Raw genomic sequence first — 54039 nt, forward strand, 5'->3', positions numbered from 1 at the left:
GATCGATCAACCGGTAAAAATCCACACAAGTTGTTCTTCTATTCTCTTAATGATCTTCTCGATGATTCGTCACCATCAAGCTAGGTCGGCTATATTACTCTCAATTTCTTAAAAGTCAACAGGTAATTTAGATATTTATTCAAACTTATCAATCATTCAAGAATCTAACCATTTTAGCCAAATCCTTGTTTCTCAACAAGTTTTTATCTGCATCACCGCCGATGAATGTGCATTCTACAGCATTTCAGATCAGTTGCAACCCTGTTTTTTATTATTTTCTTTTGCATGTTTCTTTTTTCAACAAAACTGATGTTTTCGTTGTTTTTATCATCTATTTATGGATAAAAAGCAGGCTCATGGCCTGCTTTTTATGATTTTTCTTTTGATTTAGTCAGTGAATGTCACTCGTGCAATGGCTTTTTTGCCTGACTGAATGATTAAAGTGACGTTTTCTTTAACAGAGAAGCTCATATCTACCACCTTCCAGTCTACTTTTACTGCACCACGGTTCACCGCATCTTTTGCAGCAGCTGCATTCGGGTTTAACCCCGCCACACGCAGAATGGTGGCAATAAATAACTCGCCCCCGAATTCACCCCGTGAAATCGTGACTTCCGGGGTATCTTCCGGTACTTCACCTTCAGTTACACGGTTACCTGCACTTTTATGGGCATTTTCTGCCGCTTCGGCATCATGGAAACGCTCAACCAGCTCAAGTGCCAAGATTCGCTTGATCTCTTGTGGATTGCGACCCGCAGCCATCTCATCCAGCAATACCTTGATTTCATCCAGTGATTTAAAGCTGAGTAAATCAAAGTAGCGCTCAATCAGGCTGTCCGGCATCGACAGGATTTTTTGGTACATCGCGCCTGGCGTGTCGAACACACCAATATAGTTACCTAAAGATTTAGACATCTTATTGACACCATCTAAACCTTCAAGAATAGGTACGGTGATACACACTTGTGATTCCTGACCATAACGACCTTGCAAGGTACGGCCCATCAACAGGTTAAACGTCTGGTCTGTTCCGCCCAACTCAACGTCTGCTTCCAGCGCAATCGAGTCATAACCTTGTACCAGTGGGTACAAAAACTCATGAATCGCAATCGGCTGATGGTTGTTATAACGCTTGGTGAAATCATCACGTTCCAGCATGCGCGATACCGTTTGCTGGCTTGCCAACTGGATTAAATCAGCAGCTGTTTTCTGGCTAAACCATTCTGAGTTAAAACGCACTTTGGTTTTATTTGGGTCCAGGATTTTGAATACCTGTTCCTGGTAGGTTTTTGCATTGGCAATTACCTGTTCTTGTGACAACGGCGGACGTGTCGCACTTTTCCCTGTCGGGTCACCGATCATGGCTGTATAGTCACCAATCAGGAATGTCACTTCATGACCCAGATCCTGAAAGGTTTTTAATTTATTGATTAGAACCGTATGACCCAAATGTAAATCAGGAGCCGTAGGGTCAAAGCCTGCTTTTACACGGAGTGGACGATTCTCTTTCAGCTTTTTCAGTAAATCTTCTTCAGAGATAATCTCGTGCGTGCCTCGTTGAATGAGAGCAAGCTGTTCTTCGGCTGGCAAGAAATTTGACATCACAAAACCTAAACACATCAGTTATTCAATTTGTGCGATATACTAACATTTTTTCAGCATCTTGCAGGATAAGTTGTATATGAGCGCAATCTATATTGGTGTAATGACAGGCACGAGCATGGATGGTGTTGATATTGTTGCAACTTCATTCGAGCCATTAACGTTACATGCGACGCTTACAGTCCCTTTTGAACCTGAATTACGTGATGAATTGATGGCATTGACACTGCCTGACGATAATGAAATTGACCGTATGGGCAAAGCTGATGTCGCTTTGGCACAAATGATCGGGCATGGTATCAACGCGCTGATTGAGCGGCATAATTTAGACCGTTCCCAAATTAAAGCCATCGGTTCACACGGGCAGACCATTCGCCACCGTCCTGAACATGGTTTTACCCTGCAGATTGGTGATCCCAATATCATCACGGAGATTACGCAGCTACCGGTAGTCTCGGATTTTCGCCGACGCGATATGGCCGCCGGTGGTCAGGGGGCACCTCTGGTTCCTGCTTTTCATCGGGCGTTGTTCCAGCATGACAGTATTCACCGGGTCATTCTGAATCTGGGAGGCATTGCCAATGTCAGCATGTTGCCAGCCAACAATCCGGATGGTGTCTATGGCTTTGATACCGGCCCTGCCAATATCCTGATGGACGGATGGTGCCATCGCCATACCGGGCACCCTTATGATGAAAACGGCGATTGGGCAGCCTATGGCAACCCGATTCGCTCACTATTAGACCGTTTGCAAAGCCATGAGTTTTTTGCCAAAGAGCCACCCAAAAGTACCGGTCGTGAAGACTTTAATCTGGAATGGCTTGATGAGCAGCTGACAGACTGGCGTAATGACTTAGGCTACGATGAGCTGGAAGATACACCTGAAAATGTTCAGGCGACTTTAATGAAACTGACCACACGCGCCATCAAGAAAGCAATTTATCGTAGTAAAGAAAGCATGCCAACCGGTGAAATCTATGTCTGCGGCGGTGGTGCCTATAACTCCCATCTGCTTGAGCAGTTACGCTGGCGCTTGCGTAAACATAACTGGTCGGTACAAACCACAGATGCACTGGGTCTGGCACCGACCTGGGTAGAAGCAACAGCTTTTGCCTGGCTGGCAATGCGTTTTGTTGAACAGCTGAGCGGTAACCTGCCTGCTGTTACAGGTGCAGCTGGTGACCGGATTTTAGGCACGGTCACCATGGTTTAAGCCAATAAAAAAGCTTCTCGACCGAGAAGCTTTTTTTAACAGTATTTATTAAATCGAGAAAGATGAACCACAGCCACAGGTGGTGGTCGCATTCGGGTTTTGTACCACGAAACGTGAACCTTCCAGTCCTTCAAGATAGTCAACCACTGAACCCACCAGATATTGATAGCTGAGTGAATCGACCAGCATTTTTACATCACCGTTGGTAAATTCGGCATCATCTTCATTGATACTTTCAGCAAAGTTAAAGCCATACGAAAAGCCGGAACATCCACCACCCGTCACATAAACACGTAACATAAGGTCGTTATTTCCTTCACTTTCGCGTAGTTGGCGAACTTTGTTGGCAGCATTATCTGACAATTCTAGAGCTTGGGCGTTCATGATGGATATTCCTCAGACTTCAATACGTCTTTCCTAAATAAAAGACCCGTTATTCAGTATAGCATACTCAATATCGGGTCTGTATTTGAAGTTTTAAAGTCAGTTTAAAGACTTTTTACAAGTTTACTTGTAGTTTTCATCCTGCAAGCCGCATTCAAAATTCTTGGCGTCTTCACGGCAACGGAATTGCCATAATAATTTCATCATGCGCTTGTCATAAATGCCCTTTGCAGTCAGGTTAATACGTGCTTCACGCATCAGTTTCTGATAGCCGGGCTTATCTGCGGCTGGCACTTCCATCCAGTATTTTTGTGGAATATCAGCTTTCATTTTGCCCAGAATACCAAACGCACGGGGCAATTGGGCCTTGACCCACTCACGAGATTTCTGCCCAAACCCTGTCGGGAATTTATCAGGATGAATAATCAGGTTACCCGTCACCTGCAAGATCGGATAATTTACAATCGCGCCTTTGGTTCCTAAGCCTTTATAGAGCTCTAGCGGTTTAAAGGCAGCGGCGGGTGCACCAATAATATCGACCTGTCCATTATTAAATTTGGCACCAAAGTTGGTAATGTCGGAGCTGACGGCCTGGGCACCGACCTGTGAAGCCATAATTTTTTGTGCTTCATCATAGTCCAGTACTGCGATTTTCTTGCCTGCTGCCTTGGCCACGGTATTGATATTGCGGTCATTTACCAATAAGTAAGCGTCACCGACCGGAATCACCCCGACCACTTCATATTTGCCATTGACCATGGCTTTGGCAAAGGTAGGACTTGCCAGCCCCTGCATCACTTTCACGGCAAGTTTAAGATCGGTAATTGCCCCGATTGCATCCAGTGAACCGGTAAACGGGTTAAACTGACGGCCTCGCATGCCGGTGATACTGACCCCATCACATTTTCCGGCCTTAAAGTCTTCAGCAATGACGGCCTCATTGGTGCCCACTTTAAGCTCGATATCTGCGCCCCAGTTTTTTGCTGCCAGCTGATAATCTTTCATGAGTGCATAGACATCACCACTTTTACCGACGATATCGAATACACAAATGGTTTGTTTGGCCTGAGCACCCGCCGATACCGCAGCGATCCCGGTTGCAAGTAATAATGTTTTAAACCATTGCATTTTATTGTTCCTTTGCTTCTATGCTGTTTGTTGTTGCACCCTACCCAGAATTAAAAATCACGATCTAGTCTGGTTCAGGTTTCCACATGAATCTATGTTTTTATTGCGTCATGTTTCATCGTCCTGATTAAACATCTGTTCAGTCGTCCAGACTTCCCTCTGGTTTTTTATATATTTCTATCATTACGATCTTTCAATCTAAACACAATGACTCAAATGACAGTGGTAAAAAAACAAAAAGCCTAGATGAATCTAGGCTTTAAGTACGCTTTATGGCAATTAGGGATTATTCACCCGGTAATGCACATTCAAAGTTCGCTTTGTCTACCGAACAACGCGCTTTCTTCAATACAGACATCATGCCCGCATCGTAAATACCGCGTTTAGTCAGATCCATACGGCCGTCACGTAACAGTTTCTGGTATTTCAGATTGTCTTCAGCACTTAAGTTCATTTTGTATTTTGCCGGAATCTCAGACTCGTAGCGTTTGATCATGGCAAAAGCTTTTGGTAATTGTTTCACGAAGTAGTCACGAGATTTTTGACCAAAGCCAGCTGGGAATTTTTCTGGACGAATCACCAGATCCGCAGTCACTTGAAGTACCGGGAAGTTAAACATGGCACCATTTGCACCCAAGCCTTTGCTTAGTTCTAATGGCTTGTAGGCATAAGCCGGTGCACCCACCATATCAACCTGACCATTGTTGAATTTTGCAGCAAAATTTGAAATATCAGAAAGAACCGCTTGCGCGCCTACGCGTTGTACCATGATTTTTTGTGCATCGTCATAACCCAGTACGGCGAATTTTTTACCCGCAGCCTTTTCAATTGAGTTAATGCTTTTGTCACGTACGAAAATGTAGGCAGCGCCAAGTGGAGAGATACCCGCCACTTCGTATTTGTTACCACCTAAATTGGTTGTCATTTTTGCAGCATTACGCGCATCGAGTACATAAGTAATTGCACGTTGTGCTACTGCATTACTTGGTGCGCCACCAAGCGAGTCAACAGAACCCGCAAATTTGTTATATGGACGGGCACGCATTGCTGTCATTGCTACAGCAGCACATTTACCCGCTTTAAAGTTATTATCCGCAACCTGTTCATCCGTGATCGCGAGTAGGTTAACATCCGCTCCCCAGCCTTTCGCTGCAAGCGCCCAGTCCTGCATCATTTTGTATGACTCACCTGACTTGCCCAGCAAGTCAAATACACATACGTCAATTGCTGCCTGAGTAGAAGCAGATACACCAAAGATCGAGGTTGCTGCAAGAGCAAGTGCAATTTTTTTCATAGTTTTCATCCTTTCACAAACTTTATGTTTGTCTCCTTGTTCGAAGCAAATATTAATCATGTTTTTTGAAAAAAAATAGAGCTTCTACTCTATTTTTATACGCATATTGTTTAGTTTTTGTCCTGTTTTATCCTTTTTGCTTATTTTCATAGACAAATTTATTATATCTGCGGCGCATGATTTGTCTATCCATGTTTGCCAGACTGTACAGTTGATTATTCACCACTTAAGCTGCACTCGAAATTGGTCCGTTCCACTGTACAACGGGCGCGCTTGAGTACATTCATCATACTGGCATCATACACACCTTGCTTGGTCAGATTCATACGCCCGTCACGCAGCATTTTCTGATACCTGACTTTATCTTCATTCGACAGGGTAATTTTTTTGGCATTCATCCCTGCCTCCAAACGTTGCACCATGGCAAAGTTACTTGGCAATTTATTGACAAACCATTTACGCGACTGAGCACCGAAGCCGGCCGGGAACTTTTCTGGCCGGACAATCAGGTCCCCCGTAATATTGACTACCGGGAAATTGAACAGTGCGCCGTTGCTCAGGCCCTTACTGATTTCCAGCGGTTTATAGGCATAGGCAGGCGCTGCAATCACATCAACCTGCCCTGTATTAAATTTTTTCACAAAATCTGAAATATCTGATGGCACTGCAACCAGATCAATACTCTCCACAATCGTCTTTTGTGCCTGATCATAGTGTAAATAGGCAAATTTCTTGCCTTTGGCCTTTTCAATGGTATCAATTCTTTTATCGCGCACAAAAATATAGGCCAGCCCCACCTGAATAATACCGGCGACCTCGAATTTTTCGCCATTCATGGTTGCAGTTAAACGATGCTGGTTACGTTTATCCAGTACATAGCTAATCGCTTTCTGGGCAATGGCATTGCTGGTGACCGCACCAACGGCGTCTACCGAACCTGCAAATTTATTGTATTTACGGGCCCGCATCGAGGTCATATACACGCCATCACACTTGCCTGCGTCAAAATCCTTTTCCGCCTTTTCTTCATCTTGATACGGAATCAGCTCAACATCTGCCTGCCAGTTTTTTGCAGCCAGCTTCCATTCTTCAACCAGTTTGTAAGACTCCCCAGCCTTCCCCAATAAATCAAATACGCAAATTTCCTGTTTTGCCTGTGCAGGAGCCGCCATGACAAATAGAGCCGTAGCACTCAATGCCCAAAGTCCTTTTTTCATCGTGTTTTCCCTTTGTTGCCGATATTGCACAATTTTCCATCAGTGCCTGAACAATATAGTCAGCTTTTTTCTAAAAACATAGTGGGTTTATATACATACGTCGGGTTTTTACCACTTTTAACCATACTGATCACAGTTTGACAGTTTCGGTCCCCTGCTTTTTCAGCCACTGGCTTTAGGCTTCTCCTTTTAACCTTAAAGCCAATATATGATTGATTCACTGCCGGAGCTGCCCCGCCTGAGTCTGGACAGATAAAATGGGCAAGCCTGCCAAATCGCAGCGTTCCCTTCTGGCATTTCCCGGTTCTGGGCGGCGTCTGTGATCAGTAGCCCCAGTTTTCTTATATTTAAACGAATAAGCTGATTTTTATCATAAAAACAGAATCTCAATGTGACCTTAAGATCATTGAAAGCCTGGATAAGCTCGCTGCGAGGGGTGAAGATAAAATTTGCATTCATGCATGATCACCTTAAAATGCAGCTATCTATTCGCTATTTTGCATACTCATGATCCAATTAGACCAAGTTTCATTACGCCGTGGTGGGCGCGTCCTGTTCCAAAAAGCCTCAATGCAGCTTCATCCTGGCTGGAAAATTGGTCTTACCGGGGTCAATGGTGCTGGTAAATCTACCCTGTTTGCAGCATTTCTGGGTGAACTGGGGGCTGATGAAGGCAATTTAAGCCGTCCGGCTGTATGGACTGTGGCCCACATGGCGCAGGAAATCAAAGCACTGGAAATGCCAGCAATTGATTTTGTCCTGTCGGGAGATGAAGAGTATTGGGAGATTCAGGAAAAGCTTGCCCATCCTGAACAACTGGATAATGATGAGCTCGCACGACTTCACGGCCGTTTTGATGAAATCCACGGCTATGCAGCACCCGCCAAAGCAGCCCAACTGATGGCAGGTCTGGGCTTTCTGGATCACCAGATCCGCTTAAATGTTGCCAGCTTCTCGGGAGGCTGGCGTATGCGTTTAAATCTGGCCCGCACCTTGATGAGCCGCTCCGACCTGCTATTGCTGGATGAACCGACCAACCACCTGGATTTAGATGCCATCTTGTGGCTGGAAGACTGGCTGAAAGCCTATGAAGGTACACTGGTACTGATTTCGCATGACCGCGATTTCCTTGATGCCATTACTGATCATATTCTGCATATCGAAAATCAGGAACTTACCTTGTATACAGGTAATTATTCGATTTTTGAAACTACCCGTAGCGAACGTCTGGCCCAGCAGCAACAGGCATTTGAGAAACAGCAGGAAACACGGGCACACCTGCAAAAATTCATTGATCGCTTTAAGGCCAAGGCCACCAAGGCCCGTCAGGCACAAAGCCGTATCAAACAGCTGGAACGGATGCAGCAGCTTGCGCCTGCTCATGTCGATACGCCCTTTACCTTCAGTTTCCGTGAACCTACCAAAATGAGTTCACCCTTGCTCAGTTTAGATGCAGCAAGTATTGGTTATAGCGATAAAGTGATTGCTGAAAAGATACGCCTGCAAATCACCCCAAGTTCGCGGATTGGTTTACTGGGCATGAACGGCGCGGGTAAATCGACCCTGATCAAAACCCTGGTCGGAGACTTACCGCTTTTGGCTGGTGAGCGAAAGGCCTCTGAATTGCTGAATATCGGATATTTTGCCCAGCACCAGATGGATGCCTTAGATGCACATGCCAGCCCGATGCTGCAACTGGCCCGTATTGCGGACAAACAGATCAGTGAAGCCGCATTACGCGCCTTTTTAGGGGGCTTTGGCTTTAGTGGTGAGCGTATGGATACCCCGTGTGAAAGCTTCTCGGGAGGCGAACGTGCACGTCTGGCATTGGCCCTGATCGTCTGGCAGCGTCCCAATGTGCTGATTCTGGATGAGCCGACCAACCATTTAGATCTGGACATGCGTCATGCCTTGACCATGGCGCTGCAGGACTTTGAAGGGGCCGTGGTACTGGTTTCACATGAACGTCAGTTGATTGCCAGCGTCTGTGATGACCTGCTCCTTGTACATGCAGGCAAATGCAGCGAATTTGAAGGTGATTTGCAGGACTATGCCAAATGGTTACGTGAAGCCCGTCAGCAACAGATTAATGCACAAACTGCTGCACAACAGCCAGCAGCCACCAATCCATCGCCGAATACCAAGCTTGATAAAGAAGCTCAGCGCAAAGAAGCTGCACGTCGCCGTGAAATGACACGTCCCCTTCGCAAGAATATTGAAAAGGTTGAAGCCCAGATAGAAAAGATACAGCCACGACTGGCAGAAATCGAGCAGGCTTTGGCCGAAAGTGCACTATATGAAGCCCATCGTAAAGATGACCTGATGAAGCTGATGAATGAGCAGACCCAACTCAAGGCTCAACTGGAACAATTTGAGGAACAGTTGCTGGAATTGATGATGGAGCTGGAAGAACTGGAAAGTTCTTTTGCCGATTAGAACAACTACCTGCCCTACATGTCGGCAAGATCGGCATGTAGGGTATTCATGGTTTAGGACAGAAGTATTATCGTTCCTAAACATACCGCTCAGATACTTAAAAACACTATGAATATCATGAAATGTGTCATGAATTTGTCGAGAATTTAAGTTAAGGTAAAAACTGGAATTTTCGTAGAAAATTGAGCTTTAGGTTCAGGCTCGATATACTCAACGCCGATTGTTGTAAAGTTATAACTGACGAATGAATCCTGAGGGTTAAATTCATTTCACATTTTTTGTACTTTGATTTGGTGAGTACTCTATTTTGGATCATACAAACTGAATGAATTCTTTAGATTTTATTTTTAATTTTGAACATATTCTCCCGGTTCTGGTACAAGAATATGGTTTATGGATCTATTTTATCCTCTTCTTGATTATTTTCTCTGAAACCGCCTTTGTGTTCATGTTCTTCTTGCCCGGTGATAGCCTGTTATTGACTGTCGGGGCATTGTGTTCTGTGGTTGAAATCATGCATCTGGGCTATATGATCAGCCTGCTGTTTTTTGCAGCAGCGTTAGGTTATATGGTCAACTATCATATTGGCCGTCATTTTGGCGACCGTATTTTTAATGTGAAATCTCGCTTTATCAAACAGGAATACCTGCAAAAAACCAATGTATTTTTCCTCAAACATGGTGGAAAAACCATTTTACTGGCCCGTTTTATTCCTTTTGCACGTTCATTTGCACCGCTGGCCGCAGGTTCAAGCAACATGAACTACACGCATTTTGTCTTATACAATATTTTGGGCGCCTTACTGTGGATCAGTGTACTTGTCACTGCCGGATATCTGTTTGGTCATGCCTTAATTCAGGTCAGTGATTTTGTAGAAAATTAAGCCGTATCCTAAAGCTGAGAAGATGATTAAGCAGGAAAGTTTAACTTTCCTGTTTTTTTATCTGTCCATTTTCCGGTTTCACGTGGAACATGCCACTCTTGCATTCATATAAAGAAAACATATTGAAAAACAAAGGTTAAATATCTTTTATCATTTTATAGATGATAACCCTCTAGTCCACTATGCAACACTAAGCTAGCAGTAAGCGTGCTATATCAGCCGTTAACGAGCCCTTCCAGCGCGGTATCACTGATAACAGGCATCGAACCGGTTCAATCCAAACTCCTGTAGCAGTGATTATGCTGCAACCAACAATAAGGCGCCTATCCTGTATGACAAGATAGGCGCCCTTTATGTTACTGCTGCCTGATTTAATTAAGCATCAATATCCGCATTTAATGCATTTTCTTCAATAAAGGCACGACGAGGTTCTACATCATCTCCCATGAGACAAGAGAACATACGGTCTGCCTCGATTGCATCATCAATGGTGACCTGCAACATATTACGGTTTTCAGGGTCCATGGTGGTTTCCCACAGCTGTTCAGCGTTCATCTCACCCAGACCTTTATAACGCTGGATCATCATGCCACGACGCGAGTCTTGTAAAATGTGCTGCCACACCTGATGGAAATTACTGACCTGAATACGGCGATCGCCTTTTTGCAGATAAGCACCCTCTTCAACCAGTTTGAACCAGCTCTTGGCATTTTTGAGCAGACGTGCATATTCGGCAGAATTTAACAGGCCGGCATCAAGCAGATAGGCATGCGGCAAGTTATGCACATACACGGTTATACGAGGCCAGTAATGCGCTGATTTCTCACCCTGGGCATTTTCACGTTCAAATGCTTCCAAAGTAATTTCAGGACGCAAGCTTGGCTGTAATTTTTCAATTGCCGCACGTAATTGTTCTGCCCATGTTTCCACATAGTCACGTTCATGGTTATGCTCGGCTTTGAATGCTTCAACTTCAAGCAAACCATCCAGCAAACTGGCAGGATAACGCAAGGTCAAACGCTGCAAGCTCTTTTGCGAAACCTGATAATCCGCAATCACGCTGGCCAGGGCCGAACCGGTAATGGCCGGTGCTTCGGCGCTGACATGTAATGCCAGCTCATCAATGGCATTGGAAATCAGGAAGGTTTCCAGTGCATCATTATCTTTGATGTACTGTTCATGCTTGCCTTTTTTCAATTTGTACAGTGGCGGCTGGGCGATATAGATATATCCACGCTCAACCAGCTCAGGCATTTGACGGAAGAAGAAGGTCAGCAACAAGGTACGAATATGTGAACCATCGACGTCCGCATCGGTCATGATGATGATTTTGTGGTAACGCAACTTGTCCGGATTGTATTCTTCACGCCCGATACCACAGCCCAAAGCGGTAATCAGGGTACCGACTTCCTGACTGGAAATCATCTTGTCAAAGCGCGCGCGCTCAACATTCAGGATCTTACCTTTCAACGGTAAAATGGCCTGCATCTTACGGTTACGCCCTTGCTTGGCACTACCGCCTGCAGAGTCACCCTCGACCAGATACAGTTCAGAAAGTGCCGGGTCCTTTTCCTGGCAGTCTGCCAGTTTGCCCGGTAAGCCGGCAATATCCAGTGCACTCTTGCGACGTGTCATTTCCCGGGCTTTACGTGCTGCATCACGTGCACGTGCGGCATCAATAATTTTACCGGCAATCGCTTTTGCTGCTTGCGGATTTTCCAGCAAATACGCCGAGAACTCTTTGTTCATGGCTTGTTCGACTGCTGGCTTCACTTCGCTCGACACCAGTTTTTCTTTGGTTTGGGAAGAGAATTTCGGATCAGGCACTTTTACAGAAATGATCGCGGTCAAGCCTTCACGTGCATCGTCGCCTGTTACGGCAACTTTTTCCTTTTTCAACAAGCTTTCATTTTCCATGTAGCTGTTTAGGCCACGGGTCAATGCTGCACGGAAACCGGCAAGGTGGGTACCGCCATCTTTCTGCGGAATATTATTGGTAAAGCAGCGCACATTTTCCTGATAGCTGTCGTTCCATTGCAATGCCACTTCTACGCCAATGCCGTTGTCAGCATCTGTAGTGAAATGGAAGATATCATTCAGGTGGGTTTTGCCTTCGTTAATATATTTAACGAACTCGGACAAGCCGCCTTCATAATCGTAGATATGCTCGAGATTTACACGTTCATCGCGCAATACAATACGTACCCCTGCGTTCAGGAACGAAAGCTCACGTAAACGACGCGCCAGAATATCGACGCTAAAGATGGTTTGGCTAAAGGTCAGCTCACTTGGCCAGAAACGGACGGTCGTCCCCGATTTATCGGTCTCGCCAACCACTTTCAATGGATATTGCGGATCGCCATGATGGTATTCCTGCTCATGGATTTTACCGGCACGATGAATGGTTAACTGCAATTTTTTAGAGAGTGCATTTACAACAGAAACGCCGACCCCGTGCAAACCGCCTGACACTTTATAGCTGTTGTCATCGAACTTGCCCCCGGCGTGCAGAATGGTCAGAATCACCTCTGCTGCCGACACGCCTTCTTCAGGGTGAATATCGGTCGGGATACCACGACCGTTATCCGATACACTCACCGACTCATCTTCATGAATGGTGACCAAGATCTCGTCACAGTGGCCAGCCAAAGCTTCATCGATGGCATTATCCACCACCTCGAACACCATATGGTGCAAACCTGTACCATCATCGGTATCACCGATATACATGCCAGGACGTTTACGAACCGCGTCTAATCCACGTAATACTTTAATACTAGAGGAATCATAAGCCTTTTCATTTGTTTGTTCTGTTTGAGAGACTGATTGAGACTCTGAACTCATGGTTACTCCCTAGTAAATATCGAATCTATCCAAAGATGAGGAAATAAAATTATGGTGCAGCAAGACTGACCTGGCCTTGGACAACGTGAAACAATTGAAAGGAAATCGACAAATCATGTAAGTGTTTTAATACCGACGTATGGTCTAGGGTCGTCATAAAAACCTGACTTCCTAACTGACTCAATCGCTCAATCAAACGTTGTTGTGCAGCCAAATCCAACTCTGCTGTCAGATCATCTAATAATACCACAGTTTCCTTGTTACTCGCATGCAGCATTGCAATTTGTGACAGTTTTAATGCCATGATTAGCAACTTTTTTTGGCCACGCGATAACACGTCATCCGCATTGCCATACGGGGTTTTCAGACGTAAATCTGCACGGTGCGGACCATACTCGGTATACCGCCGCTCCTGGTCTCTCTGATGCTGCTGGAGCAGGTCATTTAACAGCCCCTGCTCGGTATGAAATCCGGCATGGTACTCCAGCTCAAGGTCAAGGCCGGGCAATAACTGTTGCACATCTTCCTGAAAAAACTGGTTCCATTGTTCCACGATACTGACACGCTGCGAGTGCAAAATTTCGCCATAATCGCTCAGCATCTTGTTCCACGGTTCCAGATCGGCCAATGTCAGGTTGCGCCGGGTTTTTAACAGGCTATTGCGCTGCTTTAATGCCCGGGAATAGTACTGCCAGGCAAAATAAAACTCGGGTTCCACGTGGAACATCAACCAGTCCAGCAATTGCCGCCGAGGTTTGGCACCATGATCAATAATATCGGTGCTTTGTGGATCGATATGTTGCAATGGCAACAGCTTCGCCAGCTGGCCCTGGGTGGCAATGGTATCGCCATTGACCTTGATCAGCTGCTCACCGGACGCCATTTTTTGCATGCCGATCCGCTCACTGGCAGACTGGGCAAACACAATGGCATCCCCTGCTTCATACTGGATATAATGCTTGGGAATATGGGTACGGAAGGAACGGCCGGTTGCCAACAGGTGAATGGCCTCCAGAATCGAGGTTTTTCCCGACCCATTGGCCCCATAAAAAATATTAAACGGCTGCAACTCCTGGAGTGCAACCGCCTTTAAATTACGTACACGCTCGATATTTAAACGCGTGATCTGCATGAAATTCAGCTCAGAATATCAAGACAGGTTAAACACGCATTGGCATGACCACATAGGTCTGGTCAGGATGTGCCGGGTCTTGCACCAGTACAGACTGGTTCGCTTCGGTCATGCTCATTCTGACGTCATCACCATCCAGAACACTCAATACATCCAGGATATATTGCGCATTAAATGACATTTCCAGCGGTGCATCCTGATACTGGATTGCCAAATCTTCAACCGCCTCGTCCTGTTCCGGGTTATTGGCACGTAGCTGCAATGAATCCTGATTAAAATTCAGGAACACGCCACGAAGTTTTTCATTACTTAAAATCGCAACACGCTGTAAGGACTGCTTGAATACGTCATGGGCAATCAGCACGTGCTTGTCGCCACCTTTGGGGATCACACGGCGATAATCAGGGAATTTACCATCAATCAGTTTAGTGGTGAAACGGACAGTAATGTCGCCCTGCTCTTTATCACGGCTCGGCGTATTGATGGTGACATTCAACAGTTCACGCCCAATGAGCAAGGTTAACTGTTCATCTTCAATGCTGAGCAGGCGCTGTAATTCACCCACAGCTTTACGCGGTACAATGGCCTGAATCGGAGCCGATGCGGTAGAGGAAGCCAGCACTTCACACAAGGCCAGACGGTGACCATCAGTTGTTACTGTACGTAATTGATTTTGATCGATTTCCAGCAATGTACCAGTCAGGTAGAAACGCACATCCTGAACTGCCATGGCAAAGGCGGTTTTCTCAAATAAACGCTTTAATTCACGTTGTGTCACCTGGACTTGCGTGCCCTGACTGTTTTCAGTGGTCAATAACGGATAATCTTCTGCTGGCAAGGTGCCCAGTACAAAACGGCTGTTACCTGACTTTAAGATACAACGCTGATCTTCTGTAATTTGCAAGTCAATCAAGGCTGCTGTTGGAAGCGATTTGCAAATTTCGACCAGTTTACGTGCAGGAACTGTCGTTTCACCCGCTTCCAGACAGGCACCTTCAGCTAACGTGGTGCTTGCTACCAGCTCAACTTCAAGGTCAGAACCGGTAATGGTCAACGCCTGTTGCGTGGTTTGAATTTTGACATTGGAAAGGATATTCAAAGTATGACGACGCTCTACAGCACCGACCACATGCGATAAAACATTGAGTAAACTTTCTTTAGCGATTTTCAAACGCACGATTTTATTCCTCTTACAACAGAAGCCGATATGAATGTTAGCAGTGTACTATGCTGCACTTAAAAGCAGTTTGCAACCATGAAAATGGGGTCTGTTGAGATTCTGCCCAAGCCTAGCTTTGTAACAAACGAAGTAGGTTTTTATAATCTTCATTAAAAATAGGGTCTTCTTCACGCAAGCTGACCACTTTTTCACAGGCATGCATCACGGTACTGTGATCACGACCGCCAAAGGCCATGCCGATTTCCGGAAAACTGTCACCGGTTAACTCTCGTGCCAGTCCCATTGCCAGCTGACGTGGCCGCGCATAAATACGAGTTCGTTTTGGCCCGATCAGCTCTTTTAACGGGATACGGAAATACTCACTGACCACACGCTGGATATTTTCTACACTAATGGTACGCGCCCGGATGGCCAGCACGTCTTTTAAGGACTCTCTCACCACATCCAGATCGATGGCTGTCCCCTTAAAGCGTGAAATTGCCACAACCTTGTTCAATGCACCTTCAAGTTCACGCACATTTGCGACCACTTGTTGCGCAATAAACAAGGCACAGTTACGTGGTAAATCGACGCCACTATTTTCGGCTTTTTTCAGCAAGATTTCGATACGGGTTTCAATATCAGGTGGCTCGACCCCAACTGACAGTCCCCATGAGAAGCGGGAAACCAGACGCGGATCCAGTTCGGTCAATTCTTTCGGATAACGGTCCGAAGTCAAGATAATCTGTTTAGATTCATCCAGTAAAGCATTGAAAGTATAGAAAAACTCAACCAGACTCGCCTCTTTGCCTGCCAACAGGTGAATATCGTCGACCAGCAACAAGTCTAAAGAACGGCAATTTTTCTTGAATTCTTCAACCTTTCCTTTTTGCAAGGAACTGACAAAGTCCTGAACAAAACTTTCCGAAGTCATGTACATGACACGGGCATTCGGCTTTGCCTGTAACAGGGCATTTCCGACCGCTTGCATTAAATGTGTCTTACCCAGCCCCGTCGGGCCATATAAAAATAAAGGATTGTGCTGTGATGCTCCCAGCTGGGTCAAAACCTTGCGGCATGTTTCCGCAGCCATCTGGTTAGAACGGCCTTCTACAAACAGTGAAAAGGTAAATAACGGATTAAGCTGTCTTTTTTTCGGGATTTTGCTGACATTCTGGCTAGGCTGTACCAGATCAGTGTCTTTTTTAACCTTGGCAGGTGCAGGTGTTGGCGTACTCAGGGCTGCAGTTGTCGTCGCCGGCTGTTCATTTGACGACAAAATGGTACCAGGACGGGAATCAACCAGGATCTCGACCTGACGTACCCGGCCTTCAGAAAGCTGTTCGGCAAGAATTGAAATCAATTCCAGATGGTTATCCTGAATATAACGTGTCCAATAAGGGTTTGGTGCGTATAAACGCATCACACCATCAACCTCTTCGGCAACTAAAGGACGAATCCACATCGCAAAGACGTTATCAGATAGCTCTTGTCGCAAGCGAGTTAAGCAGTCTGTCCAGAGCATGTGCATCCCCTATATATCCATTTTTAAATTTAAAAAATAAAAATCACCACCCCATCTTGCGAAGGGGTCGCCATTCTAACCAAGTTATCCACATCTGTCAGGCCAATTTATGGGACTTTTGCTGAAAAAGAAAGCGGTTGTTTATAAATTTAAATTCAAAACCACCTGTGTATAACTTTTTGCACAAGCTGTGGATAATTTTAACCATCAAGTTATCCACAATCTGTAAAACTGATAAAAACATGCTTATCCACAAAATAACTCATTGTTTATTTATGAAAAAAGGATGCTTTCCACAGAATAAATCCACACTAATAAGAATAAATTTAAATTTTAAAATTTGAATTTACTTATAGGGTTTGAGCGAATTGTGGATAACAGAGCATATCGAAATTTAAATTCAAAAACCATGAGTTAAATTTAAATCAGAAATAGGATTGTTGATAACTTTGTTGTTAAGCTGTGAATATATCCGAATGTTGATGTAATATAAAGAGATAGCTTGTGTATATTTTTATGTCCACGATTATGCTGATGTCTTTGCTTAAGTCTGAATGAGTCAAAACAGAACAAACAAAATGTAAAGTTTTGGTTTTTTGATTGACAGCGTAAACATTGCACAATAAAATCGCGGACCTTTATAGAAAGATCATTTTGGGAGTTTCGATATGAAACGTACTTTCCAACCATCTGAATTAAAGCGTAAACGCGTTCATGGTTTCCGTGCTCGTATGGCAACTAAAGCTGGTCGTCAGGTTTTAGCTCGTCGTCGTGCGAAAGGTCGTCATAGCTTAACTGTTTAATACTGTTAAGCTGACCAGACTTGGGTGATGACACTTTACAGTTTCGGCACTGAATCCCGTATTCGTTGTGCCGCAGATTATAAAAGTGTATTTGATGGTGCGCTTTTTAAAGTGCATCAGCCCCATTTCCTTTTTTTAGCAAAATTAACCGAACAGCCGAATAGCCGTTTGGGTATTGTCGTTGCTAAAAAGAAGGTACGTCGTGCTCATGAACGAAATCGAATAAAGCGTCTTGCTCGGGAGAGCTTTCGTTTACATCAAGCACAATTTAATGCTGATATCGATATTGTGGTGATGCCTAAAGTAGGTATAGAAGCAATCGCAAATGAAGAATTACATCAACAATTAGATTTTGCTTGGCAAAAATTACAACGCTTAGCAAAGAAGCATTCCAAAGTCGTTGTGACATCCCTCCAGAATTAGAGATCTCCAATGGTACGTTTACTTCATTGGTTGATAAGATGTTACCAAATTGCAATTAGTCCATTATTGGGTCCTCGTTGTCGCTATATTCCCACTTGCTCGCAATATGCAATTGAAGCCTTGCAGACGCATGGTGCAGTAACAGGTGTATGGCTATCGACTAAGCGGATTTGCCGTTGTCATCCCTGGGGTGGTTCAGGCTATGATCCGGTACCGCGCAAAGCACTTCGTTTTATTTCGTTTCATCAAATAGATTCTCAAATGCATCACGTTGCTGTACCCTTTCGTGATCGTTTATTCAAGCAAAATCTCTCTAACCATTTGGGATAATAGATATGCAACAATGGGCCAGATTTGCAATTCTTGGAGCCATGTTTGTTACCGCATATTTGCTTATTTTGGCTTGGCAAAAAGATTATGGTCATGCTGCACCAGCACCGCAACAACAAGCGGCAGCTGTGACGGCACATGATGTATCTGCAGATTTGCCAAATGCTCAAAATGCAACAGCGGCTTCAGACTTGCCACAAGCAAATGTGACTGCATCACAAACCACAGATACTCCTTCTGTGAGTCAGCAACTGATTTCAGTACAGACTGATCTTTATCATCTTTGGATCAACCCTAAAGGTGGTGATATTGTTCGTATAGAATTGTTAAGCCATGATGAAAGCAAAGACAGCGACAAGCCATTTGTTATGCTGGAAAGTGATGCGAAACGTACTTACGTTGCTCAATCTGGTTTAATTGGTTTAAATGGACCGGATAGCAGCCGTGGCGGCCGTCCAATGTATGATGTCGAGAAAACCGCATATACCTTGGCCGATGCGAAAAGTGTTGCATCTAAAGATGGCAAGACTCATCAGGTATTGACTGTACCATTGGTATTTAAAACACCTGAAGGTGTGGAAGTGATCAAATCGTTCACCTTCACCCAAGGTGATTATCCAATTACGGTGAAACATCAGGTTATTAACCGCAGCCAGCAAAACTGGCAGGGCCAGATGTTTGGCCAGTTAAAGCGTGATAATTCTGATGATCCGGGCAAGTCATCTCAAGGGATCTTCACCCTGGGAACTTACCTGGGCGGTGCGTGGGGTACACCAGATGCGCATTATAACAAGTTAAAGTTCAGCAATTTCAACGATGAAAAATTAAACGTTGAAGCCAAGGGTGGCTGGGTTGCCATGGTTCAGCACTATTTTGTGAGTGCATGGATTCCAGGTAACCTGAAACTGACCCAGGCTGATGGCCAGCCTTATGTGGCGAAACTGGAATCGCGCCAGTCTGCCGATCACATGAATATCATGGGCTTCACCTCTCCGGTGATCAATGTTCCAGCCGGCACTTCAATGGAAGTGGACGCACAGCTGTATTCCGGTCCAAAAATCCAGTCCGAACTTAAGGACCTGGCAGCCGGTTTAAACCAGACAGTTGATTATGGCTGGTTATGGCCGATCGCTAAGCTGCTGTTCATGGGCTTGCAATTCTTCCATAATCTGGTTGGAAACTGGGGCTGGTCAATTATTCTATTGACGATCCTGGTCAAGGCGATTTTATGGCCGCTGTCTTCGAAAAGTTATCGCTCTATGGCGAAAATGCGTGTGATTGCACCAGAAATGCAGCGCATGAAAGAAGAGTTTGGTGAAGACCGGATGCGTTTTTCACAGGAAATGATGGCGTTGTATAAGCGTGAGCAGGTCAATCCGTTGTCTGGTTGCTTGCCGCTATTGTTACAAATGCCGATTTTCCTGGCCCTGTACTGGGTATTGATGGAATCGGTTGAACTGCGCCATGCGCCATGGTTAGGCTGGATTCAGGATTTATCTGCAATGGATCCATGGTTTATCCTGCCATTGCTGATGGGTGTGACCATGTTTGTTCAGCAAATGCTCAACCCGCAACCGACTGATCCAATGCAGGCAAAAGTGTTCCGTATCATGCCAATCATGTTCACGGTCTTCATGTTGTTCTTCCCTGCCGGTCTGGTGCTTTACTGGATCGTCAACAACAGTATTACCATTTTGCAACAATGGTTTATTAACAAAGGTGTCGAAAAGGACCGTCTCAACAAGGTTGAATCGAGTTCTTAAGTTCGAACTTTTACTGAAAAAATCCGCTTAAGATGGTAATCTTGAGCGGATTTTTTTTGACTGTATTTCGGGTTAGCTCTCTTTAACCCTTTTTTGTTTTTAGGTGATTTACGATGCAACATCAAACCACAATTGCTGCGATTGCTACCCCCTTAGGTCGTGGTGGTGTGGGCGTGATTCGTCTTTCCGGGCCGAAAGCTTATGCCATTGCAGAGCAGCTGACCCTGAAAAAATTGCCTGCTGCACGCATGGCAGGTTTCCGCCAGTTCTGTGATGCAGACGGTTCAGTCATGGACGAAGGCATTGTACTGTGCTTTCCCAATCCGCACTCCTTTACCGGTGAGGATGTGGTCGAGCTACAGGGGCATGGCGGCCCGGTGATCCAGAATGCATTATTGGCCCGTTTACTCGATCTGGGAGCGACTGCTGCCAAGGCGGGGGAGTTTTCCATGCGGGCTTTTGAAAATGGCAAGATGGATCTGGTGCAAGCCGAAGCCATTGCCGATCTGATTGATGCCACCTCGCAGGCGGCCGCACGTTCAGCGGTCCGTTCATTACAAGGGGCCTTTTCAACCAAGATTAATACGGTCTTGGAAAAGCTGATTCACTTGCGTCTGCATGTGGAAGCAGCCATTGATTTTCCCGAAGAAGAAATCGACTTTCTGGCCGATGGCAAGATTTTAGCCTTGCTGGACGATGTACAGGACTCGGTCAAGGCCGTACAGCAGTCTGCACGTCAGGGACAACTGTTACGTGAAGGTTTGCAGGTGGTGATTGCGGGTAAGCCCAATGCGGGTAAATCCAGCCTGTTAAACGCACTGGCGGGCCATGAACGGGCCATTGTGACCGATATTGCAGGCACCACCCGCGATGTATTGCATGAAAAGATCAGTTTGAATGGCCTGCCGATGACCTTGACTGATACTGCCGGTTTGCGTGAAACGGGCGATATCGTCGAGCAGGAAGGGATTCGTCGTGCGATTAAAGAAATTGAACAGGCCGATTTATTGCTGCTGGTCTATGATTTAAGCCAGGCGGATGAACCGTTACAGCTGGCGCGAGAATATTTTGCCGATCATCTGGAGCCGAAACGTTTGCTGCTGATCGGCAATAAATGCGATTTAACCGGTCAGGAGGCAAGCTTGAGTGATTATCAGGGCTTCCGTCATATCAGTGTCTCTGCCAAACAGGATATGGGGGTTCAGGCGCTCATAGAAGCGATTACAGCGCATGCAGGCTTCCAGCCTGAGGAAGATACCTTTATTGCCAGAACGCGCCATCTGGATGCAATGAAGCGCACTCAGCGCTATCTTGCAGAGGCACGTGAGCAACTTGTGGTGTTTAATGCAGGTGAACTGGTCGCAGAATCATTGCGTCTGGCACAAAATGCATTGGGTGAAATCACAGGTGATTTTAGTGCTGATGATCTGCTCGGTAAGATTTTCGGTTCGTTCTGTATTGGGAAGTAATCATATAAATCAAATATTTATGGCTTGAATTGTGTTGCAATCCAAGCCATTTTTTTTTATTCCTTCTCTTCAGCCGTCTGTTCTTGCTCTGCTTTTTGTTCTGGTACCACATTTAATGCCGTCATCATGGCAACCGGTGCACCGTCCTGACGTGTAGCTTTAAGTTTGATCTGTAAGCGTAATTCATTGACTGAATCGGCATTGCGCAAGGCCTCATCATAGCTAATCGCACCTTCGTTATAGAGATCGAATAAAGCCTGATCGAAGGTTTGCATCCCCAGCTCACGCGATTTGCTCATAATCTCTTTGAGTGCGTGGAACTGGCCTTTTAAAATATTATCTGAAATCAATGGGGTATTCAGCAAAATTTCAATCGCTGCGCGACGGCCTTTGCCATCTTGGGTACGCACCAGGCGCTGGGAAATAATACCTTTCAGATTGGAGGAAAGATCCATCAGTAACTGGTTACGCCGTTCTTCCGGGAAGAAGTTGATAATCCGGTCGAGTGCCTGATTGGCATTGTTGGCATGTAAGGTGCCGAGGCAAAGATGGCCTGTTTCGGCAAAGGCAATGGCATGTTCCATGGTTTCGGTATCGCGGATTTCACCAATTAAAATCACGTCCGGTGCCTGACGCAAGGTGTTTTTCAGGGCATGTTGCCATGAATGACAATCTACCCCCACTTCACGATGGGTGATCATGGATTTTTTGTGTTTGTGTACATATTCGACCGGGTCTTCAACGGTAATGATATGTCCTGCCGAGTTTTCATTACGATGGTCAATCATGGCGGCCAAAGTGGTTGATTTGCCTGAGCCTGTACCGCCCACCACCAGCACCAGACCACGTTTTTCCATGATCACGTCCTTAAGTGATTCTGGAAGCTTAAGTTTTTGAAAAGTCGGGATTTCTGAGGTAATGGTACGAATCACCATACCGGTGTGCAGTTGCTGTTTGAACACGTTGACACGGAAACGTGAAACCTGTGGAACATTGATCGCAAAATTACACTCCCATTCAGTTTCAAACTCCTGTCGCTGTTTTTCATTCATCAGGCTATAGGCAAACAACCGGGTTTTTTCTGCACTCAGTTCCTGTTGCCCCAGTGGACGCATCAACCCCTGTAATTTGATGCTTGGTGGAAAATCAGCAGTGATAAATAAATCGGAACCGCCGTATTCCACCACCTTGGTGAGCATGTGGAACATAAAGGTTTTGGCTTCTTCGAGTAATTCTGCGCTATACATCAATCGACCTGACTCTGGATAACAAGATGGCATATCGCCAGCTGATTTAAAAATTTAAATTAAAATAAGCAGTTGTATGGCCCTAATCGATCAGGAAAAGAGACCGGAAAGCCTGAAAAACACCCCGAATATCTGTTGATTCAGTTTTACAGCTTCTTGATTGGGGTGGATTATTTCAAACAAGGTTGCATTGATCCAGGCTATTTTTAACATCGGCCTGATATATCTGGCCAAGGTGAAAAAAATTGTCATTTTCTAACTAAAATGGATCAGCAAATGCGCCACCTTAAGCGTGTTGTGCTGAACCGAGATGTTCCACGTGAAACATCGCGTGTATTGGTAGAGATTTGGTTGTGACTGCGTAAGTTCGCATGCCTGTGCAGGCATTCCTTATTACAATAGCCGCTGATGTTTATACCGAGTGGTTGTCATGTTAAAAAAAATTGGGATGTTTACATTGTTCAGTTGCGTCTCTGCGATGAGTTTTGCCAGTGTAGAGACCTTAAAAAGCAATTTAAGTCAGCAATATCCCAATATTCAGGTCACCAATATCCAGCCGACTGCCATGAAAGGATTATATAGTGCCAGCCTGGATAACCAGATCATTTATCTGGATGAAAGTGCCCAGCACATGTTTGTCGGCTCCATGGTGCGCTTAAAAGACCAGAAAAACCTAACCAAGGATCTGGTGATTCAGCAAAACACGGTGGACTGGAAACAGCTCCCTTTCAAAGATGCCATTAAAACGGTTAAAGGGAATGGTAAACGTGAGCTGGCAGTATTCTCCGATCCAAACTGTCCCTACTGCAAAAAGCTGGAAGCAGAGCTGGACAAGCTCAATGATGTGACCCTTTATACCTTTATCTATCCGTTAAAAGCCCAGTCAGTTGCGGTATCTAAATCTGTCTGGTGTGATGCCAATCCGGCCTATGCATGGAAAAACCTGTTACAAAAACATGTCCAGCCTCAAGAAAAATCCTGTGCGAATCCGATTGAACGGAATCTGCAGCTTGGCCGCAAATTGGGTGTAGATGGCACCCCGACCCTGATTTTTGGTAATGGCTTTAAAATGACGGGTGCCAGAACGGCTGAAGAAATCCAGGTGATCTGGAAAGAACTGGGGCTTTAAACAGACATAAAAATGGCCAGTTCATGTGCGAATGGACTGGCCAGGTGTTGTTGACCCTGCTTCTAGCTTTTCTTGGTGACCAGATTGTAGATAAACAGGATAATAATCGCACCAATGACCGAGGCAATAAAGCCCGCTGCCGAATTTTCACCATACAGGCCGAGTAAACGGCCACCATAGGTGGCCAGTAATGAACCGGCGATACCCAACAGTGTGGTAACAATAAAACCGGCCTTATCTTCACCAGGATGGATAGCACGCGCGATTAAACCAGCAAAAAAACCGACTACAATTGCTACAATTAGAGACCACATTGTCTTTCTCCTTGTTTTCACAGTGATATTTATCAATATCCTGCTTGATCAGGGCTTGCTTTGTCTGTAGTGGATTGCTGAGTTATGTCGTATTTTTGTGCGGGCTTTGCTTGGATTTGATTACAGCCGTCCGTTGCCCCTGAGCCAGAATAAAACAGCTGCCTGTTTTATCCTGAAGCTCCGGTGAGACGGTAAAGGTCTGCTAGGCTGTCGCTGCTATGGGCAGATTAAAGACCGATTTCGCCAATAAACGGCAAGTGACGATATTTTTGATCAAAATCGAGACCATAACCGACAATAAAGCGGTCTTCGACTTCAAAGCCCAGAAATTTGACGTCTAAAGGAATCTCACGGCGTGAGGGCTTGCTGACCAGGGTACATAATTCAATCGAGTTTGGATTACGGGTTTTCAGCATCTCAACCACTTTGCTCAGGGTATTTCCAGAATCAATGATGTCTTCTACCACCAGTACATCCTTGCCATGAATCTCGCCATCCAGGTCTTTTAAAATTTTGACATCGCGAGATGAAACGGTGCCACCGCCATAACTCGAAACGGTCATAAAATCGAGCTCGTGGGGCTTGTCGATGGCACGGCATAAATCAGCCATAAAAATAACCGAGCCACGCAATAGGCCAATCAGTACCAGTTCTTTATCACTTTGAGCATAGTGTGCATTGATTTTGTCGCCAAGCTCTTTGACTTTGGCTTGAATCTCTTCGCTTGAAATCATAATGCGCATTGCAATGGTCATCGGTAGATTCCTAAAACTTAAAAACGGGAAAATAAAAAAGGTGTTGACCTGCAACACCTCGAAATCTTGAGCTAATCTGGCAATTTTAAAACAAAATCACTTTTCATGCACCTTTTGATGGAGAAGAATGTGTTTCATTTTGAGCAGACGAGCTGTCGCGTTTCAGCAGAACTGCACATCCGATTGCCATAATCATCAACCCAAGTTTTTGTTTATTAAAAAATTTAGTTTTGGCTATAGGCTTTTTGTCCATAGATATACGTGGCCTCAATATTTCGGTCATCGCCCATGGTGAACAAGGCAAACAGGCTGTCTTCAACCGATTTGGAGCGTGACTGACGCAATTGCTGTAAGGCGGTTGGCTGGAGATTCAATACCACCAGGTCGGCTTCTTTACCGATATTGAAGTTACCGAGCTTATCTTGCAGATCCAGCGCTTTGGCACCGCCCAGGGTGGCATGATACAGCGATTCAAAGGCAGACAGTTTATCGCCCTGTAACTGCTGTACCTTGTAAGCTTCATTTACGGTTTGCAACAGGCTAAAAGAGGTCCCTGCCCCGACATCCGTACCTAAGCCCACTTTTACTTGCTGTTGCCAGGTCTTTTTTAACGGGAATAAACCACTGCCCAAGAACAGGTTAGAGGTTGGACAGAAGGCAATGGCAGAATCGGTTTCATGCATGCATTTCCATTCTGCATCTTGCAGATGGACGCAATGGGCAAAAACAGAACGTTGACCAGTCAAGCCATAATGGTGATACACATCCAGATAACCGTCCTGCTCTGGGAACAGGTCTTTCACCCAGGCGATTTCATCCTTGTTTTCGCTTAGGTGGGTATGTACATAGACATCCGGAAATTCTGCCTTGAGCTGGCCGGCTTTTTCCAGTTGTGCAGGGGTCGAGGTCGGGGCAAAACGTGGTGTGATCGCGTATAAAGCACGGCCCTGTCCATGCCACTTTTCAATGAGGGCCTTGGAATCCTCATAGCCGCGCTCTGCGGTATCGCACAGCGCTTCTGGGGCATGACGGTCCATCATGACCTTACCGGCGATTAAACGCATCTGGTGCTGTGCTGCGGCTTCAAATAATGCATCAACCGATTCAGGGTGTACGGTACAGAACACCAGAGCAGTAGTGGTACCATTTTTAAGCAGTTCATTGACAAAGAAACGGGCAATCTCTTGGGCATAGGCCTTGTCTTTAAACTGGGTTTCGGTCGGAAAGGTATAGGTATTGAGCCAGCTTAACAGCTGTTCGCCGTAGGCACCGACCATTTCGGTTTGTGGAAAATGGATATGGGTGTCAATCATCCCCGGAATGATCAGGTGATCCGGATAATGCTGAATTTCAATGTTTGCAGGAAGATGGGCTTGTGCATCGTGCCATGTGCCAAACCAGCGGATTTTGCCTTGTTCGGTGATCATTACGCCGTCTTCGAGATAACGGACCTGATCGGCAATTTCACTGGCTTGAGAAACGGTGTTTTGAATATCCAAGAAGCGACCACGGATAACCGTGATAGGAGTAGCCAAAGTCATAACAACCTACAATTTTACTTTTTTCGGTTGATTGTACCTGATTTAACCTGATATTCGCCTGATTTAAGCCTTTAAAACGTATGAAAATGTAAGTAATGGATTGAATCAATTCACTTTACTTTTGACTGGAAATGCGTAAATTGACAGCAATAAAGAGATTTCTTGAGAAAAACAGCGATGTATTACTGGAATACCAAAGCCTTGGCTCATGCCCTGGCAGAAGACCGTTTAAGTAAACGCCATTATAAAAACTATTATCTTGCTGCGGCCTTGCTGGTCAGTGCCGTGTACTATTATGGAATGTTTTCACCGTATTATGATGTGCGGGTAATCGGGGTTGAAGCGGCCATCACCCTCCTGATCATGCTGGTGGGGATTCAAAGAACCTATCAGGCCAACGGCGGCGATCAGGGCAGCCATTTTCTGAACCGCATCACTGCACTGTCTTTTCCGATTCTGATGCAGACCACAGTTGCCGGTATTCTATTCGGGGTGGTGTTGCTGGCGATTTATCAATATTTTGGCCTGGCCCATACCGCGTTTGAGCAATGGTATGAATGGTGTGTTTCAGCATTTACGATTTTTCTGCAAGGGCTGTTTTTTACCCGGCTGGTCAGCTACATGAAACGTGTGGCCACACATACGGTCAAATAGCAGCATGGATAAAGGCAGCTGGCACAACAGCTGCCTGCTCAAGCCCATCAGGCTGCTGTGATGCGGATGATCTGTCATGGATCACTGCTCTTGCCGGCCTATACACGCGAACGGTCTATTCGACAAAATAGTGCGCGGCAAAATGTGCATCATTGCCAATGATGTCATAGCAATCTTCTCTGATCGACATTCCGGCACATTGATGGCCGACCATCCATAGCCCGAGTGTCGGAAGCTGGCCTGCAAATAAGGGCGTGTCTACCCATTTTTGTACCACATAACCGGATTTGTCATAGTCTTCAAAATAAAAACTGCCCGAGGCCGCCCCCAGGTCCTGACCGTCCTGTAGTACCCGGATATTGGCCCCTTCCCTTGCCAGAACTGGTTTTTTTACCCATTTGCCGGCAGAGTTGTGGTGAGGTTCAAAAGGATGGGTTTCAAGCAAAAGCGGATGATGAGGATAGTGTTTCCATAGCTCGACCAGCAGGGCCTTGTTGGAAAGTAACATTTTCCAGCAGGGCTCAATCCACTGTGTGCGGGCACCCAGATATTGTGCAAAAGACTCTTCCCATATCCATTCCCAGGGGTAGAGCTTGAATAGGGTCTGGATGGGATGATGATTCAGGTCGACAAAGCCCTGCCCGTCCCAGCCGATATTTTCCATGGACAGCTCGGAAACCTGTAAATGAGCCTGAAAGGCGGTATCCATTAAATATTCCAGATTGCCCCAGTCTTCCCGCCCGGCTTCCTGACAGGCCGCAAAGTGCACATGGCTGCCACGTGGCAGAATGGTTTTCCAGCGTTTAATCAGGTCTTCATGGATGCTGTTAAACTGGTCCCGGTTGGGAATGCCGGAAACCTGTTCGATCCATAACCATTGCGCAACAGAGGCTTCAAGTAAACCGGTCGGGGTATCGGCATTGTATTCCAGCATTTTGATATTGCGACCATCATACGCAAAATCAAAGCGGCCATAGAGCATGGGAGCATTTTGTTGCCAGGACTGTTCGATCTGGGCGATAGCGGCAGGCGGTATCTGGAAATAGTCCGGATAATTTCCCCGCTGGATCAGATCTCCTGCCACCGATAAACACATTTGATGTAATTCATTGGCTGCATCTTCAAGCTGTTCAATCTGCTTCAGGCTAAATTCGTAGGCCACGCCTTCAGACCAGTAAATTGAGCCATCCAGTGAGGGCAAGTTAAAATAATCAAAACCGATCTTCTGGTGTTCAATGTGCCAGTCTGTACGTGGTGCAAAGATTTTTCTTTTCATCTTGGAGATCAGTTACCCGTTAACCGCCAAAGGAAAAACCGCTGCGCCCAAAGCCGCCACGGACAGGAGATGAGGCCGAATAGGTCTTTGCCGTGGTTGAAACGGAAGGTCGCCCGATACTGAGGTTGCTATTTGGCCGCAAGCGATTGCCATGGAACGAGACCTCACGATTGTTTTGATAATATTGCGGCCCGAGGTAACGCCCGGTACTGTAGCCGTAAGCGTGGGTTGAACTACTGGAACCGCCATAGCCTGAATTGTTTTCTTCTTCACAGGTTTCCGTATTCCAGTCTGTTGCACAGTCATATTGATTGTTGTAGACGTCTTGTACCAAAGGGCCGTCATTATGGCTACATGCCGTCAGTAACAAGGGGATGACGACAAGGTTAATTTTTTTGGAACGCATGGAACCCCACTCATTTTAATGGGCATGATCAGCATGATGCACTGAGCAGCCTTGTTTTATTATGATCTGTTAAAGAAAGTCGACATATGATATTGATCTGTGCTTTTAAAGTACAGCGTAATTCGGCCGGATAAAATCTGAATATCATCACAGATGAGACCGATAAGACCTCCATGCCGATATAGCATACCGGCCTCTTGCCTGACCCTCTCCTGCGCTTTGGGTGAGAAGCCAAGGTGGCCGGCATGGTATCGTGCTTGCTGCTTAACGCAGGCAGACTCTCGGCACAGGGCAATGCCAGGGAGGGACTAGGCAGTTTGTCACTTGAGAACAAATTATCGCCCTGCTTCAAAGCAACAGGGCCTTGGTGCAAGCCCCTGTTTGTTAGTCCGGATACAGGATTATGCCTGAGCTTTATTGTGGCGTAACGACAGATAAGCAGTGATGCTCAAGACCAGAACGATAAAGCCTAACGAGATCCAGACAGGCATGTGGAACACATCGAGCAATAACATTTTGGCACCAATGAACAATAAGATGATGCCCAGACCATACGGCAGGTAATGCATTTTCGACGCTGCGCCTGCCAGCAGGAAGAACATCGCACGTAAACCCAAAATCGCCATTAAGTTGGCAGTTAAAACAATGAACGGGTCACTGGTCACGGCGAAAATGGCAGGAATGGAATCTACCGCGAAGATCACATCAGAGGCTTCAACCAAAATCAGAACTAGAAATAAAGGGGTTGCCCATAACACACCGTTTTGGCGAACGAAGAAGTTGTTGCCTTCAAGCTGCGGCGTGATGCGCATGTGTTTGCGTAACCATTTCAGTAACCTGATATCTTCAATATGGGTGTCTTCTTCATCCTGTCCTTTCAGGAATTTAAAGCCGGTATAGACCAGGAAGGCGCCAAAGAGATACAGCACCCATGAAAACTCCTGCACAAACCACGCCCCGATAAAGATAAAAATGGTTCTGAGCACGATGGCGCCAAGTACGCCGTAAAGCAGGATTTTACGCTGATAAGCGGGTGGAATTGCAAAAGCCGCGAAAATCATCAGCCAGACAAACACGTTATCGATTGCCAGCGATTTTTCCAGCAGATAACCTGCGAAATACTCCATGGTTTTCTGGTTGGCAATGCCCACCCCTGCGGTTTGTTGCAGATAAAACCATAATCCGCCACCAAAAATCACCGCAACACTGACCCAGGCAATACTCCAGTAAGCTGCCTGCCTGATCGGCACATCCTGATTTTGTTTTTGCTTAAAGCCTAAAAAATCGACCAGCAGCATGACGGCAACCAGACCGAAAAATGCCACATAAAGCCATAAATTACCGATAGTGTCCATTACAACTCCCGATCTGGCAAATGGACATAAAAAAACCTTGACCAGTTGCCAGATGAATTAATACATCTGATTCAACATGATCAAGGTCTTGCCTACACCACGATGGATCGTGATGCTCAGAGTCCGACTTTTTGCAAAGTGTAATGACGAAGCTCTGACACCCAAGGCATTTTGCACTCAGGTCTGGAGGAGGCTACTCCCCTTGTCAACGTATTCTGTATGGATAATGACATCCAAAGATGGTCATAGAATTACATACTTTTAGGCAATGTGCAAATATGCATCAACATTCCTGAGCTAAAAAATTTTCAGGATTTCGGTGCGTAAGAATTGATGACGTGGATGATGTCTCAGGTTGTCATGCCAGTACATGCCCATATTGATTTTAGGCAGCTCGATTGGCAAGGGATGAATATGCAAGGTTCGGTCGTAGTGTAAATGTTTCAGGATACTTTGCGGAATGGTCAGGATGGCGTCGGGATAATGGTTCAGCACCTGTAAGGCTGTGGCATAATGCTGGCAGCGCAGGAAAATTTGCCGGGACAGCTGTTGCTGGTTGAGGTAAATATCCTCCAGCAGGATTCCGGTACGCCGTGAAGACACCCCGATATGCGGTGAGGACAGATACAGCGGCAAATCCATCTCTGCCTGCTGGCTACATACCACAAAATGGTCTTCAATCAGATTTTCAAACTGTAAGCTGGCCTGATAGGGTTGCACCAGATCAATGACAAAATCGATCTGTTGCGCAGAAAGATCCGCCAGCATGTTTTTACGGTCCAGCTTGGAGCTCAGGAACTGGATATCCAGATTCAGTTGTGCAAAGTGATGCACCAGTTGCGGGAAAATGATCGGTTCAATTTCGTCATGAATGGCAATCTTTAAGCTTTGCAGCATCTCTGGCTTAAATTCCTGCTGGGGGACGGCAATCGCCTGAATCGTCAATAAGGCATGCTGGATGGGCTGATAGATTTGCTCGGCATAAGGAGTGGGACGCATTTTTTGACCGCTGCGCACAAACAGTTCATCGCCAAGCTGGGTGCGTAAACGTTGTAAGGCATGGCTGACGGCAGACTGGCTGATACAGAGCAACTGGGCGGCTTTAGAAATGCTCTTCTGTTCAAAAATCGCAATAAAAAGCGGATATAAATTAATATCGATCCGATGAAAATGTCCCACTTCCAGCGGGGTATGATTATGAATCTGGTTCATAGTTTTGAATAAAATAAAATCATTTCATTCATAATAAATTTTGGCTTATGGTGATGTAAAGCAGCGAAACCACTTTCGCCACATTTAGATTGAGGGAAAAAATGATGTTTGCATTATCTGCACGTGCACAGGACTTTATTGCACGCACGCAAGCGTTTATCCAGCAGGAAATCGAGCCGGTCGAAAAAGCGTTCTGGGATGAGGTACATCGTCTTAATGTCGATGGTGACTGGAGCAAATGGCAATGGCCTGAACAATTACAACACCTCAAAGACAAGGCCAAAGCGGCGGGTTTATGGAACATGTTCTTGCCAGATGCCGAGCTCGGTGCAGGTCTGTCGGTTCAGGAATATGCGCATATTGCCGAGCTGACAGGACGTAGCCTGCTTGCACCGACGGTATTTAACTGTAATGCACCCGATAGTGGCAATATGGAAGTGCTGTGGCGTTATGGCAGCGATGCACAAAAACAGCAATGGTTACAGCCCCTGCTCAATGGCGAGATCCGTTCGGTATTCTGCATGACCGAACCGGCAGTGGCCTCCAGTGATGCCACCAACATGCAGGCAACTGCGGTGGTCGATGGCGATGAGATTGTTCTGAATGGACGTAAATGGTGGTCATCCGGTTTAGGTGATCCCAATGCCAGAATCATTATTTTTATGGCCTATACGCCTGACCCCGATAAAGACCGCCATCACCAGCATTCCATGGTGCTGGTACCGGTCAATACACCGGGGGTGAAAATTGAACGCATGCTGCCGGTGTTTGGCGATTACGATGCACCGCATGGGCATGGTCAGGTCAGCTTCGACAATGTGCGCGTGCCAGTCAGCAACTTTATTGGCGGCGCTGGCCAAGGCTTTGAAATTGCGCAGGGCCGTTTAGGACCGGGGCGGATTCATCATTGTATGCGTTGTATTGGCGCAGCAGAAAAAGCACTGGAGCTGATGATCGACCGGGGCATGTCACGCAAGGCATTTGGTCAGGAACTGCTTAAACTGGGTGGCAATTTGGAGCGCGTTGCAGATGCGCGTGTGCAGATCGATCAGGCGCGCTTATTGACCTTGTATGCCGCTTATAAGATGGATACACAGGGCAATATGGCAGCTTTGACCGAAATTTCAGCCATTAAAGTGGTCGCGCCAACGGTCTTGCAAAATGTGGTGGATATGGCGATCCAGATCCACGGCGGTGAAGGCGTTTCCCGAGATACGCCGCTGACCGCTTTCTTTACTCAGGCGCGAAGTTTACGTTTGGCCGATGGGCCAGATGAAGTCCATAAAGGCATGATTGCCAAACTGGAGCTAAAAAAACGTGGTTATGGTCGTCAAAATAAGGATAAAAGCAAATGACAGTAATTGATGTGGGCGGTCAGGTTCGTCACGGTGAAGAACTGGATATTGCAGCAGTTGAAACATGGTTAAAAAATCAGGGAGTGAGTTTGCAGGGGCAGGCAAAAGTCACCCAGTATTCGGGTGGTGCGTCGAACTGGACTTACCGTTTAGAGTATGACAATGCCGATCTGATCTTACGTCGTCCACCGAAAGGGACCAAGGCCAAATCAGCGCATGATATGGCACGTGAATACCATGTGCAGCAATACCTCGCACCCTTCTATCCGGTGCTGCCTGAAATGATCGCGCTGTGTCAGGATGACAGTGTGATCGGTTGTGATTTCTACGTGATGAAGCGGATTGAAGGTATTATTCCACGTGCCAATTTACCCAAAGAATTATCGCTGGATGAACAGCAAGTCCAGCAACTGTGCCTGAATGTGCTGGATAAATTGATTGAACTGCATCAAGTGCCTTATCAAGGTACAGCGCTGGAAAAACTGGGCAAAGGTGAAGGCTATTGCCGCCGTCAGGTCGAAGGCTGGGATGCGCGTTACAGTAAGGCTTTGACACCGAATGTTCCGGATTTCGCCTTTGTGCGGGAATGGTTGCAACAGCATATTCCGGCCGATTCCAGAACCTGTGTAATTCATAATGACTGGCGGTTTGATAATGTCATTTTAGATCCACAGCAACCGACCCGGGTGATCGGGGTACTGGACTGGGAAATGGCGACCCTGGGTGATCCATTCATGGATTTGGGCAGTGCCCTCGCCTACTGGATTCAGGACGATGACGATGCCTTGATGAAATCCAGTCGCCGTCAGCCGACCAATCTGAAAGGCATGCTGACACGTCAGCAAGTGGTCGAATATTATCTGGAACAAACCGGATTGAAGCCTGACAACTGGGCCTTTTATGAAGTGTTCGGCCTGTTTCGTCTGGCCGTAATCGCGCAGCAAATCTATTACCGTTATTACCATCAGCAAACCGATAATCCGGCCTTTAAAGATTTCTGGATCCTGATTCATGCCCTGCATATTCGCGCGCTAAAACTGATTGCACAGGACAATACACAAGCCCGGCAACTGATTCCCGAATATGGCGCAAAACTGAAGGAAATTTTAACCGCATGAGCACAATCTATCTGGTACGACATGGGCAGGCCTCGTTTGGAGCAGCCAGTTATGACCTGCTCTCTGCCAAAGGTGAGCAACAGGCACAGGCAGCGGGTCAGTTTCTCGGCAAGATGCTGAAAACTGCTCCACTGGTGCTGGCTGGCTCCATGCAGCGCCATCAACAAACCGCACAACTCGCGTTAGCGCAAGGTTTTGCAGAGGTACCGATCCAGACTGAATCTGGCTGGAATGAGTTTGATCATCAGCATGTCTTTGCACAATACGAACCCCGCTTTAATCAGCCCGAATTACTGAAACAGGATGTCGCACAAGTTGCCAACCCTCGCGCCTATCTGGCGAAAATCTTTGATGGCGCGATTGAACGCTGGATCGGGGAGCAATATGACCATGAATATCATGAGACCTGGTTAGGTTTTCAAAGCCGTGTGGAAAGCGCTATGCATGACCTGTGCCGGCAGCTGGATGCGACCCGGCAGCGTCAGGCGGTGGTATTTAGCTCTGGCGGGGTTATTTCAGTGGCGGTGGGTCAGGTACTGGGCCTAGATGCCAAACAGATCTTTGCGCTGAACTGGTCGATTGCCAATGCCAGTATCAGCACGCTGCGTTGGGTGGATGGACGTTTGCAACTACTGAGTTTTAATGAACATCATTACCTCAAGGCACATGATGCAGAACTTCTTACATGGATTTAAACAAGAATAGGTGGAAGAGATGGCAAAGACAATTTTAATTACAGGTGCAAGTTCGGGTTTGGGCGCAGGGATGGCGCGTGAATTTGCCGCCAAAGGCTACAATCTGGCGCTTTGTGCACGACGTTTAGAGCGTCTGGAAGCCCTGCAGCAGGAGTTGCAAAGCCGGTATCATGTTCAGGTCAAGATCAAGACTCTGGATGTGACCCATTACGATGATGTATTTACGGTGTTTAAGGCCTTTCAGCAAGCATTTGGCCGTATTGACCGCATTATTGTCAATGCCGGTGTGGGCGATGGCCGCCGTATTGGCAAAGGGCATTTTGATATAAACCGTGCCACGGCGGAGACCAACTTTATTTCTGCGCTGGCGCAATGCGAAGCGGCAGTAGAAATTTTTCGAGCACAAAACCAAGGTCATCTGGTGGTGATTTCCTCCATGAGTGCCATGCGGGGTTTACCGAAGCATTTATCGACCTATGCGGCCAGCAAAGCAGCGGTGGCGCATCTGGCAGAGGGCATCCGTGCGGAATTGCTGGGTACACCGATTAAAGTGTCAACGATTTTCCCGGGTTATATTCGTACTGAATTGAATGAAGGCGCCAAGAAACTGCCGTTTGAAGTGGATGAGAAGACAGGAAGCCAGGCTTTGGTGAAAGCTATTGAGAAAGAGCCTGTGAAGGCGTATGTGCCGCAGTGGCCATGGTTGCCGATGGGCATAGCAATGAAGATTTTGCCGTTAAAATGGGTGAATAAGCTGAGTTAATGGCGATTTAAAATACATGGACACATATGTTTATTTGGCAATATTTTCACAGCCTCATATAGGCTGAATAGTCGAGTTGTTTGGGAATAGGCGTTTCCTTACTTTTCAGGGATGAAAAGTAACAAAAATCCTTTGTTGAGCAGAGGGTACATCCATGTTACCCCTGCTCAACTGGCGGCATCCATGCCGCCTGTCACGATAGTGAATACTGTGACAAGATTAGATGATGAAAGTGCGCTATGGATTAGGTTACGACAACGCGGCAATCAACTTTTGGTGTAAACCACCAAAACCGCCATTGGACATGATCACCACCGCATCGCCCTCACCTGCTTCATTGACCACACGGGCAATGATGTCATCGAGCGAGCGGCTGACTTCGGCCTTGTTGGGTGACGCTGCAATCACAGGTTGCAAATCCCAGTCCAGACCTTCCGGTTGATACCAGATCACTTCATCGGCCAAACGTGCTGAATGTGCCAGACCATCTTTATGGCTGCCCATACGCATGGTATTTGAACGTGGTTCAATGATCGCCCATAGCTTGCGTTCACCCAAGCGTTTACGTGCGCCGTCCAGCGTGGTTTCAATGGCAGTCGGGTGATGGGCAAAGTCATCATACACTTCAATGCCACGCACTGTACCTAACAGCTCCATACGGCGTTTTACCCCACCGAAGTTAGAGAGTGCTTCACAGGCCTGTTCAAGGCTGACTCCGACATGCTGTGCTGCGGCAATGGTCGCCAAGGCATTGGCAACGCTATGTTGCCCGGTCATGTTCCATTTCACTTCACCGACCACGTTGCCCTGTTCAAGCACTTTAAAGTGGCTGCCATCTGCACTGATCAATTCGGCAGATAACGCGGCCTGTGCATTTGGCTCAAGACTGGTACGTACCACAGGTGTCCAGCAGCCCTGCTCTAAGACTTCATCAATATTGGTCTCGGTAATCGGCGCAATAATACGACCTTCGCTTGGAATGGTACGCACTAAATGATGGAACTGTTTTTGAATCGCAGCCAGGTCATCAAAAATATCGGCATGGTCAAATTCAAGATTGTTTAAAATCGCGGTTTTAGGGTGATAGTGAACAAACTTGGAACGCTTGTCGAAGAAGGCTGAGTCATATTCGTCTGCTTCGACACAGAAATATTGACCGCCCCCTAAACGTGCGCTTTCACTAAAGCCCAGCGGTACGCCGCCGATCAAAAAGCCTGGATTCAAGCCCGCCTGATCCAGTACCCAGGCCAGCATGGTGGTGGTGGTGGTTTTACCGTGAGTACCAGCTACCCCGAGAACATGTTTGCCTTGCAATACGTGGTCTGCCAGAAATTGCGGGCCAGAAATGTAAGGAAGGCCTTCATTCAGCATATATTCAATGGCATCAATGCCACGTTTCATGGCATTGCCGACAATCACCAGATCAGGATGCGGTTGCAGGTGGCTACGGTCATAGCCCTGCATCAGTTCAATACCCGCATTTTCGAGTTGGGTTGACATGGGCGGATAAACATTGGCATCTGAACCTGTGACTTTATGTCCTAGATCTCGTGCTAATAGAGCCAAAGACCCCATAAATGTGCCACAAATACCCAAAATATGCAGATGCATAACTCGCCTTCTCCACTGCTCTTCATACAGCACTGATATCGGATGTATGATTGTCGTTATCAATAAAAATCAAACGCAACGATAGCAAGGCTTGCATGGAAAAGATAGTCAAAATTCGTTGTTGTTGTTTAGTTCTAATTATGCCGATGAATGCTAGAATTTCACGGTCTTACACGCCTGTCTTGCCTGCCCTGCCCTCTTGATCTGGATAAAAGCATATGATGTTAAGCCCGACCCTTTTAGCGTTATGTTTGTTGGTGATCTCCAACTGCTTTATGACTTTGGCTTGGTATGGGCATCTGAAAATCCTGCATGACGCGCCACTATGGCAAGCGATCCTGTTTAGCTGGTGTATTGCATTGCTGGAATACAGTTTCATGATCCCTGCCACCAAGCTGCTCAACCAGTATGGCTGGAGTCTGGGCGAAATGAAGATTACCCAGGAAGTGGTGACCTTACTGGTGTTTGTGCCCTTTATGATTTTTGTCTTTAAACAGCCTTTCAAGCTGGACTATATCTGGGCCATGTTGTGTCTGATGGGCTGTGTCTATTTTGTATTCCGGAATCAGTAAATTTTAAATCCAGCCAAACTTCTGATCGCAGGCCGATAGATTTTTACAGGCAAAAGCATTATCGCAATAGACACGCGATTGGGTTATCCGGTATCGCCTACCGGTCTTTTGGGGATGGACTGAATAGCCCATCATCCTGACCGTTTCGCTTGTATCGGTATGCAGGAACCGGTGACAAAAAACTTGTCCTGACAACTGCCTGTAAACACTTGCCTGCGGATGTTTGTTAATATTTATAACCTGATTATTGTGGAAATCTGCTGTTTTGACAGGCAGCTCTGTATGGATTGCTGCCGATTTTCTTCAAAATACTGGTTCAATCATTCAGTTAAATTTTCGTGAGTTGAAAAATCAGTCTATAATAAACAGGTTCTGAATCCTCTAAAGCTTGGCTCTCGTCGAGATTTATCTCTTTTAATTTTTGTCTCTGGAACATTAGCAATGAATGCGGCCGCAGCACAAGACGCTCAACCACTTGTTGGAATTATCATGGGTTCTCAATCAGATTGGGCAACTCTCGAACATACTGCCAATATGCTTAAACAGCTTGGTGTCCCATTTGAAGCGGAAGTTGTTTCTGCCCATCGTACCCCAGACCGTTTATTTGAATATGCAGAAACTGCACGTGACCGCGGTATTCAGGTCATTATTGCAGGCGCTGGCGGCGCAGCCCATTTACCGGGGATGTGTGCGGCCAAAACCGATTTACCTGTATTGGGTGTGCCGGTAAAATCCTCGATATTAAATGGTGTTGATTCATTGCTTTCGATTGTCCAGATGCCGGCAGGTATTGCGGTCGGTACTTTGGCGATTGGTCCGGCAGGTGCAACCAATGCAGCGATTATGGCGGCACAAATCCTTGGCCTGACCCGTCCGGAGATCGCAAAAAATGTAGCGGATTTCCGTACTGCCCAAACAGAAAAAGTATCAGGCAATAACATTCCTGGTCAGGTATAACGGAGCTGGTCATGCATAAAACCATCGGTATCTTTGGTGGCGGACAGCTTGGACGTATGATGGCGCAAGCGGCATTGCCACTGAATATTCAATGCACCTTCTTTGAGGCAGAAACGGATTGCCCTGCTGCAATTTTAGGTCCTGTCTTTTCTAGCTATACTCCGCAAGGCTTGCAAGATTTCATTGCCAGCGCGGATGTATTTAGCCTTGAATTTGAAAATACCCCTGTTGCAGATGTAGATGTTTTAACCCAGAGCAAAACCCTGCACCCGCCTCGCCTTGCGTTAGCGACGGCACAAAATCGCTTGGCTGAAAAAGGTTTGTTTGATGAGCTCAACATTCCGGTTGCGCCGTATCGCGCTGTGGATAGCCTGGAAAGCCTAAAACAGGCGGTTGCTGATCTGGGCTTACCGATCGTGTTAAAAACCGTGACCGGTGGCTATGATGGTAAAGGTCAGTTCGTATTACGTACTGAAGATCAGATTGACACCGCTTGGGCGGAACTAGGCCCTGCCAAAAGCCTGATCGCTGAAAGCTTTGTTAAATTCAGCCGTGAAGTCTCGATTATCGCAGTGCGTGGACAAAACGGTGATGTGAAAACCTGGGCCTTGGCAGAAAACCATCATCATAACGGCATCTTGTCTCACTCAATTGTGCCTGCGCCAGAGAGTGCAGATTTACAGCCCGTGGCACAAGATTATATTACCCGTCTATTGAACCACTTAAATTATGTGGGTGTGCTGACGCTGGAACTGTTTGTGACGGAACAAGGCCTGTATGCCAATGAAATGGCATGTCGTGTTCATAATTCAGGTCACTGGACGATTGAAGGTGCAATTTGCTCGCAATTTGAGAACCATATCCGTGCAGTTGCCGGTTTACCTTTGGGCTCAACCGAAGTGGTTCGTCCAACGGTGATGATCAATATTATTGGCCAGCATCCAAAATCTGAAGATGTTTTGGCTCTGAACGGCGCACATTTACATCTCTATAATAAGTCTGAACGTGCTGGCCGTAAGCTGGGACATATTACCTTGATGCCGAATCATTCAGATGATTTAACTGCTTTATGCCGTCAACTGGCGCAAATTTTACCGGTGCCATTGGCTTTATCTGCAGATATGACCCTTTAAACTTATCCACAATAGTTCAAAAAAGCGATCTTCGGATCGCTTTTTTCATTTTGCACAGCTTTTAAATTTAAAATAATAAAACCGTAGTGCTGTGGATAACTTATCTTTGCTGGTTTGAATTTAAAATAACTGTGATGATTTGAATTTAAATAATGGTGGATAAGTCTGATTGCGATTTAAATTCAAAAACAACTCCTGTTTTTAAAGTTAAAAATTAGGTGGGGTTGGGTTTTAAATTTAAATAATGCGCCTGTGGATAACTTTTTGACCAGAATAACGATATAAAAAGCAGGGTTTATACACTGCTATGGCATTTCTGCCAGAGGCTGGCTCTGTTTTATTTGCTAAAATGAATTTAAAAGTGGATAAGTTTTTTGAATTTAAAACCGGTTGCGTTTGATATTGTATTTTTGAATTTAAATAAGTCTTGTGGGTAACTTTTAAATTTAAAATAAAGCCTGAATTATGAATTTAAAAGCAAGGTTTTAAATTTAAAACCAAGGAAATGAATTCAAAGTTACGTTTCCAAACTATACATCTTGATAGAGCGTGTTAAGGTGGAGAGGAAATTTAAATTCAAAAGTTTTGGTTCAGTCATGAAACGTCATTTTTCTTTTTTTCTGGGCACTGCCTTATTTACTTTTTTGAGTCAGGCGCATGCCGAACTGGTGATTAATGGTGCAGCCGTATCTTCACCGGCAACTAAAACGCCTGTTGTCAGTAATTATACCCCCAATACCAATTTTCAGGGCTGTATTGCCAATTTGCGTTCTCAGGCAATTGCTTCTGGTGTTTCCGGTTCAACCTATGACCGTTATACCCAAAATTTGACGCCAGATTATTCCGTGATTGATAAATTAAATTATCAGCCTGAATTTTCGACACCAATCTGGGATTATTTGTCTGGCCTTGTGGATAACGAGCGCGTTCAGGCCGGGCAGCAAAAACTTAATCAGCATCGTGCCGTATTGAAACGTGTTGAGCAGGCCTATGGCGTGCCGGCCGAAACGGTGGTCGCTGTATGGGGCGTGGAAAGTAATTATGGCGATATTTCCGGTAAATATCCTTTGTTGCAGGCGCTGGGAACCCTAAGTTGTGAAGGTCGCCGTCAAAGCTATTTCCGTGGAGAGTTCTTTGCCACCATGCGTATTTTACAGCGTGGTGATTTAACTCAAGATCAGCTTTATGGTTCATGGGCGGGTGCTTTTGGTCATACCCAGTTTATGCCTTCGACTTATGAACGTCTGGCGGTCGATTTTGATGGGGATGGCCGCCGTGATCTGGTCTCAAGTACGAGCGATGCCTTGGCCTCAACAGCAAACTTCTTAAAACGGGCAGGGTGGCAGACTGGCATGCCATGGGGATTTGAAGTGAAAATCCCGCAAGGCATGTCGATTGCCGGTGAAAGCCGCCGTAATAAAAAGCCATTAAATAGCTGGATTGCCCTGGGTGTGACCCGGGCCGATGGTACCGCGTTGATTCAGGGCAATTTATCTGGCAGTACCCCGGCAGGACTGATTGCACCGGCGGGTGCCAATGGTCCGGTCTTCCTGGTATTTAAGAACTTTGATGCGATTTATAGCTATAACGCGGCTGAAAGCTATGGTTTAGCGATTGCCCATTTATCGGATCGTTTACGTGGTGGTACGCCATTCCTGACGGCATGGCCAACCGATGATCCGGGCACGTCACGTGCAGAACGTCGTGAAATCCAGCAGTTTTTGGTACAGCGTGGCTATGATATTGGCAGCGTAGATGGGCTGATTGGTGATAAAAGCCGTCAAGCCATTCGTCAGGAACAGACACGTTTAGGTTTAAATCCAACCGGACGTGCGGGCCAGCTGATTTTACGTGCCTTCCGTCAGGAACAAGCCAAACAAATGATGCAATAAATGATTCATTCAAAAAGGTCTGCCTTGTGCAGACCTTTTTTATATTAAGGGGCAGGGTCGAGTTTAACCGCTTCCAGAATATCAAGAATCACTGCAGTAACATCCTGACTTAGGTCACGGTCATTAAATATCTCATAGGCGGTAATGGTGACATCGGTATCACTCGGCAGCTGCTTTTGTTCTTCTTCAATTAAATGTTCGATAGGTAATAAGGTCTGTTTGACTTCCAGATGTAAAATTTCGTCATAAGCGACATTTTCATCTTCAAGCTCAACTTCCTGCTCGTTGAAATACGGAATCAGGATAGAATGGAGAAACGGGCTAATATCTTCAATATTAAAGAATTCAATATCACGAGTCTGCTCAATCGTACTGATGTGGTCGTTCACTTCAATTAAGATATGATAATAACTCATGCCGATCTCCGTTAAGATAAATAGGATGTTTTCACTTCACAATAACATGAATAAATCAAAAGAATCGACCCTTTCTTGTTAATGGGCCGGCCGTTATCCATAAACGCAGCCTGCTTTATCTGGAGGATTATTCACGCGAAAAACCCAACAATTCCAGGTCAGTATCGGTCAACTGAAAATCTCGGGCATCCTGTTCCTTGATGCGTGGATACATTAAGGACTTGGGGTTCTGGGTATGTTTTAAGCCGAGTGCATGACCAAACTCATGTGCCAGTGTAAGGCGCAGGTCGTCTATTGATGAAAACTCGTAAATAAAAATCTGTTGACCATCAAACTGGCCTTTATGCAGGACTTGCGGCTTAAAGGTCTGGTTAAACGTAGCCACAGATTCACTCAATTGCTGGTAGAGCTGTTTCGATTTCTCTGTTTGTGCACTGTATTGTTGAATCAGTTGTTGATGGGCAGTAACTTTGTGCTGTAAATCGCTCGCTTGCTGTTGCAGGGATTGCTGTTGTTGTGCCAGTTGGGCAACTTGCTTTTGATTTTGGGCTGAGGCTTTCAGCTTTTGCAGGGACTGCTGATATTTTTGATTATTATGTTGATATTCAATCTTTTGTAATTCCAGCTGGGTTGCAGAGCGCACGATATTTTCTTTTAGCTGCTGTAATTGCTGGTTTTGTTCTAACCAGTTCTGTTGCTCCTGTTCAAGCTGGTTCAGATGTTCTGAACGTTTCATGCTGCGGACTTGCCGCTGATCGAAGACCAGATGAATTGCAAACTTCGCTTCTGGATCATAGACAAAATAATGTTGTCCGGTATCTTTTGCCCAGATGGCAGCCGCCTGCTGGCTTAATTCAATCATTTGCTGCTGGCTGATCTTGAGCCGCGGGTCCAGATCGGCAATCCGGTAACGTAAAGGATGCTCGTTACTATAGCGAATCTGGGTCTGGGGAGTATGTGAGGAAAGTTGAGCAAAAGCTGACGCAGGGACCAGCATGCCAAGGCATGCAGCCCATAACAGGAAAAAATGACGCATACAGGGAGATAAAGCTTGAAAAAGGTCGCATTTTAATCAATTCGAACACCGAGTCAAATTGATAAACACAAGCAGGCTTTATCGGCACAAAAAAAATTTATAGAAAATGAATAAAAATACAGTTGTAGAAAAAAGTCAGGAAAATCAGGCAAAATAGGACAAATTTGTAATTAAAATTCATAAAAAATAGCATCAGAACAACTGTTTATTTTTTATTCGGTGATAAGGAGATTAAATTTTAGTACGTCAGATCTTGGCTGAAAGGTGAAAATGGTGAGAAGAAAAATATTTTATATTTCACATAAAAAACAAAAATCAACTGTTGAAAAAATAGACTCGGGTTCTGGTCAGGATTAAAATCGGAATATGCAGACCGAGAATTAATACATGGCTTTCACCAGATCTTTGTCAGAATCGGTTAAGGCAAATTTCTGCAGATTCTGCTGTTGAATAATCGGATACATGAGCGAGGTGGGGTCATCGGTATGGGCAAGCCCGAGCGCATGGCCAAACTCGTGGGCCAGGGTTAGGCGTAAGTCATGGGCAGAAGAAAACTCATAAATGGTGATTTGTTTGCCATTAAAATGACCTTTATGAAACAGGCGTGGCTGAAACATCTGATTAAACTGGCTGGCCGAGGTGGAGAGCTGCTGATGGCGCTGATTTAAAGCCTGTATGTCCTGATTTAGCAGTCTGGCTCTTTCATTATGTTGCTGTATTTCCTGCTGTAAGGTCAGAGATTGCTGCTGCAAGGCTACCTGTCGTTGCACCAGTTGATCCGCCAGAACTTTGGAAGAAGAGCGTTGCTGGTTAAAGTGCTGTACCTCCTGATGATATTGCTGGAATTGTAAGTTCAATTGAGCTTGTTTACGCGCAATCAAGGCTGAGCTTTGCTCAATATCAGCCTTGATCTGCTGTAGCTGCTGATTCTGTTCATGCCAGTGTTGCTGGTCTTGTTGCAGTTGTTGCAGGCTCTGCATACGATTGCTACTGCGCTGTTGCCGTTCATCAAATATCAGCTGGATACTAAATTCGGCATCCGGATCATAAATAAAATTTTGCTGGCCTGTTTCATGTTCCCAGATTTTAGCCGCTTGCTGCGTCAGTTCAAGTACCTGTTGCTGCGTGAGGTGAAAGCGTGGATCAATATCCGCAATACGATAATGCAGGGTTTTTTTGACGGTTTGATGCTGATGCGGAGTAACCGGGATGATATGGGTCTGGGCATGGCTGAGGTGAGGGGAGAGCATACAGAAATACACTGCAAGCATGGTTATATTCACAATACGCATAAGCCGGACTCCCCCCTAAATAAGCTTTATTTTTGAGCAGGATTTGATTCAGGTCAAAATGCTATCTATTGAATAAATAAAGTAAAAAAGTGTGATTTTTTTCTAATAAATCAAGAAATGAATCGAATGATTTGCATAATCTTAAAATGCCAAAATCAGCTGTTTTTTCGGCACAACATCAGCTGAATCAAAGAACTAAATTTATTTTGCTCAAAACTACGCGCTAGGCAGCCGGAAAAAGCCTAATTGTTAACTTTTGTAATATTTAGATAAACGGGTAATTTTTTTGAATTTTTTATAAAAAATTGCTGCTTTGTGACATTTAATGTCGGGCAATATTTATACCGCTATGTGAGCGTTTTCTCATTTAATCACGGCCGGTTTCTGATATTAACGGGTTTGTAAAAGGTAGCGATCTGCCTCAGTTAAACGAAAGTGGGCCTTCTTTTGCGCTTTCATAACCGGATACATGAGTGCTTGAGGATCATCGGCATGGGAAAGTCCTAAGGCGTGGCCCAGCTCATGAGCCAATGTGAGTCGTAGGTCATCTTCCGATTCAAACTCATAGATCATGATCTGTTTGCCATTAAATACGCCTTTATGGAATAAATGTGGTTTAAAACGTTGCTTGTACTGGTCGACAGATGTATTCAGCTGCTGGTCAAGTACATTTAGCTCATCCACCTGCTGATTGAGTTGCTGAATCTTTTGGTTGTACTGCTCAATTTCCTGTTTAAATGAGGTGATACGCTGCTGCAAAGCCTGCTGTTGTTGCTGCAAATCAACAGCATTTGCCAATGGTGCAGCGGCTTGCTGGGCCTGTTGCTGTTCTTGCTGATAGTGCTGGATTTGCAGATTCAGTTGTTGCTGTTTTAAGCTTAGCAATTGTCGCTGTTGAAGAATCTGCTGTTCAACCTGTGCCAGCGACTGCTTTTTCTCAAGCCAGCGTTGCTGGTTTGATTCGAGTTGGTTTAAATGTTCCCGACGTTGTTCACTCTCGATCTGGCGTTCATCATATATCAGGTGTATCGCCAGCCGGGCCTGCGGGTCGTAAACAAAATAGTCCTGCCCGGTACCCGCTGTCCAGATTTGCGCGGCCTGTTCAGTGATGGTTTTTACCTGTTCAAGACTAAGCTTGAAACGTGGATCAACCTCAGCAATCCGGTAGCGCAGCCGTGTATCAAAGGGGTGGCTGATACGGTCAGTCAGGGCGTTAAATTTAAGCTGAGGATGCCGGTAGGTCTGATAACCCGACCATAACAGAAATACTGCCAACGTAATGATCAGCGCATTCTTCATTCATTATTCGTTGGAAATAAAGGTTGATACAGGTTAGGAAGTAACAGAATACCCCAGATCAGGGTGGCAAAAGTATTGCCAGTTTCATAAAGAATGGCACCCAGTCCGGACATAAAGGTCCAGGAAAATGTAGGTAACAGATAAAGCAGTAAAAATGCGAAATAGCTATACAGATATAAAGTTCTTGCCCAGGGTTTGAACAGAAATAACCCGGCCAGCATGATCAATGCAATAATTGCTGCCAGGCCAAAAACGAGCATCTCCCAGATCTGTGGTTCGGTTGCCAGTAATTCAGCGACGGCAATAGAGCGTTCATCATAGGCATCCAGGATTGAGCCCAAACAAACACAAAGCAGTGAAGCACTCAATAATAATCTAAATCTGGTTTTACTAAGGACAGGATCATTTTTCATTTTTAGCGATCAAAGACTATTTTAATTGTCTGAATTATACATAAAAACAGTTTGGTTTCTTATTCACTTGTTGCAGGGTGGCAAAAGGCTGCTTTGCATTAACTGGCGCCAGCGGTGATTTAAAACATAAAAAAACCGCGCTTAGGCGCGGTCTTTTTTTAAAGTGACAAATTATTTTTTGTCATCTTTTACTTCTGTGAACTCAGCATCTACAACGCCATCGTCCGCTTTTTGTTGTTGACCTGCATCACCACCTTGGAATGCATTTGGATCAAAACCTTCAGCGCCACCCGCTGCACCTTGTGCCTGTTCATAAGCACGTTGTGTAATTGGCATCAAGATGTTTTGTAAAGCTTCAGTTTTCGCTTTGATGTCTTCAACATCATTTTCTTTGGTTGCTGCTTCAAGCTCAGAAACCGCTGTGTTGATGGCAGTTTTTTCATCTTCGGTCACTTTGTCACCAAGATCTTTCACTGCCTTGTTTGAACTAGAGATTAAAGCGTCTGCTTCGTTACGAGCTTTCGCTAACTCTTCAAACTTACGGTCTTCTTCCGCATTCGCTTCAGCATCTTTGATCATCGCTTCGATTTCAGCATCAGACAGACCTGAGTTTGCTTTAATCTGGATCGATTGCTCTTTACCCGTGCTCTTGTCTTTTGCCGATACTTTCAAGATACCGTCAGCGTTGATGTCGAACGATACTTCAATTTGCGGTACGCCACGTGGAGCAGGTGGGATATCGCCTAACTGGAAGTTACCCAACAATTTGTTTTGTTGAGCCATTTTACGTTCACCTTGGTAAACCGAAATGTCTACTGCAGGCTGGTTATCAGCAGCGGTAGAGAACACTTGTGATTTCTTCGCAGGAATCGTAGTGTTTTTCTCAATGATTGGTGTCAATACACCACCCATGGTTTCGATACCTAATGTTAACGGCGTAACGTCTAATAAAAGTACGTCAGTTTTGTCACCAGACAGTACCGCACCCTGAATCGCTGCACCAATCGCTACGGCTTCATCCGGGTTCACGTCTTTACGTGGCTCTTTACCGAAGAATTCCTGTACTTTTTGTTGTACAAGCGGCATACGAGACTGACCACCTACCAAGATCACGTCAGAGATGTCAGACGTTGAAAGACCGGCATCTTTAAGTGCAATTTTACAAGGCTCAATCGTACGGGCAACCAAATCTGCAACCAGACCTTCAAGTTTTGCACGTGTGACGTTGATCACCAAGTGTTTAGGACCAGACGCATCAGCCGTGATGTATGGAAGGTTGATTTCAGTTGCATTTGATGAAGAAAGCTCGATTTTTGCTTTTTCCGCTGCTTCTTTCAAACGTTGTAATGCAAGTGGGTCATTTTTCAAGTTGACACTTTGTTCTTTCTTGAATTCTTCAACCAGGAATTCAATTAACGCGCTATCGAAGTCTTCACCGCCAAGGAAGGTATCACCATTGGTTGATAACACTTCGATCTGCTGGTCGCCATCAAGGTCTGCAATTTCAATGATAGATACGTCAAAAGTACCACCACCCAAATCGTAAACCGCAACTTTACGGTCGCCTTCTTTTTTGTCCATACCGAACGCAAGAGCAGCAGCTGTTGGTTCGTTGATGATACGTTTAACATCCAGACCAGCAATTTTACCTGCGTCTTTGGTTGCCTGACGTTGTGCATCGTTAAAGTATGCAGGAACAGTAATCACTGCTTCAGTAACGGTTTCACCTAAATAGTCTTCTGCAGTTTTTTTCATCTTTTTCAAGATTTCAGCAGAGATCTGTTGTGGTGCCAGTTTTTTATCGTTTACCTCAACCCAGGCATCGCCATTGTCGGCTTTGATGATTTTGTAAGGTACGAGGCCGATGTCTTTTTGTACAGCCTGATCTTCATAACGACGACCGATTAAACGCTTGATTGCGAATAAGGTATTTTTCGGGTTGGTTACTGCCTGACGTTTTGCGCTTTGACCGACCAGCGTCTCGCCATCTTTATAGGCAATGATCGAAGGAGTGGTACGTGCGCCTTCAGCGTTTTCGATTACTTTTACTTTATCGCCTTCTAGTACAGCAACACATGAGTTGGTAGTACCTAAGTCAATACCAATAATTTTTGCCATTGATTATGTTCCTCTAAAATTTTGTGAATCCCCTAAAAATTTCCCTTTGCTCAAGGGCGGTTAAAAGGGGATTTGCTTGTTATTCGATATGAGAGTTATTCGGTTTTTTTCAAGCATTTTTATGAAAAAAAATCAAAAAATTCTCAATTTTCTGCATTTTTTGAGCAAATAAAGCCTTTGCTCATCGGGATCATTGGCCTACCATCACCATGGCCGGACGGATCAGGCGCCCATTTAAGGTATAACCTTTTTGTAAAACTGTCCCGATTTCATTGGCTTTGGCATTCGGGTCAATACCCACTGCCTGATGTAGATCTGCATTGAAACCATTTTGGGTATCTGCTTCGACCACACCAAATTTTTCAAGCGTGGTCAGGAGTGATTTCAAAGTCAGCTTAACCCCTTCAAGTACAGGAGTTTCTTCTTCGCCAGCTGCCTGAATCGCACGTTCCAGATTGTCGACAGAATCGAGTAATTCCTTGGCGAATTTTTCCAGCACGGTATCTTTATGCTTTTCAGATTCGCGTTGGATACGCTCTACACTTTTCTGCGCTTCATAAACCGCATTGGCAGTACGTGCTTTTTCCAGTTTCAGGCTTTCTTCAAGTTGGGTGATTTGCGCTTGTAAATCTTCAACGCTAAGCTCGTTTGCCTGCTCTACACCTTCAGCTTGAGTTTGTTCAGTCTGTTGCTCATTTTGAATGTCTTGAGCTTGCTCATTGTGCTCATTAGCCATTGATGATCTCCGTTGAAAAAAGTTCTTAAACATGTACAGTCCTTTTGGCGTGAATGCTCATAGGGGTAAACCCGAACTGCCACATCTTGGTCATTCATTGATAGGGATGAAGTATGGGCAAGGCGACAAAATTCAAGCGTTCAGGTCGATTTAAATCTTTTAATTTTGCTGATTTAAGTAAAAATTCAGGTTTTCAACAACAAAAGCGATAAATTCCTGGGTAATTTTGGGCAAATGTTGTCTTGATGCATAGACTAACGACAAGGTCAGGTCGGGTGCAGAAAAATCTGTAAATACCTGTTGCAAGCGCTGCTGTGCAATATCCTGACGTACCAGTAAGGTCGGGAGCATGGCGATCCCTTCTGCTTTTAAGCACATCTGGTAAAGTGCAACGACATCATTGCTTTTAAACGTAACATTTAATGGATAGTTCTGCGGTTGCTGATCTGTATCGAACAAGGTCCAGTACTGGTTATGGGTATGATGGGCAATACAGTCATGCTGGATCAGCTGGCTGGGGTGGAGCAGGGGCGTGTGATCCTGCAAATAATGAGGATGGGCGCAAAACACCGATTCGATCTGGCAGACCGGGCGTGCGATGAGGCCATCCGAGACTTTTTGGGTAATCCTGAGCGCCAGATCAACATGTGCATCGATCAGGTCTACGGTATTCTCGGTTAAATACACATCAAAATGAATTTGCGGATAGCGTTTTTTAAATTGCTTGATACATTCATTGACACCGAGCTGAAACAGAAACAGACCACAGGTAAAACGAATGGTTCCATTATGCTGTTCGGGCGCAGCCAGACCCTCCAGTAACTGTTGTTGCTGTAAAATATTCTCACAATAGACCAGCGCTTTTTCGCCAGCAGGGGTGAGCGACACTTTGCGGGTATTGCGTTGAAACAACCGGGTTGAAAATGTCTGCTCAAGATGTTCCAGATAGCGCGACACCATGGCTTTTGAATAATCCAGATGTTCGGCTGCTTTACTCAGATTGCCTTGCTGTGCAATACAGACAAAGACTTGAATGGCTTTTAAGGTATCCATATTTATTATCATTGTTGCAAGATATGCAACATTTTATCTTAGATTAGTGGGTTTCTTCAGCAAAAATTGCAATTTAAAGTAAGTGTTATCAGTTTGGAGACGATAACATGAAGACCAAAGCCTATATTCTTGCTTTATCTACTTTTGCTGCTACATCGGCAGCAGTAGCACAAGACCTGAAAATCCAGAATTTTCTGGCTCAGCCTGACCATTTCGGTGTGACCTCTACCTTGATCGAAGGGGAGAAAGATGTGTTGCTGGTCAATGCCCAATTCTCTAAGTCGGAAGCATTACGCATTGCAGCGGATATTCTCGACAGTGGCAAAACCTTAAAAACGATTTTTGTCAGCTATGGCGACCCGGATTTCTATTTTGGCCTGGATGTGTTTAAGCAATATTTTCCTAATGTACAAATTATTGCGACCCCTGAAACAGTCAAACATATTCAGGATACACAGGCATTGAAAGTTGCCTACTGGGGGCCAAAAATGGGTGCCAATGCACCGGATAAAATTATTGTACCGCAAGCCTATACTGCCAAAACCTTAAAACTGGAAAATGAAAATATCGAGATTAAGGGTAAAAAAGAGCTGACTTATTTATGGATTCCGAGTGCGAAAGCGGTTGTCGGTGGTATTCCGGTTTCATCGGGCATTCATTTGTGGACAGCAGATACGCCAACAGTCAAAGATCGTGCTGAAGTGGTACAGGCTTTGGAAAGTATTAAGGCACTCAATCCTAAAGTGGTTGTACCCGCCCATATGCAAGCCGGAGCGGCAGAAGGTCTGGATGCGGTGAACTTCTCGATTGATTATTTAAAACAGTATGAGAAAGCAGTGCAAAGCACCAATAATTCGGCTGAACTGGTAAAAATGATGCAAAAGCACTATCCGGCCTTAGGCGAGTCGGGCAGTCTGGAGCTCGGCGCCAAAGTGGTTAAGGGCGAGATGAAATGGCCTTAAATACGAAGCAATAACCAGAAACCGTGATGAAAATTCACGGTTTTTTTATGTAGGCTACATTTATTCTTAATGAAAATTACCCAATTGTAATCTTTTAGCACGGTTGTGCTGTGTTTCTATGAATTATAAAAAAATAAGATAACCGGATTTTTTTAATGGATTACGCCCTGAAAAGTGATGAAACTGTTGTATTGATAAATGCTTAGCATTTCGATCGGGTTTTATGAATATGTGAATAGCGCGAATAGGTGAGTTAAGAAAAATTGCAAAAAAATGCTGCTTCCATAACAAACTGCAACTAATCCTCATCACGTCCCTGGAAAAAATTGTGAATGATAGGCAACGCAAAGACAACTTTGCTTTTCGTCATAATGAAAGGAAATATACAATGAAAAAGTTAGCATTGATCTCTATGGTTGTAGCTGGTGTTGCATTAACAGCTGTAGGTTGCTCGACTCAAGGTGGTCTGGATGCTTCTGGTTCAGCACAAACCAGTGCAAGCCCGGCAGGCGTACAAGGTGGCGTTGGGGTACAGGCCGGTTCATCTGTTGATGTTCAGCCAGGTAGTGCTTCAGCTGACGTTTCAGGTTCTGTATCTGGTTCTGCAGGCGCTGGCGCTCAATAATTTTTTATTATTAGGTTGGCTTCGCACAAGATTAAACAACAGATGCCGCATTTAATCTGACGCATGTACTGCTATACATCACGCGAAGTCGACTTATTCATAAAAATGACATTTTTAAAGTGATATAAAACTAGAGCTAAATAATTGGTTCTAGTTTTATCGTTTTGGGCCCTGTTGCATGTGCATGCTTCAATTGGCACAAAAAGCAGCGATGAATAAGCACTCTGGTTAATGACTTTTTAATAATAGCCCTTTAGCGTACGACTTATTTCAAATCATCAACTTGATCTAAGACTTTATAAAAGCATATAGTCGAAGACAACAACAATGATGGACAGAGCAAGAGAAGGGGACAAAAGTGACAGCATTACCTCCAAAAATTCAAACACTGTTAGATAAAGGACAAGGTCCTGCTGCTCGCGCACTTGATAAACTCCCCAAAATTGTCCAAGAGTCTCTGGCCAAGATTTTGGGCTATCCTCATCAATATCCCGATCTGGATGCATTTACCAAATGTCTGATGGCTGTCCAGATCAAGCAAGGCCGGATTGGTTTTATTGGGGATGACCCGATTGAATCGCGTCGTCAGTTTGATGCACAAATGCTGGCAATTTTAAATAAACCAACCTCGATTGAATCTGTTGAAGATATCCGTCTGCCATTACAAAGCGGAACGGTTTTCGCAAGACATTACCATCCGGCACCCAATAAAAAACTGCCGATGCTGGTGTTTTATCATGGGGGTGGCTTTGTTGTCGGCGGTCTGGATACACATGATGAAGTTTGCCGCCTGATCGCCAAACATGCCAAAGTCCAGATTTTAAGTATCGACTATCCACTGGCGCCTGAAGCTTCACCTCAATTACTGATTAAGTCATGTGAAGATGCCCTGGCCTGGGTTTATCAAAACCGCCGTCAACTCAAAATCTATAAAAACCGTATTGCTGTTGCAGGGGATAGCGCAGGAGGGAATATCAGTACGGTGGTGGCCCAGCATGCTGCGGGTAAGTCTTATGCGCCACAAGCCCAGTTACTGATTTATCCTGTGGTGGACTTTAAAAGTCGACACCCTTCATTCTATGCCTATGGCGAAGGTTTGGTGCTGACCAGTAAAGATGTGGACTATGTCACCGACTACTATGCAACCCGGCATAATGTCGCTTTGGATGATCCGCTCATTTCACCCACCTATGGCAGCCTTAAAAAGCTGGCACCAGCTTATGTAATTACTGCCGGACATGATTTGCTTCACGACGAAGGTGCTATCTATAGCCATAAACTCAGACAAAATGGCGTTAAAGTCCAATATGTCGACTATCCAGACCAGACGCATGGTTTTTTCAACCTGACCCCGGTTTCGGGCAAGGCAAAACGCAATACCATAGAAGTGGCCAAGAACTTCAGGAAATTCTGGGATAAACATAGTTAAATGCACAGAGCCGATGTTTCACGTGAAACATCGGCGCTTGCTTTCAGGTAACAAATAGAAATAGCCAAAACACAATTGCAAAATTAAGATAAAACTCCACAACATGTCTATTTCCAAGCTGAGAAGAGCAATGATGAAAAAGTTGTTGATTACAACAGGTTTAATTTTGGCAAGCAGCCATTTATTTGCAAACACCATGGTTGAGATGAAAACCAGTATGGGCAATATCGAAATCGAGCTGTTTGATGATAAAGCACCTATTTCAGCAAAGAACTTTGAAAGCTATGTAAAAAGCAATTTCTATGCAGGCACCATCTTCCATCGCGTGATTCCTGGTTTCATGGTTCAGGGTGGGGGGCTAGAAGCCAATATGGTTGAGAAGAGTACCCGAGCGCCGATTGTGAACGAAGCCGGCAATGGTCTGAAAAATACACGAGGTACTTTGGCAATGGCGCGTACCAGTGATCCGAACTCTGCAAGCAGCCAGTTCTTCATTAATGTTGCAGATAATAACTTTTTAAATAAATCTGCAATGGATGCGGGTTACGCCGTGTTTGGTAAGGTCACCAAGGGAATGGATGTGGTAGACAAGATTGTCAGCGTACCGACCGGTAACTATGGAATGCATCAAAATGTCCCGAAACAACCGGTTAAAATTGTCAGTGTTCAGATAAAGAACAAGAAGTAAAAAACAAAGCAGAAATATCTATAAAATATTTCTGCTTTAAATTTATAGGGTTATGGAGAAATAGTGGAAATAATACGCATATTTGTGTGTAAAAAAAGAACACTCAATAAAACAAAGGCTTAAAAAAGCTTGCACACTAAAAAAAATCTCCTATAATGCACACATCCCGACGCAATGAAGCAAAAATAACTTAGCTTTAATGGTTAAGTTGTTAAATATTTTTGCGTTTTATTTATCGCTGACGAGGCGATAAAGAGATCATTAAGAGAATAGAAGAACAACTTGTGTGGATTTTTACCGGTTGATCGATCGAATATATTTCATTGATTAATTGGTTTAAATTTCTCGAAGTTTATTTGAGCGAATATAAGTCAGTAATTGA

At 45.2% G+C, this 54039-nt stretch carries 49 protein-coding genes; 22 read left to right on the plus strand and 27 right to left on the minus strand.

What is annotated here, in order from left to right; translation table 11 throughout:
• Positions 1–387 precede the first annotated feature (387 nt).
• Positions 388–1620: a tyrosine--tRNA ligase gene (tyrS, locus tag OC23_RS15075; protein WP_152607851.1), complete on the minus strand. Its 1233-nt coding sequence runs from the start codon at positions 1618–1620 to the stop codon at positions 388–390.
• Positions 1621–1681: 61 nt separating this feature from the next.
• Here tyrS and OC23_RS15080 point away from each other — a divergent pair, with 61 nt between their 5' ends.
• Positions 1682–2815: an anhydro-N-acetylmuramic acid kinase gene (locus tag OC23_RS15080; RefSeq protein WP_038345721.1), complete on the plus strand. Its 1134-nt coding sequence runs from the start codon at positions 1682–1684 to the stop codon at positions 2813–2815.
• Between the two features lie 48 nt (positions 2816–2863).
• Here OC23_RS15080 and erpA read toward each other — a convergent pair whose 3' ends face one another.
• From erpA to OC23_RS15105, 5 genes are all read right to left on the minus strand, one after another.
• On the minus strand, positions 2864–3199 hold the full coding sequence (erpA, locus tag OC23_RS15085; RefSeq protein WP_038345722.1) for an iron-sulfur cluster insertion protein ErpA: 336 nt from the start codon (positions 3197–3199) through the stop codon (positions 2864–2866).
• A 123-nt stretch (positions 3200–3322) separates the two neighbouring features.
• Entirely contained in the window at positions 3323–4327 is a 1005-nt protein-coding gene (locus tag OC23_RS15090) for a putative solute-binding protein (RefSeq protein ID WP_038345723.1), read from the minus strand.
• A 286-nt stretch (positions 4328–4613) separates the two neighbouring features.
• Complete coding sequence (locus OC23_RS15095; RefSeq protein ID WP_038345724.1) at positions 4614–5621, minus strand: putative solute-binding protein; 1008 nt, start codon at positions 5619–5621, stop codon at positions 4614–4616.
• Between the two features lie 215 nt (positions 5622–5836).
• Positions 5837–6838, minus strand: a complete 1002-nt coding sequence (locus OC23_RS15100) for a putative solute-binding protein (RefSeq protein WP_038345725.1) — start codon at positions 6836–6838, stop codon at positions 5837–5839.
• A 195-nt stretch (positions 6839–7033) separates the two neighbouring features.
• Positions 7034–7297, minus strand: a complete 264-nt coding sequence (locus tag OC23_RS15105) for a hypothetical protein (protein ID WP_038345726.1) — start codon at positions 7295–7297, stop codon at positions 7034–7036.
• 48 nt (positions 7298–7345) lie between these two features.
• On the opposite strand from OC23_RS15105, the gene OC23_RS15110 reads away from it, so the two are divergent.
• The gene (locus tag OC23_RS15110) at positions 7346–9274 is read left to right on the plus strand and encodes an ATP-binding cassette domain-containing protein (RefSeq protein ID WP_038345727.1); all 1929 of its coding nucleotides are present in this window, start codon (positions 7346–7348) and stop codon (positions 9272–9274) included.
• A 325-nt stretch (positions 9275–9599) separates the two neighbouring features.
• Positions 9600–10157 carry a VTT domain-containing protein gene (locus OC23_RS15115; RefSeq protein WP_038345728.1) on the plus strand — a complete coding sequence of 186 codons (558 nt, stop codon included), beginning with the start codon at positions 9600–9602 and terminating at the stop codon, positions 10155–10157.
• A 375-nt stretch (positions 10158–10532) separates the two neighbouring features.
• On the opposite strand, the gene gyrB is transcribed toward OC23_RS15115, so the two are convergent.
• The 4 genes from gyrB to dnaA all read right to left on the minus strand — a co-directional run bounded on the left by gyrB (position 10533) and on the right by dnaA (position 16817).
• Positions 10533–13001 (minus strand): DNA topoisomerase (ATP-hydrolyzing) subunit B, encoded by a 2469-nt coding sequence (gene gyrB, locus OC23_RS15120; RefSeq protein ID WP_038345729.1) that lies wholly within the window; start codon positions 12999–13001, stop codon positions 10533–10535.
• A gap of 49 nt (positions 13002–13050) precedes the next feature.
• Positions 13051–14133, minus strand: coding sequence for a DNA replication/repair protein RecF (gene recF / locus OC23_RS15125; RefSeq protein ID WP_038345730.1), 1083 nt, complete (start codon positions 14131–14133; stop codon positions 13051–13053).
• Between the two features lie 28 nt (positions 14134–14161).
• Positions 14162–15310, minus strand: coding sequence for a DNA polymerase III subunit beta (gene dnaN / locus OC23_RS15130; protein ID WP_038345731.1), 1149 nt, complete (start codon positions 15308–15310; stop codon positions 14162–14164).
• 112 nt (positions 15311–15422) lie between these two features.
• Entirely contained in the window at positions 15423–16817 is a 1395-nt protein-coding gene (gene dnaA / locus OC23_RS15135; protein WP_038345733.1) for a chromosomal replication initiator protein DnaA, read from the minus strand.
• A 668-nt stretch (positions 16818–17485) separates the two neighbouring features.
• Between dnaA and rpmH the strand changes: the two genes are divergently transcribed.
• The 5 genes from rpmH (at position 17486) to mnmE (ending at position 21605) form a co-directional block, all read left to right on the plus strand.
• Positions 17486–17620 carry a 50S ribosomal protein L34 gene (gene rpmH, locus OC23_RS15140; protein WP_000831329.1) on the plus strand — a complete coding sequence of 45 codons (135 nt, stop codon included), beginning with the start codon at positions 17486–17488 and terminating at the stop codon, positions 17618–17620.
• A 27-nt stretch (positions 17621–17647) separates the two neighbouring features.
• Positions 17648–18043: a ribonuclease P protein component gene (rnpA, locus tag OC23_RS15145; protein WP_038345734.1), complete on the plus strand. Its 396-nt coding sequence runs from the start codon at positions 17648–17650 to the stop codon at positions 18041–18043.
• 9 nt (positions 18044–18052) lie between these two features.
• Entirely contained in the window at positions 18053–18373 is a 321-nt protein-coding gene (gene yidD, locus OC23_RS18890; RefSeq protein WP_081407335.1) for a membrane protein insertion efficiency factor YidD, read from the plus strand.
• A gap of 5 nt (positions 18374–18378) precedes the next feature.
• Entirely contained in the window at positions 18379–20136 is a 1758-nt protein-coding gene (gene yidC, locus OC23_RS15150; RefSeq protein ID WP_038345735.1) for a membrane protein insertase YidC, read from the plus strand.
• 113 nt (positions 20137–20249) lie between these two features.
• The gene (gene mnmE / locus OC23_RS15155) at positions 20250–21605 is read left to right on the plus strand and encodes a tRNA uridine-5-carboxymethylaminomethyl(34) synthesis GTPase MnmE (RefSeq protein WP_038345736.1); all 1356 of its coding nucleotides are present in this window, start codon (positions 20250–20252) and stop codon (positions 21603–21605) included.
• Positions 21606–21661: 56 nt separating this feature from the next.
• Here mnmE and OC23_RS15160 read toward each other — a convergent pair whose 3' ends face one another.
• A complete protein-coding gene (locus OC23_RS15160) occupies positions 21662–22852 on the minus strand; it encodes a PilT/PilU family type 4a pilus ATPase (RefSeq protein ID WP_038345737.1) in 1191 nt (396 codons plus the stop codon).
• Between the two features lie 430 nt (positions 22853–23282).
• Between OC23_RS15160 and OC23_RS15165 the strand changes: the two genes are divergently transcribed.
• The gene (locus tag OC23_RS15165) at positions 23283–23981 is read left to right on the plus strand and encodes a DsbC family protein (protein ID WP_038345738.1); all 699 of its coding nucleotides are present in this window, start codon (positions 23283–23285) and stop codon (positions 23979–23981) included.
• Between the two features lie 62 nt (positions 23982–24043).
• Here OC23_RS15165 and OC23_RS15170 read toward each other — a convergent pair whose 3' ends face one another.
• The 3 genes from OC23_RS15170 to guaD form a co-directional block, all read right to left on the minus strand.
• Positions 24044–24295 carry a GlsB/YeaQ/YmgE family stress response membrane protein gene (locus OC23_RS15170; RefSeq protein ID WP_038345740.1) on the minus strand — a complete coding sequence of 84 codons (252 nt, stop codon included), beginning with the start codon at positions 24293–24295 and terminating at the stop codon, positions 24044–24046.
• A 227-nt stretch (positions 24296–24522) separates the two neighbouring features.
• Complete coding sequence (hpt, locus tag OC23_RS15175; protein ID WP_038345741.1) at positions 24523–25050, minus strand: hypoxanthine phosphoribosyltransferase; 528 nt, start codon at positions 25048–25050, stop codon at positions 24523–24525.
• 224 nt (positions 25051–25274) lie between these two features.
• On the minus strand, positions 25275–26591 hold the full coding sequence (gene guaD, locus OC23_RS15180) for a guanine deaminase (RefSeq protein WP_038345743.1): 1317 nt from the start codon (positions 26589–26591) through the stop codon (positions 25275–25277).
• Positions 26592–26768: 177 nt separating this feature from the next.
• Here guaD and OC23_RS15185 point away from each other — a divergent pair, with 177 nt between their 5' ends.
• Positions 26769–27245, plus strand: a complete 477-nt coding sequence (locus OC23_RS15185) for a hypothetical protein (protein ID WP_038345744.1) — start codon at positions 26769–26771, stop codon at positions 27243–27245.
• A 115-nt stretch (positions 27246–27360) separates the two neighbouring features.
• Here OC23_RS15185 and OC23_RS15190 read toward each other — a convergent pair whose 3' ends face one another.
• From OC23_RS15190 to OC23_RS15205, 4 genes are all read right to left on the minus strand, one after another.
• Entirely contained in the window at positions 27361–28521 is a 1161-nt protein-coding gene (locus tag OC23_RS15190) for a glutathionylspermidine synthase family protein (protein ID WP_038345746.1), read from the minus strand.
• A gap of 19 nt (positions 28522–28540) precedes the next feature.
• Positions 28541–28927, minus strand: a complete 387-nt coding sequence (locus OC23_RS15195; protein ID WP_038345747.1) for a hypothetical protein — start codon at positions 28925–28927, stop codon at positions 28541–28543.
• 401 nt (positions 28928–29328) lie between these two features.
• A complete protein-coding gene (locus tag OC23_RS15200) occupies positions 29329–30282 on the minus strand; it encodes a TerC family protein (RefSeq protein WP_038345748.1) in 954 nt (317 codons plus the stop codon).
• Positions 30283–30579: 297 nt separating this feature from the next.
• Positions 30580–31494, minus strand: coding sequence for a LysR family transcriptional regulator (locus tag OC23_RS15205; protein WP_038345750.1), 915 nt, complete (start codon positions 31492–31494; stop codon positions 30580–30582).
• A 104-nt stretch (positions 31495–31598) separates the two neighbouring features.
• Here OC23_RS15205 and OC23_RS15210 point away from each other — a divergent pair, with 104 nt between their 5' ends.
• The 4 genes from OC23_RS15210 to OC23_RS15225 are packed head-to-tail and all read left to right on the plus strand — an operon-like array spanning position 31599 to position 35425.
• Entirely contained in the window at positions 31599–32849 is a 1251-nt protein-coding gene (locus OC23_RS15210) for an acyl-CoA dehydrogenase family protein (RefSeq protein WP_038345779.1), read from the plus strand.
• Positions 32846–33967, plus strand: coding sequence for a phosphotransferase family protein (locus OC23_RS15215; protein WP_038345751.1), 1122 nt, complete (start codon positions 32846–32848; stop codon positions 33965–33967). Before OC23_RS15210 ends, OC23_RS15215 begins: the two co-directional genes overlap by 4 nt.
• Complete coding sequence (locus tag OC23_RS15220; RefSeq protein ID WP_038345753.1) at positions 33964–34662, plus strand: histidine phosphatase family protein; 699 nt, start codon at positions 33964–33966, stop codon at positions 34660–34662. Before OC23_RS15215 ends, OC23_RS15220 begins: the two co-directional genes overlap by 4 nt.
• A 19-nt stretch (positions 34663–34681) precedes the next feature.
• Positions 34682–35425 (plus strand): SDR family oxidoreductase, encoded by a 744-nt coding sequence (locus tag OC23_RS15225; RefSeq protein ID WP_038345754.1) that lies wholly within the window; start codon positions 34682–34684, stop codon positions 35423–35425.
• Positions 35426–35674: 249 nt separating this feature from the next.
• Here OC23_RS15225 and mpl read toward each other — a convergent pair whose 3' ends face one another.
• A complete protein-coding gene (gene mpl / locus OC23_RS15230) occupies positions 35675–37036 on the minus strand; it encodes a UDP-N-acetylmuramate:L-alanyl-gamma-D-glutamyl-meso-diaminopimelate ligase (protein WP_038345755.1) in 1362 nt (453 codons plus the stop codon).
• Between the two features lie 221 nt (positions 37037–37257).
• Between mpl and OC23_RS15235 the strand changes: the two genes are divergently transcribed.
• From OC23_RS15235 to OC23_RS15250, 4 genes are all read left to right on the plus strand, one after another.
• On the plus strand, positions 37258–37608 hold the full coding sequence (locus OC23_RS15235) for a DMT family protein (RefSeq protein WP_038345780.1): 351 nt from the start codon (positions 37258–37260) through the stop codon (positions 37606–37608).
• Positions 37609–38049: 441 nt separating this feature from the next.
• Positions 38050–38565, plus strand: coding sequence for a 5-(carboxyamino)imidazole ribonucleotide mutase (gene purE, locus OC23_RS15240; RefSeq protein WP_038345756.1), 516 nt, complete (start codon positions 38050–38052; stop codon positions 38563–38565).
• 11 nt (positions 38566–38576) lie between these two features.
• Complete coding sequence (locus tag OC23_RS15245) at positions 38577–39698, plus strand: 5-(carboxyamino)imidazole ribonucleotide synthase (protein WP_038345759.1); 1122 nt, start codon at positions 38577–38579, stop codon at positions 39696–39698.
• A 596-nt stretch (positions 39699–40294) separates the two neighbouring features.
• Positions 40295–41590 (plus strand): lytic murein transglycosylase, encoded by a 1296-nt coding sequence (locus OC23_RS15250; protein ID WP_038345761.1) that lies wholly within the window; start codon positions 40295–40297, stop codon positions 41588–41590.
• 44 nt (positions 41591–41634) lie between these two features.
• Here OC23_RS15250 and OC23_RS15255 read toward each other — a convergent pair whose 3' ends face one another.
• From OC23_RS15255 to OC23_RS15290, 8 genes are all read right to left on the minus strand, one after another.
• Entirely contained in the window at positions 41635–42006 is a 372-nt protein-coding gene (locus OC23_RS15255) for a hypothetical protein (protein ID WP_038345762.1), read from the minus strand.
• Positions 42007–42133: 127 nt separating this feature from the next.
• Positions 42134–43042, minus strand: a complete 909-nt coding sequence (locus OC23_RS15260) for a matrixin family metalloprotease (protein WP_038345764.1) — start codon at positions 43040–43042, stop codon at positions 42134–42136.
• Between the two features lie 380 nt (positions 43043–43422).
• Complete coding sequence (locus OC23_RS15265; protein WP_038345765.1) at positions 43423–44334, minus strand: matrixin family metalloprotease; 912 nt, start codon at positions 44332–44334, stop codon at positions 43423–43425.
• A gap of 390 nt (positions 44335–44724) precedes the next feature.
• A complete protein-coding gene (locus OC23_RS15270; RefSeq protein WP_038345766.1) occupies positions 44725–45633 on the minus strand; it encodes a matrixin family metalloprotease in 909 nt (302 codons plus the stop codon).
• Positions 45630–46046, minus strand: coding sequence for a hypothetical protein (locus OC23_RS15275; protein WP_038345767.1), 417 nt, complete (start codon positions 46044–46046; stop codon positions 45630–45632). The genes OC23_RS15270 and OC23_RS15275 overlap by 4 nt, the downstream gene beginning before the upstream one ends.
• Positions 46047–46217: 171 nt before the next feature.
• Positions 46218–48164: a molecular chaperone DnaK gene (gene dnaK, locus OC23_RS15280; RefSeq protein ID WP_038345768.1), complete on the minus strand. Its 1947-nt coding sequence runs from the start codon at positions 48162–48164 to the stop codon at positions 46218–46220.
• Positions 48165–48354: 190 nt separating this feature from the next.
• Complete coding sequence (gene grpE / locus OC23_RS15285) at positions 48355–48900, minus strand: nucleotide exchange factor GrpE (RefSeq protein ID WP_038345769.1); 546 nt, start codon at positions 48898–48900, stop codon at positions 48355–48357.
• A 159-nt stretch (positions 48901–49059) separates the two neighbouring features.
• Positions 49060–49953, minus strand: coding sequence for a LysR family transcriptional regulator (locus OC23_RS15290; RefSeq protein WP_038345771.1), 894 nt, complete (start codon positions 49951–49953; stop codon positions 49060–49062).
• Positions 49954–50060: 107 nt separating this feature from the next.
• On the opposite strand from OC23_RS15290, the gene OC23_RS15295 reads away from it, so the two are divergent.
• From OC23_RS15295 to OC23_RS15310, 4 genes are all read left to right on the plus strand, one after another.
• Positions 50061–50915, plus strand: a complete 855-nt coding sequence (locus OC23_RS15295) for an MBL fold metallo-hydrolase (protein ID WP_038345773.1) — start codon at positions 50061–50063, stop codon at positions 50913–50915.
• 388 nt (positions 50916–51303) lie between these two features.
• Positions 51304–51540, plus strand: coding sequence for a hypothetical protein (locus OC23_RS15300; RefSeq protein WP_038345774.1), 237 nt, complete (start codon positions 51304–51306; stop codon positions 51538–51540).
• Positions 51541–51898: 358 nt separating this feature from the next.
• On the plus strand, positions 51899–52969 hold the full coding sequence (locus tag OC23_RS15305; protein ID WP_038345775.1) for an alpha/beta hydrolase: 1071 nt from the start codon (positions 51899–51901) through the stop codon (positions 52967–52969).
• A gap of 130 nt (positions 52970–53099) precedes the next feature.
• Positions 53100–53657, plus strand: coding sequence for a peptidylprolyl isomerase (locus OC23_RS15310; protein WP_038345776.1), 558 nt, complete (start codon positions 53100–53102; stop codon positions 53655–53657).
• Positions 53658–54039 lie beyond the last annotated feature (382 nt).

The sequence above is a fragment of the Acinetobacter sp. A47 genome (genome assembly GCF_000805455.1).
Taxonomy (GTDB): domain Bacteria; phylum Pseudomonadota; class Gammaproteobacteria; order Pseudomonadales; family Moraxellaceae; genus Acinetobacter.

Coding starts and splice junctions, on each gene's coding strand:
- OC23_RS15225 (WP_038345754.1), top strand. CDS start 34,682: ATGGCAAAGACAATTTTAATTACAGGTGCAAGTTCGGGTTTGGGCGCA.
- OC23_RS15105 (WP_038345726.1), bottom strand. CDS start 7,297: ATGAATGCAAATTTTATCTTCACCCCTCGCAGCGAGCTTATCCAGGCT.
- dnaA (WP_038345733.1), bottom strand. CDS start 16,817: ATGCTCTGGACAGACTGCTTAACTCGCTTGCGACAAGAGCTATCTGAT.
- OC23_RS15165 (WP_038345738.1), top strand. CDS start 23,283: ATGTTAAAAAAAATTGGGATGTTTACATTGTTCAGTTGCGTCTCTGCG.
- OC23_RS15115 (WP_038345728.1), top strand. CDS start 9,600: ATGAATTCTTTAGATTTTATTTTTAATTTTGAACATATTCTCCCGGTT.
- OC23_RS15245 (WP_038345759.1), top strand. CDS start 38,577: ATGCATAAAACCATCGGTATCTTTGGTGGCGGACAGCTTGGACGTATG.
- yidD (WP_081407335.1), top strand. CDS start 18,053: ATGGTACGTTTACTTCATTGGTTGATAAGATGTTACCAAATTGCAATT.
- OC23_RS15260 (WP_038345764.1), bottom strand. CDS start 43,042: ATGCGTCATTTTTTCCTGTTATGGGCTGCATGCCTTGGCATGCTGGTC.
- OC23_RS15160 (WP_038345737.1), bottom strand. CDS start 22,852: ATGTATAGCGCAGAATTACTCGAAGAAGCCAAAACCTTTATGTTCCAC.
- OC23_RS15170 (WP_038345740.1), bottom strand. CDS start 24,295: ATGTGGTCTCTAATTGTAGCAATTGTAGTCGGTTTTTTTGCTGGTTTA.
- OC23_RS15215 (WP_038345751.1), top strand. CDS start 32,846: ATGACAGTAATTGATGTGGGCGGTCAGGTTCGTCACGGTGAAGAACTG.
- OC23_RS15200 (WP_038345748.1), bottom strand. CDS start 30,282: ATGGACACTATCGGTAATTTATGGCTTTATGTGGCATTTTTCGGTCTG.
- mpl (WP_038345755.1), bottom strand. CDS start 37,036: ATGCATCTGCATATTTTGGGTATTTGTGGCACATTTATGGGGTCTTTG.
- OC23_RS15210 (WP_038345779.1), top strand. CDS start 31,599: ATGTTTGCATTATCTGCACGTGCACAGGACTTTATTGCACGCACGCAA.
- OC23_RS15100 (WP_038345725.1), bottom strand. CDS start 6,838: ATGAAAAAAGGACTTTGGGCATTGAGTGCTACGGCTCTATTTGTCATG.
- OC23_RS15310 (WP_038345776.1), top strand. CDS start 53,100: ATGATGAAAAAGTTGTTGATTACAACAGGTTTAATTTTGGCAAGCAGC.
- OC23_RS15295 (WP_038345773.1), top strand. CDS start 50,061: ATGAAGACCAAAGCCTATATTCTTGCTTTATCTACTTTTGCTGCTACA.
- OC23_RS15190 (WP_038345746.1), bottom strand. CDS start 28,521: ATGAAAAGAAAAATCTTTGCACCACGTACAGACTGGCACATTGAACAC.
- rnpA (WP_038345734.1), top strand. CDS start 17,648: ATGACACTTTACAGTTTCGGCACTGAATCCCGTATTCGTTGTGCCGCA.
- OC23_RS15080 (WP_038345721.1), top strand. CDS start 1,682: ATGAGCGCAATCTATATTGGTGTAATGACAGGCACGAGCATGGATGGT.
- OC23_RS15110 (WP_038345727.1), top strand. CDS start 7,346: ATGATCCAATTAGACCAAGTTTCATTACGCCGTGGTGGGCGCGTCCTG.
- OC23_RS15090 (WP_038345723.1), bottom strand. CDS start 4,327: ATGCAATGGTTTAAAACATTATTACTTGCAACCGGGATCGCTGCGGTA.
- OC23_RS15300 (WP_038345774.1), top strand. CDS start 51,304: ATGAAAAAGTTAGCATTGATCTCTATGGTTGTAGCTGGTGTTGCATTA.
- erpA (WP_038345722.1), bottom strand. CDS start 3,199: ATGAACGCCCAAGCTCTAGAATTGTCAGATAATGCTGCCAACAAAGTT.
- OC23_RS15095 (WP_038345724.1), bottom strand. CDS start 5,621: ATGAAAAAAATTGCACTTGCTCTTGCAGCAACCTCGATCTTTGGTGTA.
- guaD (WP_038345743.1), bottom strand. CDS start 26,591: ATGACTTTGGCTACTCCTATCACGGTTATCCGTGGTCGCTTCTTGGAT.
- OC23_RS15290 (WP_038345771.1), bottom strand. CDS start 49,953: ATGGATACCTTAAAAGCCATTCAAGTCTTTGTCTGTATTGCACAGCAA.
- OC23_RS15255 (WP_038345762.1), bottom strand. CDS start 42,006: ATGAGTTATTATCATATCTTAATTGAAGTGAACGACCACATCAGTACG.
- OC23_RS15275 (WP_038345767.1), bottom strand. CDS start 46,046: ATGAAAAATGATCCTGTCCTTAGTAAAACCAGATTTAGATTATTATTG.
- OC23_RS15195 (WP_038345747.1), bottom strand. CDS start 28,927: ATGCGTTCCAAAAAAATTAACCTTGTCGTCATCCCCTTGTTACTGACG.
- recF (WP_038345730.1), bottom strand. CDS start 14,133: ATGCAGATCACGCGTTTAAATATCGAGCGTGTACGTAATTTAAAGGCG.
- OC23_RS15185 (WP_038345744.1), top strand. CDS start 26,769: ATGTATTACTGGAATACCAAAGCCTTGGCTCATGCCCTGGCAGAAGAC.
- OC23_RS15205 (WP_038345750.1), bottom strand. CDS start 31,494: ATGAACCAGATTCATAATCATACCCCGCTGGAAGTGGGACATTTTCAT.
- mnmE (WP_038345736.1), top strand. CDS start 20,250: ATGCAACATCAAACCACAATTGCTGCGATTGCTACCCCCTTAGGTCGT.
- rpmH (WP_000831329.1), top strand. CDS start 17,486: ATGAAACGTACTTTCCAACCATCTGAATTAAAGCGTAAACGCGTTCAT.
- OC23_RS15270 (WP_038345766.1), bottom strand. CDS start 45,633: ATGAAGAATGCGCTGATCATTACGTTGGCAGTATTTCTGTTATGGTCG.
- dnaK (WP_038345768.1), bottom strand. CDS start 48,164: ATGGCAAAAATTATTGGTATTGACTTAGGTACTACCAACTCATGTGTT.
- OC23_RS15250 (WP_038345761.1), top strand. CDS start 40,295: ATGAAACGTCATTTTTCTTTTTTTCTGGGCACTGCCTTATTTACTTTT.
- OC23_RS15220 (WP_038345753.1), top strand. CDS start 33,964: ATGAGCACAATCTATCTGGTACGACATGGGCAGGCCTCGTTTGGAGCA.
- hpt (WP_038345741.1), bottom strand. CDS start 25,050: ATGACCATTGCAATGCGCATTATGATTTCAAGCGAAGAGATTCAAGCC.
- gyrB (WP_038345729.1), bottom strand. CDS start 13,001: ATGAGTTCAGAGTCTCAATCAGTCTCTCAAACAGAACAAACAAATGAA.
- grpE (WP_038345769.1), bottom strand. CDS start 48,900: ATGGCTAATGAGCACAATGAGCAAGCTCAAGACATTCAAAATGAGCAA.
- OC23_RS15235 (WP_038345780.1), top strand. CDS start 37,258: ATGTTAAGCCCGACCCTTTTAGCGTTATGTTTGTTGGTGATCTCCAAC.
- OC23_RS15265 (WP_038345765.1), bottom strand. CDS start 44,334: ATGCGTATTGTGAATATAACCATGCTTGCAGTGTATTTCTGTATGCTC.
- purE (WP_038345756.1), top strand. CDS start 38,050: ATGAATGCGGCCGCAGCACAAGACGCTCAACCACTTGTTGGAATTATC.
- tyrS (WP_152607851.1), bottom strand. CDS start 1,620: ATGTGTTTAGGTTTTGTGATGTCAAATTTCTTGCCAGCCGAAGAACAG.
- yidC (WP_038345735.1), top strand. CDS start 18,379: ATGCAACAATGGGCCAGATTTGCAATTCTTGGAGCCATGTTTGTTACC.